General features: G+C 45.3%; 40 protein-coding genes and 11 tRNA genes. 26 read left to right on the forward strand and 25 right to left on the reverse strand.

The genetic code is table 11. The features are described 5' to 3' along the window. On the forward strand, positions 1-197 hold a 197-nt coding region (locus tag EKG39_RS23480), incomplete at its 5' end, for a hypothetical protein (RefSeq protein ID WP_185817681.1). On the opposite strand, the gene EKG39_RS21540 is transcribed toward EKG39_RS23480, so the two are convergent. Next, a complete protein-coding gene (locus EKG39_RS21540; protein WP_126508054.1) occupies positions 172-594 on the reverse strand; it encodes a hypothetical protein in 423 nt (140 codons plus the stop codon). The genes EKG39_RS23480 and EKG39_RS21540 overlap by 26 nt on opposite strands. 605 nt (positions 595-1199) lie before the next feature. On the opposite strand from EKG39_RS21540, the gene EKG39_RS21545 reads away from it, so the two are divergent. The 4 genes from EKG39_RS21545 (at position 1200) to rimI (ending at position 3026) form a co-directional block, all read left to right on the forward strand. Continuing rightward, positions 1200-1276: transfer RNA gene (locus tag EKG39_RS21545), tRNA-Trp, on the forward strand. A 630-nt stretch (positions 1277-1906) separates the two neighbouring features. Next, positions 1907-1983, forward strand: a tRNA-Trp gene (locus tag EKG39_RS21550). Positions 1984-2223: 240 nt separating this feature from the next. Then, positions 2224-2568 carry a hypothetical protein gene (locus EKG39_RS21555; protein ID WP_126508055.1) on the forward strand — a complete coding sequence of 115 codons (345 nt, stop codon included), beginning with the start codon at positions 2224-2226 and terminating at the stop codon, positions 2566-2568. 53 nt (positions 2569-2621) lie between these two features. Beyond that, positions 2622-3026 carry a ribosomal protein S18-alanine N-acetyltransferase gene (gene rimI / locus EKG39_RS21560; RefSeq protein ID WP_126508089.1) on the forward strand — a complete coding sequence of 135 codons (405 nt, stop codon included), beginning with the start codon at positions 2622-2624 and terminating at the stop codon, positions 3024-3026. A 58-nt stretch (positions 3027-3084) separates the two neighbouring features. Here rimI and lipA read toward each other — a convergent pair whose 3' ends face one another. From lipA to leuS, 14 genes are all read right to left on the reverse strand, one after another. Further along, on the reverse strand, positions 3085-4050 hold the full coding sequence (gene lipA, locus EKG39_RS21565; protein ID WP_126508056.1) for a lipoyl synthase: 966 nt from the start codon (positions 4048-4050) through the stop codon (positions 3085-3087). Then, on the reverse strand, positions 4043-4702 hold the full coding sequence (lipB, locus tag EKG39_RS21570; protein WP_126508057.1) for a lipoyl(octanoyl) transferase LipB: 660 nt from the start codon (positions 4700-4702) through the stop codon (positions 4043-4045). Before lipB ends, lipA begins: the two co-directional genes overlap by 8 nt. Positions 4703-4850: 148 nt before the next feature. Continuing rightward, positions 4851-5117 (reverse strand): DUF493 family protein YbeD, encoded by a 267-nt coding sequence (gene ybeD / locus EKG39_RS21575; RefSeq protein ID WP_126508058.1) that lies wholly within the window; start codon positions 5115-5117, stop codon positions 4851-4853. 138 nt (positions 5118-5255) lie between these two features. Further along, entirely contained in the window at positions 5256-6428 is a 1173-nt protein-coding gene (locus EKG39_RS21580) for a serine hydrolase (RefSeq protein WP_041421790.1), read from the reverse strand. A gap of 159 nt (positions 6429-6587) precedes the next feature. Beyond that, a complete protein-coding gene (locus tag EKG39_RS21585) occupies positions 6588-7382 on the reverse strand; it encodes a septal ring lytic transglycosylase RlpA family protein (protein WP_126508059.1) in 795 nt (264 codons plus the stop codon). After that, a complete protein-coding gene (gene mltB, locus EKG39_RS21590; RefSeq protein WP_126508060.1) occupies positions 7372-8391 on the reverse strand; it encodes a lytic murein transglycosylase B in 1020 nt (339 codons plus the stop codon). Before mltB ends, EKG39_RS21585 begins: the two co-directional genes overlap by 11 nt. 178 nt (positions 8392-8569) lie before the next feature. Beyond that, positions 8570-9676 (reverse strand): rod shape-determining protein RodA, encoded by a 1107-nt coding sequence (rodA, locus tag EKG39_RS21595; RefSeq protein WP_126508061.1) that lies wholly within the window; start codon positions 9674-9676, stop codon positions 8570-8572. Then, positions 9673-11529 carry a penicillin-binding protein 2 gene (gene mrdA, locus EKG39_RS21600; protein ID WP_126508062.1) on the reverse strand — a complete coding sequence of 619 codons (1857 nt, stop codon included), beginning with the start codon at positions 11527-11529 and terminating at the stop codon, positions 9673-9675. Before mrdA ends, rodA begins: the two co-directional genes overlap by 4 nt. Positions 11530-11611: 82 nt before the next feature. Continuing rightward, a complete protein-coding gene (rlmH, locus tag EKG39_RS21605; RefSeq protein WP_126508063.1) occupies positions 11612-12082 on the reverse strand; it encodes a 23S rRNA (pseudouridine(1915)-N(3))-methyltransferase RlmH in 471 nt (156 codons plus the stop codon). Continuing rightward, the gene (gene rsfS / locus EKG39_RS21610) at positions 12082-12411 is read right to left on the reverse strand and encodes a ribosome silencing factor (protein WP_012143817.1); all 330 of its coding nucleotides are present in this window, start codon (positions 12409-12411) and stop codon (positions 12082-12084) included. The genes rlmH and rsfS overlap by 1 nt, the downstream gene beginning before the upstream one ends. Before the next feature lie 122 nt (positions 12412-12533). Further along, positions 12534-13163 (reverse strand): nicotinate-nucleotide adenylyltransferase, encoded by a 630-nt coding sequence (gene nadD, locus EKG39_RS21615; RefSeq protein WP_126508064.1) that lies wholly within the window; start codon positions 13161-13163, stop codon positions 12534-12536. 275 nt (positions 13164-13438) lie between these two features. Then, complete coding sequence (gene holA, locus EKG39_RS21620) at positions 13439-14473, reverse strand: DNA polymerase III subunit delta (protein ID WP_126508065.1); 1035 nt, start codon at positions 14471-14473, stop codon at positions 13439-13441. A 67-nt stretch (positions 14474-14540) separates the two neighbouring features. After that, positions 14541-15035: an LPS-assembly lipoprotein LptE gene (locus EKG39_RS21625; RefSeq protein ID WP_126508066.1), complete on the reverse strand. Its 495-nt coding sequence runs from the start codon at positions 15033-15035 to the stop codon at positions 14541-14543. A 172-nt stretch (positions 15036-15207) separates the two neighbouring features. Then, positions 15208-17787, reverse strand: coding sequence for a leucine--tRNA ligase (gene leuS / locus EKG39_RS21630; RefSeq protein ID WP_126508067.1), 2580 nt, complete (start codon positions 17785-17787; stop codon positions 15208-15210). Between the two features lie 121 nt (positions 17788-17908). Here leuS and EKG39_RS21635 point away from each other — a divergent pair, with 121 nt between their 5' ends. Both EKG39_RS21635 and EKG39_RS21640 read left to right on the forward strand, forming a co-directional pair. Then, positions 17909-18409 carry a zinc ribbon-containing protein gene (locus EKG39_RS21635; protein ID WP_126508068.1) on the forward strand — a complete coding sequence of 167 codons (501 nt, stop codon included), beginning with the start codon at positions 17909-17911 and terminating at the stop codon, positions 18407-18409. Positions 18410-18799: 390 nt separating this feature from the next. Then, positions 18800-20668, forward strand: coding sequence for a methyl-accepting chemotaxis protein (locus EKG39_RS21640; RefSeq protein ID WP_126508069.1), 1869 nt, complete (start codon positions 18800-18802; stop codon positions 20666-20668). A 146-nt stretch (positions 20669-20814) separates the two neighbouring features. On the opposite strand, the gene EKG39_RS21645 is transcribed toward EKG39_RS21640, so the two are convergent. From EKG39_RS21645 to EKG39_RS21675, 7 genes are all read right to left on the reverse strand, one after another. Continuing rightward, a complete protein-coding gene (locus tag EKG39_RS21645; RefSeq protein WP_126508070.1) occupies positions 20815-21711 on the reverse strand; it encodes a GGDEF domain-containing protein in 897 nt (298 codons plus the stop codon). Positions 21712-21984: 273 nt separating this feature from the next. After that, positions 21985-23520: an apolipoprotein N-acyltransferase gene (lnt, locus tag EKG39_RS21650; RefSeq protein ID WP_126508071.1), complete on the reverse strand. Its 1536-nt coding sequence runs from the start codon at positions 23518-23520 to the stop codon at positions 21985-21987. Positions 23521-23563: 43 nt separating this feature from the next. Beyond that, positions 23564-24439 (reverse strand): CNNM family magnesium/cobalt transport protein CorC, encoded by an 876-nt coding sequence (corC, locus tag EKG39_RS21655; RefSeq protein ID WP_126508072.1) that lies wholly within the window; start codon positions 24437-24439, stop codon positions 23564-23566. A gap of 26 nt (positions 24440-24465) precedes the next feature. Further along, positions 24466-24942 carry an rRNA maturation RNase YbeY gene (gene ybeY / locus EKG39_RS21660; protein WP_126508073.1) on the reverse strand — a complete coding sequence of 159 codons (477 nt, stop codon included), beginning with the start codon at positions 24940-24942 and terminating at the stop codon, positions 24466-24468. Beyond that, positions 24932-25975, reverse strand: a complete 1044-nt coding sequence (locus EKG39_RS21665) for a PhoH family protein (RefSeq protein ID WP_126508074.1) — start codon at positions 25973-25975, stop codon at positions 24932-24934. Before EKG39_RS21665 ends, ybeY begins: the two co-directional genes overlap by 11 nt. A 169-nt stretch (positions 25976-26144) precedes the next feature. Further along, entirely contained in the window at positions 26145-27569 is a 1425-nt protein-coding gene (miaB, locus tag EKG39_RS21670) for a tRNA (N6-isopentenyl adenosine(37)-C2)-methylthiotransferase MiaB (RefSeq protein WP_126508075.1), read from the reverse strand. A gap of 95 nt (positions 27570-27664) precedes the next feature. Next, complete coding sequence (locus EKG39_RS21675; RefSeq protein ID WP_126508076.1) at positions 27665-27982, reverse strand: hypothetical protein; 318 nt, start codon at positions 27980-27982, stop codon at positions 27665-27667. A gap of 299 nt (positions 27983-28281) precedes the next feature. Here EKG39_RS21675 and EKG39_RS21680 point away from each other — a divergent pair, with 299 nt between their 5' ends. The 15 genes from EKG39_RS21680 (at position 28282) to EKG39_RS21750 (ending at position 39042) form a co-directional block, all read left to right on the forward strand. Beyond that, positions 28282-29490, forward strand: coding sequence for an FAD-dependent monooxygenase (locus EKG39_RS21680; RefSeq protein WP_246028587.1), 1209 nt, complete (start codon positions 28282-28284; stop codon positions 29488-29490). A 338-nt stretch (positions 29491-29828) separates the two neighbouring features. After that, the gene (pth, locus tag EKG39_RS21685; RefSeq protein ID WP_126508078.1) at positions 29829-30413 is read left to right on the forward strand and encodes an aminoacyl-tRNA hydrolase; all 585 of its coding nucleotides are present in this window, start codon (positions 29829-29831) and stop codon (positions 30411-30413) included. A 177-nt stretch (positions 30414-30590) separates the two neighbouring features. Next, positions 30591-31682 (forward strand): redox-regulated ATPase YchF, encoded by a 1092-nt coding sequence (gene ychF, locus EKG39_RS21690; RefSeq protein ID WP_126508079.1) that lies wholly within the window; start codon positions 30591-30593, stop codon positions 31680-31682. 747 nt (positions 31683-32429) lie between these two features. Further along, positions 32430-32506: transfer RNA gene (locus EKG39_RS21695), tRNA-Met, on the forward strand. Between the two features lie 183 nt (positions 32507-32689). Continuing rightward, a tRNA-Leu gene (locus EKG39_RS21700) sits at positions 32690-32774 on the forward strand. A gap of 47 nt (positions 32775-32821) precedes the next feature. Beyond that, positions 32822-32896, forward strand: a tRNA-Gln gene (locus tag EKG39_RS21705). 17 nt (positions 32897-32913) lie between these two features. Beyond that, positions 32914-32990: transfer RNA gene (locus EKG39_RS21710), tRNA-Met, on the forward strand. A 92-nt stretch (positions 32991-33082) separates the two neighbouring features. Continuing rightward, positions 33083-33167 (forward strand) — tRNA-Leu (locus EKG39_RS21715). A gap of 47 nt (positions 33168-33214) precedes the next feature. Then, positions 33215-33289, forward strand: a tRNA-Gln gene (locus EKG39_RS21720). A 105-nt stretch (positions 33290-33394) separates the two neighbouring features. Continuing rightward, a tRNA-Leu gene (locus EKG39_RS21725) sits at positions 33395-33479 on the forward strand. A gap of 41 nt (positions 33480-33520) precedes the next feature. After that, positions 33521-33595: transfer RNA gene (locus EKG39_RS21730), tRNA-Gln, on the forward strand. Positions 33596-34431: 836 nt separating this feature from the next. Beyond that, the gene (locus EKG39_RS21735; RefSeq protein ID WP_185817682.1) at positions 34432-36759 is read left to right on the forward strand and encodes an OmcA/MtrC family decaheme c-type cytochrome; all 2328 of its coding nucleotides are present in this window, start codon (positions 34432-34434) and stop codon (positions 36757-36759) included. A gap of 190 nt (positions 36760-36949) precedes the next feature. Further along, a complete protein-coding gene (locus EKG39_RS21740) occupies positions 36950-38254 on the forward strand; it encodes a winged helix-turn-helix domain-containing protein (RefSeq protein WP_126508081.1) in 1305 nt (434 codons plus the stop codon). 206 nt (positions 38255-38460) lie between these two features. Continuing rightward, complete coding sequence (locus tag EKG39_RS21745) at positions 38461-38793, forward strand: thioredoxin family protein (RefSeq protein WP_126508082.1); 333 nt, start codon at positions 38461-38463, stop codon at positions 38791-38793. Between the two features lie 164 nt (positions 38794-38957). After that, a tRNA-Leu gene (locus tag EKG39_RS21750) sits at positions 38958-39042 on the forward strand. Between the two features lie 812 nt (positions 39043-39854). Here the strand turns inward: EKG39_RS21750 and EKG39_RS21755 are convergent. The 3 genes from EKG39_RS21755 to lolB form a co-directional block, all read right to left on the reverse strand. Continuing rightward, positions 39855-40802 carry a ribose-phosphate pyrophosphokinase gene (locus EKG39_RS21755; RefSeq protein ID WP_126508083.1) on the reverse strand — a complete coding sequence of 316 codons (948 nt, stop codon included), beginning with the start codon at positions 40800-40802 and terminating at the stop codon, positions 39855-39857. A 79-nt stretch (positions 40803-40881) separates the two neighbouring features. Further along, positions 40882-41736 (reverse strand): 4-(cytidine 5'-diphospho)-2-C-methyl-D-erythritol kinase, encoded by an 855-nt coding sequence (gene ispE, locus EKG39_RS21760; protein ID WP_126508084.1) that lies wholly within the window; start codon positions 41734-41736, stop codon positions 40882-40884. Further along, positions 41726-42382, reverse strand: a complete 657-nt coding sequence (gene lolB / locus EKG39_RS21765) for a lipoprotein insertase outer membrane protein LolB (RefSeq protein WP_126508085.1) — start codon at positions 42380-42382, stop codon at positions 41726-41728. The genes ispE and lolB overlap by 11 nt, the downstream gene beginning before the upstream one ends. A gap of 271 nt (positions 42383-42653) precedes the next feature. On the opposite strand from lolB, the gene hemA reads away from it, so the two are divergent. The 4 genes from hemA to EKG39_RS23485 all read left to right on the forward strand — a co-directional run bounded on the left by hemA (position 42654) and on the right by EKG39_RS23485 (position 46706). Beyond that, complete coding sequence (hemA, locus tag EKG39_RS21770; protein WP_126508086.1) at positions 42654-43904, forward strand: glutamyl-tRNA reductase; 1251 nt, start codon at positions 42654-42656, stop codon at positions 43902-43904. A gap of 13 nt (positions 43905-43917) precedes the next feature. Further along, the gene (gene prfA, locus EKG39_RS21775) at positions 43918-45003 is read left to right on the forward strand and encodes a peptide chain release factor 1 (RefSeq protein ID WP_126508087.1); all 1086 of its coding nucleotides are present in this window, start codon (positions 43918-43920) and stop codon (positions 45001-45003) included. A gap of 50 nt (positions 45004-45053) precedes the next feature. Next, complete coding sequence (gene prmC / locus EKG39_RS21780; protein ID WP_185817683.1) at positions 45054-45902, forward strand: peptide chain release factor N(5)-glutamine methyltransferase; 849 nt, start codon at positions 45054-45056, stop codon at positions 45900-45902. A 654-nt stretch (positions 45903-46556) separates the two neighbouring features. After that, positions 46557-46706, forward strand: a complete 150-nt coding sequence (locus EKG39_RS23485; protein ID WP_185817684.1) for a hypothetical protein — start codon at positions 46557-46559, stop codon at positions 46704-46706. Positions 46707-46769 lie beyond the last annotated feature (63 nt).

Raw genomic sequence — 46769 nt, forward strand, 5'->3', positions numbered from 1 at the left:
GAAGTGACCTGCAGCGAAATCAGGCGGCTTATCCACTTAAGCACGTGCGTGCAATGCCTACTTCACATGCAGCCCGTAGCGACTTCGTCGATGTGGCCGTTAATTGCATCCATGCATTAACGGCATTTCCGCCATCCATGGCGGTCAGGGTCTATAGTCTCTTTGTTAGGCTCAATAGCCATGTGATAGGTCGATAATTGCATCCTGCATAATCGACACTTCCGCCATCTGATGTTTAGGATTAACAAATGCCTTGGTGGCAGGGATGCCAATGAAAGGTCTTGGCGGTCGTAGGGTGAATATCGCGATAGCGATGTGCTTATGAGCGCGGAGCTTTAGCGTAGCTGACCATGACTGGTGCCTTTGCTTGGCTGTATAGAGCGGTATTGATATCAGGTGGCTTATCCACTTAAGCACGTACGTGCAATGCCTACTCCCGATGCCGGTCGATATATGCTCCTTCAATAACGGCACTTCCGCCATCTGATGTTTAGGATTAACAAATGCCTTGGTGGCAGGGATACCAATGAAAGGCCATGGCGGTCGACCCGCCGCTGAGCGGGGCCATAAACTGCATCCATGCGTTTCAGCCATTCACCACATCCATGTGGCTTGCCTCCCGCTACTAATCATAGATTCTCCGCGTTCACTCACTATTAGATCTAAGTGGCTAAATAGTGCGTATATATAGCGCCTTGCTTTCCCCCCGAGTGTCGACTGCGTGGACAGAGGTCGATAATTGCATCCTGCATTATTGACACTCCCCCACATCCGTGTGGGTCGTAGGTCATTTACAAACGCCTAATAAACGATAACGCCAGGAAAGGGCGCAGCTTTGTTCCTATGGAACGGGGAGTGCTTACCCGTAGCTGACCATGTCAGGCGTCTTTGCTGAGCTGTATAGAACTGTGTTTATATCAAGGAGGCTCTACTTGTGGGGGCATGAATGCACTTCGGATTATAAGGTGTATTGGTTAACCTTTTGGGCCACTGTTCTATACACAAGCCAGATGTAGTGTCCACGCAGAATCGCGGAGTGGTAGCCTGTATTAGCTTTTCTTTGTGGGCTATGTTCAAGGTATGGGGTTATGTTTTAGCCCCGATGTTTGAAAATGCTTGGAAAAGCCGCAAGTGATGGGTTTTATATAAAAAAATACTTTACCTTTTGGGTGATATTTAGCAAAATCCGTCCCATCAACAGGGGTATAGTTCCAATTGGTAGAACAGCGGTCTCCAAAACCGATGGTTGCGAGTTCGAGTCTTGCTACCCCTGCCAAATTCTTGAAGGCCTGGCAGAAATGCTGGGCCTTTTTCTTTTCCATGTTTTGTCCTGAAACGTGTTTAGATATTTAGGACTTATTAATTGCATGACCATTCAGCGAGAGTTCAAAGTTCTGTAGGCAAGGACTATGTTTGCTCCTGCAATATAGATATATACCAAATCCATGTGGCTATAGGATGCTTGAAGCTAATAGTTATTCTCAGCAACAAGCTCTTGCATCATTCTACCTTTCCCGCCCATGGGGCATACCTCTTAGACCCTTATAGAATTGTGTGCTGCAACCTTAAAGCAATGGTACAAGCTTTAAGGTTGCAGCGCGCTGCTACAGGGGGCTGTGGATCGTCGGGCCGACTTCAGCCGGGAGTGGCTTAACTTGTATTTTGAAGGTTTGTACAGGCTAGTACGGAAAATGTATCTGCGATTCTTTATCTTATTACTTTGTTATGGTTCCTCCTTATTGCCGGACAAATGATGTTTAGCATTAACTAATGTTAATTTCACAAAGTTTCGTTTAAAAATAAATCACTAAAGTCTTTTGTGACTGAAAAAGCCGCAGTTAAGCGGTTTTATCATAAATAGTACTTTACCTTTTGGGGGAGTTTAAGCATAATGCGTCTCGTCAACAGGGGTATAGTTCCAATTGGTAGAACAGCGGTCTCCAAAACCGATGGTTGCGAGTTCGAGTCTTGCTACCCCTGCCACATTAAGAAAAAGCCGAGCATTAGCTCGGCTTTTTCGCATCTGGCGTTCAGCCAATAGATTAGTATTCTATCTCCAACCGCTGCTCATTGAACCATTGGTTATATCTTGTTGCTTTGAGAACGGTTGCGTGGGGCCTGAAGCTTTCAGGTATGTCTCCATTCATCTCTATTGAGCTAATAACACGATAGATAAACTGGTATCCTATTAGACATCATATTCAATATTTAAGTGACATTAGCGTGGAAAAGTCAGCATATCTGGATGCAATGGGGATTTCGAGGTGGAGTCAGGGGAGTGAGGTTAAACAAGCTTATGTTATCTTGGTCGATAAGGTCTCTCTGGAGTTAGAAACTCATCCAATCATCTCAACTGTGCTGTCATTAATTGAGTGTCCCTTTACTCATTGCACATTCACAACTGCATCACCTAAAGGCTCTGAGGTTATATGGGATATGCGCAGGGTAAAGGTCCCCAGAGCAAATGCAACGCTAACCTCTGCTCCTTTGAGTGAACTTGAGAAGGTGGCAGACAATAAGAGGAAACTTTGGAATATGATTGTAGCTCAACAGGAGCTGAGCAAGTGACAGTCGAGTTAACACCACAGTTTTCCACTCTGGATATCACTGTAAGCTCTGAGATGGCTCACATCGCCTCTCTTGCACATTCTCATCCTATGAGTCTCTCTACTATTGAAACTTGCTTTGGGTCTTTATACACCTCAATAGGCGTTTATTTAGAAGGTGAGTTACAAGGCTTTGCGATCCTGCATCAGATTTTTGAAGATGCGACTCTTATGGATATCTGTATAGCTCCAAAATCACAAGGCCGAGGTTTAGGCCATCTGTTGTTGCTGCATGTTATAGCAACTGCTTGTGAGGGGGGGGCAGAGACGCTCTTCCTTGAGGTTAGAGAGTCAGGTGTGGCCGCAAAAGCGTTATATATAAGAGATGGGTTTAAAGAGACCGGGCGTCGTAAAGGCTACTATAAAACTGAAGATGGTAGTGAAGATGCTATTTTGATGGAGCTTCATCTTAGCAGATAAAAAAATAGCGTCAGCTAATTACTCAACGACGCTATTTAATCTATTTGAAGTAAAGGTGTTATTTCACTTCTTTACCCTGAGCTTGCAGATCTGCATGGTAACTGGATCGAACCATGGGGCCACAAGCTGCGTGAGTAAAGCCAATGCTCTCGGCAAATTCTCTAAGCTCATCAAATTCTGCTGGCGGCACATAGCGCTCAACAGGAAGATGGAACTTTGAAGGCTGCAGATATTGGCCTAATGTAAGCATTTCAACGTTATGAGCGCGTAGATCTTTTAACACATCGGCTATCTGCTCGTTGGTCTCTCCTAACCCCATCATCAAACCAGACTTAGTCGGAATGTCCGGGTGACGCTCTTTAAACTTCTTGAGCAGATCCAACGACCATTGATAATTCGCACCCGGCCTCGCTTTGCGATAATGCATCGGTGCTGTTTCAAGGTTGTGGTTGAAAACATCCGGTGGCTCAGTCGCTAAAATATCCAGAGCAGCATCGATACGGCCTCGGAAATCAGGAACTAAGATCTCAATCTTTATACTTGGATTAAGTAAACGAATTTCTCGGATACAATCTGCAAAATGCTGTGCTCCACCATCTCGAAGATCGTCACGATCGACAGATGTGATCACCACATATTTAAGCTTCATATCTTTGATAGTTTGAGCCATTTTCTTTGGCTCATTAGCATCAGGCTTCAATGGACGTCCATGGGCAACGTCGCAAAACGGACAACGTCGGGTACAGATCGCGCCTAATATCATGAAGGTTGCCGTTCCGTGGTTAAAACACTCGGCAAGGTTAGGACATGATGCTTCTTCACACACAGAGTGAAGCTCATTTTTACGTAACGCTTTCTTTATTTCATCGATACGTTGGCTCGATGCCGGTAATTTTACTCTGAGCCAATCAGGCTTACGCAACATTGTCTCACGTTCAGAGGGAACCACTTTGACAGGGATACGAGCGACTTTATCTGCATCCCTAAGCTTGACACCTGGTTGTAATCTTTCTGGCCTACTCATATGACTCTGATAATCCTTGATGGTGAACTAGATTTTGATAGCCTAAATTGTGGCTAAAGGTTTTAACGAGCTGCTCGCCTGCCTCTTCAACTGTTTGAGGGCCACCTAACTGTTTGCACTGCACCATTTCTAAGCCAGCATAACCACATGGGTTGATACGTTGAAATGGACTCATATCCATGTCGACGTTGAGAGCCAATCCGTGGAATGAGCAGCCTTTACGAATTCTGAGTCCTAATGATGCAACTTTACGCTCATCAACATAGACACCAGGAGCGTCGGCTTTGGCATAAGCTTTAACCTGATATGCCTCCAGCATCTGTACAATGCTATTTTCAATATCGGTTACCAACTGTCTGACACCAATTTTGAGCCTCTTGATATTGATTAGCGGGTAAGCAACCAGCTGACCGGGACCGTGATAAGTCACTTGTCCGCCACGGTCAACCTGAATGACAGGAATATCGCCCGGATTTAAAATGTGTTCACTCTTTCCTGCTTGCCCTTGGGTAAAAACAGGAGGGTGTTCAACGATCCAAAGTTGATCCGGACTAGAAGCGTCTCGATTATCTGTATAGTCCTGCATTGCATGCCATACAGATTCGTAGTCTTGTTTACCAAGGTATCTGACGTGTAAAGAGCTCTCTGACAAGGGCAACCTCTCCCCTAAACAATAATGGCGGACATTATACGCTTCTATTCAATAAATGTAAGCTAGATCACATTTAGCAGGCTATGCACTCTCTTACCGAAGCATTATGCCCAGATACACTCACAGGCATCTATTGTGTTGGCGAATGCTAAAGAACGCGTTTAACACCTTCAATAGCTGCAAGTTCGGTATAAAGGGTCTCAACCTGCTCTTTGTTTTGCACTGTGACTCTGATGGTGATTGAGTTGTAGGTTCCTTTACTCGAGGTCTTCGAAGTCGGTGCGTAGTCACCAGGAACATGTCGTTGAACGACTTCCACAACTCTATCAGCAAGTGTGTTACTGGCGTCACCTACAACTTTATATGGAAATGCACATGGAAATTCCATTAGTTCATCAAACTTTGTATCTAACATAACTGTATTCTCTTGCCGATTAGTATTGAGCTATTTGCTTCTATATATGGTGCCAATTATACCTATTTCAAGGCGAATAGGGATAAAATGCAAAAAGCCACCCTAAGGTGGCTTGAGCTATCTCTTCAATCTCAACTCTTAGCTGAACCAGCCTGAGAACATCTGCTTGAAGTAATCCATTAACTTGCTAAACCAACTACCCTCATTCACTTCTTGCAGCGTCACAAGCGGGAATTGAGCAATATCTTTACCATTTAGCTGGAAGAAGATCCGTCCGACAGTTTCGCCCTTGGCTAATGGCGCGGTAAGTTCTTTAGTTAATTCGAAATTTGCCTGTAGATTTTTAGCCTGGCCGCGGCTTATCGTAATTGGTGTATCAGTGAGTACACCTAAGTCTACAGATTCTTTATCACCATACCAGATCTGTTGAGTCACGAAGCTTTCGCCTGCTTTATAAGGAGTAATCGTTTCGAAAAAACGGAATCCATAGTTTAGAATTTTTTTGCTTTCAGCTTTACGGGCAGACTCACTTTTTGTGCCCATTACAACAGCAACAAGTCGCATTCCATCCTTAGTCGCAGAGGTGACTAAGTTGTAACCAGCACCAGACGTATGACCGGTCTTAATGCCGTCGACATTCATACTCTTATCCCACAGCAGTCCATTACGGTTATACTGTTTGATACTGTTGTAAGTGAATGATTTCTTCTTATATAACACATACTCTTCAGGTACATCACGGATAAGTGCTGCACCTAAAAGCGCCATATCGTAGGCTGTAGTTTTGTGATTCTCAGAATCCAGACCATGCGAGTTTTCAAAATAGCTGTCTTCCATGCCAAGTTGCTTTGACCACGAGTTCATCAGATCGACGAAGCCATCTTCTGTACCTGCAATATGTTCTGCCATGGCAACACATGCATCGTTACCCGATTGGATGATGATGCCATGATTAAGATCATCGACAGTAACTTGTTTACCCACTTCGATAAACATCTTCGAAGAGTCTGGGAAGTTCTTCGACCAGGCTTTCTTACTGATAGTGACTTTATCGTCAGGTGAGATATTTCCGACCTTAATTTCATGACCAATAACATAACTGGTCATCATCTTGGTCAAGCTTGCCGGGTTTAAGCTTTCATAGGCATTTTCTTCTGCTATGACTTGTCCTGTATTGTAATCCATTAAGATGAAGGCTTTTGCGGCAACTGTTGGTGCGTTGGGAGTAACGACCGGGGCGGCATAAGCGAAAGAACAAGCGACCGTGGTCGCAAGGATAAGTGTTTTTAAAGGGCGATTAAAAAAATTCATATCAATAAGGCGCATCTTATTTGGTTATATTCGGGAAATCAAAACTCGTGAGAGTATATCATTAGTCGACAAACTAATTCAGTGAAGGTTCATTAATCTTTATAAATTGGTGCCACAGCTATATCTAAGCTGCGGTACTTGTTCAAAAAATCCATGAACCTACTCAGATATCATATAACTTTGGGGATACCCATCGTTCTTTAGTTTGTCATTTAATTTGGTCGCTATTTGGCGCTGTCCTATCGGTCCCAACTGAAGCCTGTGCAGATTGTTGGACGATACGAGTCTGGTTTTAAGCTGGTATTTCGTTTCAAGGTTTTTAGCAAGTGCATCTATCTTCGCTTTATCCGAAGAGGCTAATACTTGAATGTAATGTGATTTAGTCTCTTTCAGTTCTGCAAGTGCGATAGATTCCGGGTTTTCGATATAGATGACCTCAATCTTTACCTTTGCCGTCCCCGTTTTAAGTACGTCCAGCCTGTGCGCAGCGGCGTAGGAGAGATCGATGATCCGTCCTTCATGGAATGGGCCTCTGTCGTTCACTCTCACGATAACTTGTTTACTGTTATCAAGATTTGTTACTTTCACATAGCTGGGTAAGGGAAGCGTTTTGTGGGCTGCAGACATGGAGTACATGTCGTAGGTTTCGCCATTGGAGGTCAAATGCCCATGAAATTTAGACCCATACCATGAGGCAATGCCCGTTGCTTGGTACCCTTTGCCGGAATCCATCACCTGATACCCTTTTCCTAATACCGTGTAGTTTTTCTTATTTCCTCCACGGCTATAGGGTTCGTACTTAGGGTGGGCATCCTCGACTCTGGTTACATCTGGTGCACTGCTTGGTGCTTTATCATTTTCCATATCATAACGCCCACCGTTAGAGCTCGAGCATGCAGAGATAAGGAATGTTAAAAATAGGGATATTACCCATCCGGTGTTTTTATAGAGCATCGTGAGCTTTCTTTAATTTCTGACTGAATTGATAAACAGCCATTGCATATAATGGACTGCGATTATAGCGAGTGATCACATAAAAGTTATTTAAACCAAGCCAGTAATCGCTGCTTAGTTCCTGTTCCAGCTCTACCACCAAAGCTGGCTGGGAAATGTCCAGATCAATGGATTCAGCCAAGGAGACTGATGGAGATAGGATATCCGATGCCTGATAATGTATGCGCTCACCAGCCCATACTTGTATATCAGAGGGCAGTCCGGCTGACATGGTTAGCGGTATTGCTACCGGCGCCTTTTCGACCCAGCCGTGTTGGTGAAAGTAGTTTGCAACACTGCCGATGGCATCGACAGGGTTGTTTAACAGATCTCTTTGACCGTCATTATCAAAATCGACTGCGTAATGCCGGTAGCTGGACGGAATAAACTGCCCGAAACCCATAGCGCCGGCATAGGAACCATTGAGGTTATTGATATCAAGCCTTTCTTCTTTCGTTAAAGTTTGTAAGTTACTCAGCTCTTTCCTGAAAAATGTTGCTCTGGGAGGATAATAAAAGCCTAACGTATACAGGGCATCGATAACCGGGTAGTTGCCCATATAGCCACCGTAGAAAGTTTCAATGCCGATAATCGCGATAATAATTTCCGGGTCTACACCAAACTCTTTGGCCGCCCGGCTCACCGTGACTTCATGTTCTTTCCAAAAATCTAGCCCGGCGTTCAATCGTTTTTCTGTGAGAAAAATGGGGTGGTACTGATGCCAGGGTTTAGCTTCCCAAGGCTTAGTCATCGCATCAATAACAGCTTGATCAAATTTGGCCGTAGCAAGAAAAGTCTCCACCTCTTTCTCTGAGAAACCTAAGGCCAGCTGAGTCTGTAAAAACTCAGATTTTAATGCCAATGCGCTGGCCTCTTCCGAAGCTAACTTCGAGTCGCTGGTATGTGCAGATGTGCCTAAAGATAGTGTGGCAAAGAGCAGGGGAGGCAGCAGTTTAGATAATATTTTCACTTATAGGTCCCTATTCGTTAAAAATGCTTAGAGTCGGATATCGAGCATTCTCTCTGATATCCATGAAAGGGACTCTAAGCTGTTTAAGGTATCGATATTAGCGAACTTGCCTTAATTGTCGATGAAGCGCTTTCATGAGAGTTGCTTCATCCCGCAATATCGAAACTTCTCAACTGCTTTATCTGTCGATGAAGCGTCTATGGGTATGGATACTCATTAATATACCAAATCCTGTCATCAAAGTTAGCATGGATGTGCCTCCATAACTAATCAGTGGGAGCGGGACTCCGACGACAGGCAACAAACCTGAAACCATGCCGATATTAACAAATATATAAACGAAGAAGGTTAAGGTGATACTGCCAGCCAACAGCCGAGCGAAGCTTGTTTGGGCTCGGGACGCAATAACAAGTCCCCTGCCTATGACATAAAGGTATATGGCAAGTAGCAGTATGCTACCGATTAAACCAAATTCTTCTCCTATGACGGCGAAAATAAAGTCTGTATGACGTTCCGGGAGAAACTCCAGTTGAGACTGCGTACCGTCAAGCCAACCTTTCCCCCACATTCCGCCAGAGCCGATTGCGATCTTCGATTGAATAATATGATAGCCAGCGCCCAAAGGATCTTTTTCAGGGTCGAGCAAGGTGAGTACCCGGGTTCGCTGATAGTCATGCATCAAGAAAAACCACAAGACTGGCAGCATGGCGAGGACGCCACCGATGAAGGTACCTACAATTGCCCAGCTCATCCCCGACAAAAACAATACGAAAATCCCCGAAGCCGCGACGAGAATAGAGGTACCAAGGTCCGGTTGCTTGGCAATCAAGAGCGTCGGAATCAGTAAGATAACCCCTGCACCGGCTAAGTACCTTTTCTTTGGCGGAAGTGGAAACTTACTTATGTACCAGGCCATAGTGATTGGGAAGGCGAGCTTGATAAGTTCCGATGGTTGAAACTCCATGAAGCCAAGGTTTAGCCACCTTTGCGCACCTTTGTTTATCTCACCAAAAAAATGTACTCCAAGCAGCAAAACAATTCCGGCCAGATAGATGGGAAAGGCCCAACGCCTGAGTACCTCGGGGTTAATCTGAGCAACCACAAACATGATCACCAGTGATAAGCCCATTCGAACAAGCTGGCGTTCCATCAGGGCTAAGTCTTCACCGCCTGCTGAATAGATGACGAACAAACCGAATCCCATTAAGGCGAGTATGCCGAATAAGAGTGGGAGATCGATATGGAGTCGCTGCCAAATATTCGGTCTATGGTTCTGCGTACTCATTGAATCGACTCCCAGCTATCTCGTAACATATATTCATCCAGCAGAGCCCTGGCAACCGGGCCAGCATTAGCGCCACCCCAGCCCGCATTTTCAAGTACAACGGCCAGTACAATCTTGGGATTTTCAAAGGGGGCATAGGCAATAACTAATGCGTTATCTCGCAAATGTTCATCGATATTATCGGCATCATATTTTTCATCTGCAGCCACATTGATAACCTGAGCCGTACCGGTTTTCATTGCGGCAGTATATGTGGCATCTTTAAATCGTTTCTTATGAGCCGTATCTCTCATCGCGTCATTGATGATGTCCCAGTTCTTAGGGTTTTTAAGCTCAATCGGCGCCATCTCATCGACGGGGGAGTTAATTTTTGCGGTGCTGTCCTTTATTGATCTCAACAGGTGTGGCACAAAGCGTTTACCTTTGTTAGCCATAATTGCCGTAGCGTTGGCGAGCTGTAATGGTGTTGTGGTCCAGTAGCCCTGACCAATACCTACAGAGATGGTGTCTCCAATATACCAAGGCTGGTTATACCTCATGCGCTTCCAATCTTTCGATGGCATAATGCCCGTCGATTCTTCAAAAATGTCGACGCCAGTTCGCTCACCAAAACCAAAGGGTTGCATGAAATTGGCGATCTTATCTACACCTGTTTTATAGGCAAGCTCATAAAAGTAGGTGTCGCAAGAGCCGACTAATGCGCTATTAACATCTACCCAGCCATGTCCCCAACGTTTCCAGTCTCTATATTTTCTCTCAACGCCAGGGATCTGCCAGAAGCCGGGGTCCCAAACTCGAGTCTTAGCTGTGATTGTTTTCTCTTCCAGTCCGAGTAATGCGATATGGGGCTTAACTGTCGAAGCCGGCGCATATTGACCTTGGGTTGCCCGGTTAATCAGGGGGCGGGAACGAGAGTTGAGCAGCTCATTGTATGCCTTGCTACTGATCCCGTGTACAAAAAGGTTCGGGTCATAGGTTGGACTCGACACCATAGCTAATATTCCGCCATCGCGAGGATCGATAGCCACAACAGAGCCCCTGCGACCATTCAGCAATTCAACTGCTTTTTCCTGTAGTTTTAAGTCTAAAGTTAGGTAGATATCCTGACCTGGTACCGGAGGAACTGATTTTAGTGTTCGAATAGTGCGGCCACGGTTATTGACCTCTTCCTCTAAATGACCGGGCTGACCATGAAGCAAGTTCTCATAGAACTTCTCGATACCTTGCTTACCTATATCTTTGGTAGCAGCGTAATTTTTCCATAGATCATTACGCTGTAGTGCTGCCCTGTCTCGATCGTTAATTCTTCCGACATAGCCTAATGCATGGGTCATCATCCCGTTGTAGGGGTAGTGGCGTTTTAGCCCGGCAACCACAGATATTCCGGGAAATCGATGACGATTGACGCTGAATAGTGCAACTTCACTTTCGCTTAGACGGTTCTTTAGTGTTAATGGCTTAAAACGTCTGTGGTATTTTAGTGACTTTTGGAAATCTTCCTGCTCATCGGCAGACAGTGGTATAAGCGTACTTAATTCAGACAGTGCAGCAGGGATGTCTTTTACTTTCTCTGGGATGAGTTCTAAGGAAAAGAATGGCTGATTTTCTGCTAAGAGTTTACCATGACGGTCGAATATCAGACCTCGACTCGGTGCAACAGGCACAACTCTGATACGATTATCATTGGAACGAGTTTCATAGTCGGTATAAGAGAGTATTTGCAGGTGATAGAGGTTTGTCAGTAATATTCCCAACAAAACGACGACGCAAGCGAATGTAAACAATGCTCTTCGTTTGAAAAGCGATGCCTCCGCTGCGTGGTCATGCATAGTTATCCGCTTCTTTGGCGCCACTTACACTTTCTCCAGCTTAGATATAAGCGATTGACACATAGCCCTGTCCTTAGCTAATTAGCTTAGGCCCCAACCGGAACACCTATTCTCTATGGTAAGGGTGATTATTATTGACGCTCCAAGCTCGATAGAGGCTTTCGGCAACAATAACTCTGACTAATGGATGAGGTAGAGTCAAAGCGGATAGACACCAGCTTTGAGATGCTGCTTGTTTACAAGCAGGGGCAAGACCTTCGGGTCCACCAATGAGCAGGCTCACATCTCGCCCATCTAGCTGCCACTTACTTAATTGAGTGGCAAGATCTGGTGTTGTCCAGGTTTTTCCTGGAAGATCTAAGCTGACGATATGATTGCTTTTGGGAATAGCAGCCAACATCTGCTCGCCTTCTTTATGAAGAATTCGAGCAATATCGGCATTCTTGCCTCTTTTCCCCGCAGGGATCTCAACCAGTTCGAGTGCCATGTCTCTGGGAAAACGACGTTGGTATTCCTGGAAACCTATGGTGACCCAATCTGGCATTCGAGTGCCAACTGCGATTAACTGTAATTTCATTAAGCTGGTTTTTCTGACCAAAGCTTCTCAAGTTCGTAAAAATCACGAGTCTTGTCTTGCATGACATGAAGGATCACATCACCTAAGTCAACTAACACCCACTCGCTGCTTTCACGGCCTTCAACACCATAAATGTGTAGCTTGGCACGCTTAGATTCAACCACTACATTTTCAGCGATTGCTTTAACATGAGTTTTAGATGTTCCAGAACAAACCACCATGTAATCAGTGATGTTAGACTGGTTAGATACTTCTAATGTAACAATATCTTTGGCTTTTAAATCTTCGATTTTATCGATTACAAATTGCTTTAGCTCGGCGCTATCCACGCGGAATACCTCATTAAATTTTTAACAGCGCAGTAGTATAACAGGTTATGGCAAATCTCATAAGCGATTGGTGATACAGAATGGCAATTTCCCATGGGGAAGTGATAAAGGTGAGGTTAAACCTAGGGCTGATAAAGACTATTTTTTTGAATAAATTTAATAATCTTACTTGGTAGTGCATTTGCTGAAATGATGCCATTCAGTAGTTGATGGCGAATTTCTGTAGAGGAGTAGGGTTGCGGGGCTATTTCAACCGGGATAATGAGCCCGGTGCTTTGCGCTGGTATTTGATTGCTCGGGCTTAACCTATGTTCGTATTCTTCGTAGACCGTGCTATCAGGTTTTAAGCACCAGCCATGACGCTGAGAAACGACGATATGGCACAATTCAAATATTGATTTCCATTCGTACCAGCTCGGAAGTGATACGAGCGAGTCCATCCCCATGATAAAGTAGAACTCATCATTAGGATGTTCATTTCTGAGTTGTTTAAGTGTCGTCACCAGATAAGATGGGCTGTCGCGTTTGGCTTCGATGTCACAAAGGTCAAATTCATCATATTGCTCGCAAACAAGCTGAACCATCTCGAGCCGCTGCTCTGTACTCACACACGTTGACGACTTATGAGGCGGGATATGGTTTGGCATCAACCACACAGTATCCAAATTCAGCTTCTCTTTCACCTCAAGTGCCGGGCGAATATGACCAAAGTGGATGGGGTCGAAGGTACCGCCCAATATACCGATACGCATGGCTAACTTAGCTCCATTTGTCGAGTTTACTATGGAAGATACTAGGTTTGGGCTCGAAGATGCCGCCCTGTATACCTATACGCATGATTAACTTAGCTCCACTCGTTGAGTATTATATGAGACAAGCTAGCATGTGCTTTAGTGAAGTAAAAGGTGCCGAGTAATAAACCTATACGCATGATTAACTTAGCTCCATTCGTTGAGTTTACTATGAAACAAGCTAGCGTTTGCTCTAGTGGAGCCAAAGGTGCCGATACGCATGGCTAACTTTAGCTTCATTCGTTGAGTTCAATATGGGATAAGCTAGCATGTGCTTTAGGGTCAAACAGCAGGCATAGATGGCTCATGCCTGTCCAGTCTTCAATTCCTTGTTGTTTGAGCTTTAACTCAATGGCAGATGCACCGCAGAGCAAAGACTCAATTTGAGTGAGCGTCAACCTGTTAAGTGCAGCCTGATATAAAGGCTTACGCTTATCCCAGATCCTAAGTTTGCTCCAAAGCGATTGCAGTGACTGTTGAGTTTCAAGCGCGCTCTTTAACTGCAGCAAAATCGTTAGCTCTTTAAATACCCCCCACAGGATTATCGGCATAGCAACTCCTTCAGCCTTTAGCTGTGAAAGAATATGCTGGGCCTTGTCCTGATGATTATTTAACATTGCATCGGTGAGCTGAAATACACTGAATCGTGATTGATCTTCGAAATAAGATTCGAGTTGTTGGCTATTTATCTCTGTATTGGGACTTAGCAGCTGCAGTAGTTGCAGTGATTGATCGGCTGCGAGTAAATTTCCCTCGTAAAGACTGAATAACATCTCTCTGGCGTCGCGTGTCAATCGCAACTTAAAGTGACTGATGCGACCATCGAGCCAGCGCTGAAATTGTTGACCTTCAGGGGTTGCGCAGGGGATGTAGACACCTTTAGCATCCAGCGTCTTAAACCATTTACTCTTTGTCTGCTCTGCTGCGAGCTTAGGACCCGTTATTATCAACAGAACATCTGGATTTTCCATCTGCATTAGCTGTTGAAAAATAGCGCCACCTTCGCTGCCTGGTTTGGCTTGCGGAAGTGTGAGTTCGATGACTCGTCTGCTCGAAAACAAGCTCATCGCCTGCCACTCGTCAACTAACTCATTCCAGTTAAAATTGTTCTCTTGTGTCAGTTGAATTTTTTCTTCAAAACCATCACATTTGGCCTGAGCATAGATCTGTGTTCGACTGGTTTCACATAGCCAGGGATCATCGCCAAATATGAGGTAGCATTGTTGCAGCGGTTTGAGATGACGGCCTAGCTGATCCGGGTAGACCCTCATCAGTAAACCTCAATATAAAAAAATGAGTGCAGATAGTGGAACTGTACAGCTGATGCTGAAAAAGCCATCAATTTATCTCTATCGATGCAAGTGTCTGTATCATACGGTCTGCAGCCTGGATGCGCATCTCTTTTAAAAGCAATTCCATCTCTCGGCTTTTTGCTAACGCAGTGCGTGGATCATCGAGGTAATCCCGCTGAATATCGACTTCGAATGTCTGTGCTTCACCTTGCGGTAAGCTTACTGTGAATTTTACGTGATAGGTCAGTTCATACTCAGCCACATTGCCCGTTGGGTAAAGGGAGAGTGTCGATCTATCCAGTGAGTCCCGCAAAATATTCAAGGTAGGTATTTCGTCTGACTCTTCTACAAGTGAAATACTGTGAAGACGTAAGCGCTCACGTACCAGACGAGTCAGCTCGCTATACTCATCTTGACTGGTAAGGTGTAGGGTTCTTAGCTGCTCCGGAATAGAGTAGCTTCCCTGAAGTTTAAAGCCGCAACCGGCACTGAGCAAAATGCTCAGTGCCATTATTGCGAAACATATGCGTTTAATTAGCATAAGCTAGGCATTTATTCCTTTTAGTGATATCACTTGTAAGTTATGACGCTGAACAAAACGCTAAGCGTCATATTAATTGCGAAACATATGCGTTTAATTAACATCGGCATTAGTTAGGCATTTATTCCTTTAAGTGATACGACACTGAGCAAAAAACTCAGTATCGCTAGTTCTAGTTAGCCACGATGTTGAGCAGCTTGCCCGGTACGTAGATAACTTTACGAACAGTTTTACCTTCGGTATGTTTAATCACACCCTCTTCTGCAAAACCTTGTTCCTCAACAACTTCTTTAGTCGCATCCGCTGGGACGGTGATCTTAGCGCGCAGCTTACCGTTTACCTGAACGATGATTAGCTTACTCTCTTCAACGAGTGCAGACTGATCGGCTTCAGGCCAACGTACATCTTCGATGTTCTCAGGGTTGCCCAGTTCGTTCCACAAGCTAAAGCTAGTGTGTGGAATGATAGGGTAAAGCAGACGGACAACTGAAGATAGTGCTTCCTGCATCAGAGCACGATCTTGCTGCGTTTCAGTTGGTGCTTTCTGAAGACGATTCATCAACTCCATAACTGAAGCGATGGCCGTGTTGAACATCTGTCGACGTTCAATATCATCACCGACCTTAACAATTGTCTTATGCAGTTCGCGACGTAGCTCTTTCTGCTTAGCATCGAGAGATTTAACGTCTAACTGAGCTGTGGCACCTTTAGCTACATGATCATGGGCGACTTTCCACAAACGCTTAATAAAGCGATGCGCACCTTCCACACTCGACTCTTGCCACTCAAGCGTCAGCTCAGGTGGTGCGGCAAACATCATAAACAGGCGTACCGTGTCGGCGCCGTACTTATCTACCATCTCCTGAGGGTCAATGCCGTTGTTTTTAGACTTAGACATCTTGCTCATACCGGTATAGACAAGCTCATGACCTTCGCTGTCAACGGCTTTTAGAATACGGCCTTTTTCATCAGTTTCCTGAACGGTCACATCTGACGGAGCAACCCAAACCCGTGCGCCTTTCTCGTTGTTATAGTAGAAAGCGTCGGCCAATACCATACCTTGCGTCAGTAGACGCTTAGCAGGTTCATCGGAGTTAACCAAACCAATATCACGTAGCAGCTTATGGAAGAAACGGAAGTAAAGCAGGTGCATACACGCATGCTCAATACCACCGATATATTGATCGACAGGCAGCCAGTAGTTAGCCTTAGCAGGATCTAACATCTCATCTGCATGTGGACTACAGTAGCGGGCATAATACCAAGATGACTCCATAAAGGTGTCGAAGGTATCAGTCTCTCTGAATGCTTCCTGACCATTCACCTGAGTTTTAGCCCACTCTTTGTCGGCCTTGATTGGGCTTTGGATCCCATCCATAACAACATCTTCAGGCAGAATGACCGGCAGTTGATCTTCCGGCGTTGGAACTACAGTTCCGTCAGCAAGAGTGACCATAGGGATAGGTGCGCCCCAGTAACGCTGGCGGGAGACACCCCAGTCACGTAAACGGAAGTTAACCTGACGCTTGCCTTTGCCTTCGCTGGTTAGCTTAGCATCGATAGCATCGAATGCAGCCTGGAACGTTAATCCATCAAACTCAGCTGAGTTAAAAAGAACACCCTTTTCGGTATAAGCTTCTTCACTGATGTCTAATTCACTATCTTCTGGTTTGATCACACCTTCGATAGCTAAACCGTACTTAGTTGCAAATTCATAATCACGTTGGTCGTGAGCCGGTACTGACATCACAGCGCCCGTACCGTAGTTCATCAATACGAAGTTTGCAGCCCAGATAGGGACCTGCTTACCGCTTATTGGATGAGTGGCATAGAGACCTGTGGCAACACCTTTCTTTTCCATCGCTGCCAGAGCGGCTTCGGTAGTATCGGCGTTTTTGCACTCTTCAATAAAGTCGGTAAGTTCCGGGTTATTTGCTGCTGCTTTTTCTGCAAGTGGGTGACCCGCTGCAATTGCAACATAAGTTACGCCCATTACAGTATCAGGACGCGTAGTGTAGATATCGAAAGTCTCTTCGCTATCGACAACGCCGAAAGTCATCTCGATGCCTTCGCTGCGTCCAATCCAGTTACGTTGCATGGTCTTAACTTGCTCAGGCCATTCGTCTAACTGATCGATATCTTTGAGTAGCTCGTCTGCATACTCTGTGATCTTGATAAACCACTGCGGGATCTCTTTTTGTTCTACCGTAGTATCACAACGCCAGCAACAACCATCGATAACCTGTTCGTTAGCCAAAACGGTTTCATCGTTCGGACACCAGTTGACCGAAGCCGTTTTCTTGTAGACTAAGCCTTTTTCATAAAGCTTAGTGAAAAACCACTGCTCCCAACGATAGTACTCTGGGGTACAGGTTGCGATTTCACGGCTCCAGTCATAGCCGAAACCCAGCATTTTCAGCTGGTTTTTCATGTAATCGATGTTTTCGTAAGTCCAAGGCGCAGGCGCTGTGTTGTTCTTAATTGCAGCGTTTTCAGCAGGAAGACCAAATGAATCCCAACCTATAGGCTGTAATACATTTTTTCCCTGAAGTCGCTGGTAACGAGCGACAACGTCACCTATGGTGTAGTTACGTACATGACCCATGTGTAGCCGGCCAGAAGGGTAAGGAAACATAGAGAGGCAATAGAACTTCTCTTTGTTTTCATCTTCGGTGACTTCAAATGTTTTTGTGTCTTGCCAGTGCTGTTGCACTTTAGCTTCAATTTCTGAAGGTTGATATTGCTCTTGCATCAATATTTCCCGGCCATGCCGCCCATTTATTTGATCTTGCGCACTTACCGCGCGAGTTAGATCTGCATAGAATAAACTAGAAGTGAGTCATTAAAAAGGTTCAGTTGAAGGAGTATTGAGTATGAGTAAAAAAAGTACTGAGTTACTAGCGCTTTATGAAGCCTTAATTACACAAGTTAAATCTGATTATTCTGACGATAATACTATGACTGTAAAGAAGTTATTCAAAATCGTCACTAGTAGTAAGGAGTATCTTTCTTTAAAAGATCGCGCAAAAGAGAATGAGTTAGCTTTAGTCGAACAATTTTTAAAACGTGATATCGCTGCTTACCTTCAAGAAAAAAATGATACCGACCTCAGTCATAGTCCGACCATGATCACAGTAGAAAACACTCTTTGGCATTGGTTGAGTGGAATTACCGATAGAAGTCAGATTGAATGGCATGAAGTGATTCAAGACTTTAAGCATCAGGGTCATTACATGAGTGGCGAGATTGTGGGACAGGGCACCATGATATGTACTAACTGTGGTCATGAGATGAGAATCGAGTTTCCAGGAGTGATTCCTGATTGCCCTCAATGCGATAAGGGTGAGTTTACCCGTGAAGCATTAGCGCCATAGAGGTGTTTGCTCGGTTACTTTTCTGAACTAAGTAAGCATGTGTGATTTCACGCATGCTTACAAAGGCGCCACGTCGCATGAATACCACATCTTTGAATATCAATTAATACTACTAAAGTTAATTACTTGTCTGCTAAATTTCTGTGTCTGATGCATAAATTTTAAGTCACTTGAACCTGCTGTTAGCCCCAATCTTGCTCTTTTTCCTCAATTTTCTCTATTTAATTGAATTCATTTGATATGAATAACCATGATGTGATTAATCTTTACTATATTTGTACTGTAGTTTGTGAACTTTGCTGTAGTTATTTTGTGTGAGTCTGTTACTTTTTGGTTAAAGGCGGCGCGTTGTCATTTGCAAAGCCATTCGTATCTCTTGGGGGAGTTAGAATGAAGTTTGTACATAAGATTGTGATTGCTGTGAGTTTAATCTTGATGCTGTCCTTAGGTTGTCTGTCTGGATACCAATATATTCAAATTAAGCAGCAGATTAATGATCAGGTGAATAGTAGTGTTTCAGAGCTTGCCAGTTCAATGAACAGCAACATTCAAGCTGTTATGGCTCAAAAGGCTGATCTAACTGCCTACGCGGTTTCGCTGTTGCAGACTGAGCTATCGGACGAGCATTTTATTGAGACATTAGGGCAAGAGGTTATCAAGAAGCACTTCCTCCTTGCCGGTATGGGGCTGGAGAGCGGACACTTTGTGGGAAACGATCCTAACTGGAATCCAGGCTCCAGCTATGACCCTCGTCAACGCATGTGGTACAAAGAGGCTAAAAGGCAGAATAAACAGCTTTTTACAGCTCCTTATGCCGATGCCTCCAGTGGTGAGATTATGATCTCCACCGCAGCTCCTTTATACGAAAATGGTCAATTCAAGGGCGCTCTGTTTACCGATGTCAGTCTTAAGAGCCTGGCCGAGATTAGTAATGAGGCTCACCTATTTGGTGCCGGTTATGCGTTTATAGTGGGTAACGATGGGGAGTTCATCGCCCATCCGGATACCAGCCAAAATGGCCGCCAAATGGATCAGTTTTTTGGTGAGAGCTTGGATACGAGCAAAGAATTCGGCGAGTTAGATATTGATGGGCAAATGCATGCTGTGATCTTCAGTCCTCTATCGGAGCTGGGTTGGACGCTGGGTATTGTTTTAGATGAAAGCATCATCTATGCCGCAGCAGATGAACTGCGAAATGCTGCGATTCTATATTCAGTGTTGTCTCTTATCATAGCAATATTAGTCATGAGCGGAATTATAAGCCGCTTAATGAGGCCTCTGGAGGTATTGAATGAGGCTATGGCTGATGTGGCAACAGGTGAGGGGGATCTTACCCGTCGCTTAAGTACAGATTCAGACGTCGAATTTGCTACTTTGGCCGGTAATTTTAATAACTTTGCTATCAAGCTTCAGGATCTGATCCAGCAGGTTAAATTGATTGGAGGGGAAGTTAGCTTAGGAACCGAAACTACGGCGCGAGGGGCGAGTGAAGCGACAGAGTCGATGAGTGCGCAGACTCAGGAGGTAGAACAGTTAGCCACTGCGATGCATGAGATGGCCACAACGGCTTCAGACGTAGCCAACAATGCTCAAGGTGCGGCCTATGCAGTTCAACAGGCCGATAATGCCGTGAGTGACGGTGCATCGGCCGTGTTGCAGACAACCGAGTCTATCGAACATCTGTCACAGCAGATAGAGGAGGCTGTGGTGGTCGTTAAAGAGCTGGAAACTGATACTGTGAGTATCGAGTCGATCCTCGGCGTGATTAACGAGATCGCGGGGCAGACTAACTTGCTGGCGCTCAATGCCGCAATCGAAGCCGCCAGAGCCGGTGAGTCGGGAAGGGGCTTTGCTGTGGTTGCTGATGAGGTTCGAAGTCTAGCTGCACGTACACAAGAGTCTACTTCTGAAATCAAAGAGAAAATCGAGAAGTTGCAGTCAGGTGTGGCCGCAGTTGTGAATGTCATGGACGAAAGCCGTACTACAACGGTCACAACCGTTGAAAAAGCCAAAACTGCCAATGAAACCCTCAATGAGATCCGTAAGAGTATCGAAGAGATAACGGATATGAACTTGCAGATTGCCAGTGCAGCAGAGGAACAGAGCCAGGTGGCTGAGGAAATGAATAAAAATACCTCTAATATCAGGGACCTGTCGATGCAGGTTTCAGACAATGCCGAGCAGACAAATCAGGCGATGAGTGAGCAGCTGGATCATGTTAAGAAACAAGAGGAGCTCTTGAATCAGTTTATTGTCTAGCTGTAGATTTTAATAGAGTAAATGCCGGCACATTTTCAAAACTGTGTCGGCATTTTTTTCATTGTTTGTATCTGTGATTAGGGCTGGGAAGAGGAAATTCCACGCAACGGATAGCGTGTATATGGGCTAGAGTGAGGCTACTGTAGCTATTGTAGCTCAGCGGCTCCAATCTGATTGCCACTCTTCTCGGTGTCTATATTGTTACTCTTACTTATGACCACCTGATTTCGGCCATTTCGTTTTGCCCGATAGAGCGCTTGGTCTGCATTTTCGATTAGGCATTGGCTGTCTTTGCAGTCAGGAGTTAGCCCGGCGACACCTACACTTACAGCGACATTTATCGTCACTGGATCTCTGGAAACATCTTCGGGCAGCGTTAACTCAAAGTCCGCCACGATATGCCTGAGGCGTTCAGCAAGTTGATAGGATGTTGAAACTTGAGTTCGGGGAAGGATAACGACAAACTCTTCACCACCATATCGGGCGAGTACATCCGACTCTCTGATTGACCGTTTGAGCAGTTGGGCGATGTTTTTTAGTACCTGATCACCAACCTGATGTCCATAAGTATCATTTATTCGTTTAAAGTGATCGATATCGATAAGAAAGATAGAGAGGGGATGAGAGTAATTGATTGCTCTTTCTGTCTCATCTTTAAGTCGACGATCCAGGTAACGACGGTTAAAGATTTCCATCAGTGAATCGGTGATATTCTCCTGTTTGAGTGCGTAGTTCTGCATGATATCCCTGGTGGTTCTGAGGGAGAGGCTACAGACAACAAAAACAAAAATTGCACCGCCGAAGAAGATGACTGGCACGACCAGATCGAGTGGTTGAGAAAATTGAACCGAACTGAATTTTGCGTATACGACATAACCAGCGATAAAAATCAGGATAAGCAGAATGAGAAATCCCCAGCTGTATCGTAATCCGCCTGCTGGTAACTGGCGAAATATCTTCCATACCGGTGCGATTGCAGTTGCCAGCAACAGGGCACCGGAGATAACTAGACCACTTCCTAAGACTGGTAAAATATCGTACAAATCGAGTCCTCATTCAGGTGTCACTTCAATCTGAAACATGCTTATATCTTGGGATGTTTCCAATATTGTTGTGAATATCGTCCTTGGAACCACAGAAAATATCCGGGACACATTAGTAGAGTATCAGATGGGTTAAACAGAAAAGTGATGGGACTCAAATCTTGATCATTTTACTCACAAATGTGACTGGTTATGATAACCAGCCACAATTATGAGTGAATGTTGTTTGTAATTAGGTAGCTTATTCAGGTATTCGTTGCGGTGTGAGCTGAATTATTTCAACCTGCTTCGGCCAATACCAAGCAGAAGTAATAAGCCCGACAATATCAGCACCGGCCACTGACCCCAAAGTGCAAACAGGGTTTGGCCTTTGACCAGAGGTATATCGGCCACGAGTACCCCCGATTCGAACTGAGGGAGCTGGTGGGTAATGTTTCCCATCTCGTCGACGACTGCAGTTAACCCGTTGTTGGTTGCACGAACTAAGGGTCTGCCCAGCTCTATTGAGCGCATCTGTGCTATCTCCATATGCTGCAAGGGGCCGTTAGAGCTGCCAAACCAGGCATCGTTTGATACGGTCAGTAAGAGTTCTGTGCCTTCATCTACATTGGCCCTTAACTGTTCGGGAAACGCGATTTCGTAACAGATAGCGGGTGCTATTTGGTGGCCCAGAGCATCGAGATTGGGTTGCTGATACGCTCCGCGGGCGAAAGAGGACATAGGTAAATTGAAAAAGGGCGCCAGAGGTCTGAGCAGTGTCTCGAATGGCACAAACTCCCCGATAGGAAGCAGGTGGTGCTTTTTAAACTCATTAGCACCATCGCCCTGGTAATTTGCCTGGGTTTGTACTTTTTCATTGTGGTTCCCGAGTACAATTAAAGAGTTATAGAAACTATCCTGCTGGTGGCTGATGATGCCTGTGATAATTGCACTGTGATTAAGGTTAGCGACCTTATTTGCATTATCGAGAAACTCGGAGACCATATACTCAGGGGCCGGGATAGCGGCTTCGGGCCAGATGATAATATCTGCATCGAGTTCAGGCCTGGTCAGATCCATGTATTTACTCATAGTCGGCCAGAGCGCATCGGGTTCCCACTTCATACTCTGGGGGATGTTTCCCTGTACCAGTACGACCCTTACTGATTCACCCTTTGGCTCGATTGTTGAGAGCTTTGGAGCGAGGTAAGTTGCAATGGCTAACAATGGGATAAGGATGGCAGCGCTTCTGAAATGTTTCTGCAAGCATAGTGCTAGTGCTCCGGCCAGCATAGCGATAAGAAAGCTTAAGCCTAACCCGCCTATGACGCTGGCAAGTTCCTTTATTGGTCCCTCTGTTTGTGAATAGCCGGCCCATAGCCAGGGGAAACCGGTTAACATCCAGCCTCTAACCCATTCAGTCAGGGTCCATAAGGCAGGAAAAACCACAATGTTCCTCATCAAAGCTGCGTTAGGCGCAAGCTTTTGCATGAGATAACCTGTAATGGCAGGGTATATGGCCAGGTAGAGTGCTAATAGAGCCATTAAGCCTATTGAGGCTACGAGGGGTAAACCGCCAAATTTGTCCATACTCACATGGACCCAACTTATACCAACCGAGAAACACCCGAAACCAAAGCTTAACCAATACAGAAGGCCGGATTTTGCTGACAGGCCGCGACTTTGATGCAAGGCAAAGACCATGGCTAACAGGTATATAGGCCATATGGAGTAGGGGGCAAAAGCGAGAGCGGTACTGGCACCGGCAAAGTATGCCAGCACCAAACGCATTTTTGAATGATGGGCGAATGCCCGAAGTTTATTCAGCATTCCAGCCTCATCATAGAAAATATTTACCGTGTAAGAGAGTGCGTTATGCCGTCTTCTCTTCGGTATTTTGATCGGGGAGTTTAACTCTGAGTTGCAGCAATCGGCGTGTATCGGCGCTAATCACGGTAAACTCAATTCCATCAATGCTCACCTTCTCATTTCGCTCAGGAAGATGGCCAAAGGCATGGGAGACCAAACCACCGACAGTATCAAATTCTTCATCGCTGAATTGAGTCTGAAACTCTTCATTGAAATCTTCGATAGGCGTTAGCGCTTTGATCATATAGACCTGCTTACTTACCTTACGGATCTCGGTCTCTTCTGCAGAGTCGTGGACAAATTCATCTTCGATTTCACCGACAATTTCTTCGAGAATATCTTCGATGGTAACCAGGCCAGATACTCCACCATATTCATCGACCACGATGGCCATATGATATCGCTGAGAGCGGAATTCTTTAAGCAAAACATCGACTCGTTTACTTTCCGGGACAACAACTGCCGGACGGATCACTTGTCCTAATGAGAATGGTTCTTCGTTGTTTTTAAACCCATATTGAAGCAGATCTTTGGCCAGTAAAATGCCTTCGATATGATCTTTATCTTCATTGACGACGGGAAAGCGGGAGTGTGCCGAACTAATCACTGTAGAGAGAAGCTCTGCTACCGTGTTATCAATTTGAAGTGCAACAATCTGCGCTCTCGGGATCATGATGTCTCTGACGCGTAGATCAGAAACTTCTAATACACCCTTGATCATTTCGCGAGTATCTTCAGAGATAACTTCACGCTGCTCCGCATCGTGTATTACATCAACAAGATCATCACGGCTTTGAGGTTCGCCCTGAAACAACTGGCTTACTTTTTCTAACCAGCCTTTTTTGGGGGCGCCGGTACTGGGGGGGATATCGTCACTCATAGTTTTTCCTGACCAGTTATGGTCAATTATTGCTCCTTATAAGGATTGTTAAAACCTAAGCTTTCAATGAGTTGAGTCTCTAAAGACTCCATTTCCTCGGCTTCGGCATCGTTAATATGATCATACCCTAGCAGATGCAGACAACCATGTACAACCATGTGAGCCCAGTGGGCTTGTAGGGGCTTATTTTGCTGCACTGCTTCGAGTTCGACAACGGGGGCACAGATGATTAAATCGCCTAATAGGGGGATTTCAACTTCTGGCGGCGCTTCGAAGGGAAAAGACAGCACATTTGTCGGCTTATCTTTTCCTCTGTATGTCGAGTTTAACTCCTGGCTTTCGGCTTCATCGACGATTCTTATCGTTAATTCGGCTTCAGCCATAGTCTTTGGGAGTGCTGTACGTACCCAAAGTTCAAAATTTTCTTTGCTCGGTAGCTGACTATTGTCTGTAGCGAGTTGTAGATCGAGATCTAACTCAACTTCAGTTTGGCTAGTGTTCATTTTCCGGGGTTCCCTGAAGCTTATATTGACTATCTTTCTTAGCTTTGGCCATTTGAGTTCGTTGATCGTGTTCCTCATAGGCTTCAACGATTCTGGCAACTACTGGGTGACGAACGACATCTTTAGCCTGGAAAAAGTTGAAACTCACCTCATCAACTTCCCTTAATACTTCAATAGCGTGGCGCAGACCAGACTTTTGGCTCTTAGGCAGATCGATTTGAGTGATATCGCCGGTGATCACGGCTCGAGAGTTAAAACCAATACGAGTAAGGAACATTTTCATCTGTTCAACGGTCGTATTTTGGCTTTCATCTAAGATGATAAATGCGTCATTGAGTGTGCGACCACGCATATAGGCAAGAGGGGCTACTTCAATGATATTACGCTCAATTAAGCGCTCTACTTTTTCAAAACCTAACATTTCGAACAGGGCATCATAAAGTGGACGAAGATAAGGATCGACCTTCTGGCTTAGATCGCCCGGAAGAAACCCCAATTTTTCGCCGGCTTCAACCGCGGGTCTTGTCAGCAATATACGACGGACCTCTTGATGCTCTAAGGCATCGACAGCTGCGGCTACGGCAAGGTAAGTTTTTCCTGTACCGGCAGGTCCAACCCCAAAGGTAATATCGTGACGAACTATGTTAGCGACGTAATCACTTTGATTTGGGGTACGAGGCTTAATGACTCCGCGCTTAGTCTTAATATAAAGCTCTTTTTCATCTCTTGGCGCTTCGGCTTCTAATGCCACGGCTTCCTGGATTGCCAAATGAACTGCATCTGGCTCAAGATCAGGAGTACTGCCCTTGATTGCCTGAGTCTCTATATAAAGTGTTTTCAATAGATTATTGACTATGAGGCAGTTTCTGGCTTGTCCGACGATCTGAAAGTGATTATCACGGTAGCTGATCTCGACGCCGATACGGCGCTCAAGTTGCTTGATATTGTCATCGAATGGTCCACAAAGGGAGATTAATCGACGTGTATCTGCTGGCTCTAAATAGAGGTTCAGCGTCGTTAACTTGTTAGACAAAATAACTCCAATTAGCAATTGTCATCTGCTTTCTATATTCACAGTTTACGAGTCAACTCTGAGAAATGCTAACTGAATTTTTCTTAAAGGTGAGTAAACTTAATGTGGCTTAGATTAAAGCTAAAAAAGGCGGCATTATCGTGCCGCCTTTAGAACTATCTCTCAGGATTTAGGGGATGTATTGAGTGACACCTAAATCATCGTCTTTCTTATGCTTAGCAAGAATGTCAGATGGTGTGAGTGAACGACGAAGATCCATCTCATCTTCCCCGCGGACAAAGATGCCACGTAGTGAGTTAGTGTAAACATCAACAATTTCGACATCGACGAAACTACCAATATGTTTAGGATCGGCTTCGAAATTCACCACTCGGCTGGTTTCTGTACGGCCTCTGAGCTCCATCGGGTTCTTTACCGATGGCCCTTCGACTAAAATTCGTTGCACTGTTCCGAGCATATGACGGCTATAACGCATGGCTTGCTGAGTAATTCTGTCTTGCAAGATAGCCAAACGTTCTTTCTTTTCATCTAAGCTCACATCATCCGGAAGATCGGCTGCGGGAGTGCCGGGGCGGGCACTGTAGATGAAGCTGAAGCTGTGATCAAACTGCACATCTTCAATGAGTTTCATGGTATCGGCGAAGTCCTGTTTAGTCTCCCCCGGGAAACCTATGATAAAGTCAGAGCTGATCTGGATATCCGGACGTGCTTTTCTGAGGCGTCGAATAATTGATTTATATTCGATAGCCATATGACCACGTTTCATCTGAGTCAGAATACGATCTGAGCCAGATTGTACCGGCAGGTGAAGGAAGCTGACGAGTTCAGGTGTATCCTCGTAAACGTCGATAATATCCTGAGTGAACTCAATAGGGTGGCTCGTGGTAAATCTTAGTCTATCGATTCCATCAATGGCAGCAACGTAACGTAGTAGCTCTGCAAAGGTGCAGATCTCATCATCATGAGTCGCGCCACGATAAGCGTTAACGTTTTGCCCTAACAGGTTAACTTCACGCACGCCTTGGTCAGCGAGTTGAGCAATCTCCAGGATAATATCATCGAGAGGGCGACTGACCTCTTCGCCACGCGTATAAGGCACGACACAGAAAGAACAATATTTACTGCAACCTTCCATAATCGAGACAAAAGCACTAGGACCATCGGCGCGAGGCTCTGGCAGTCGATCGAATTTTTCAATTTCAGGGAAACTGATATCGATAACAGCCTTTCCACCGTCCTTGATCTGGTCGATCATCTCAGGAAGACGGTGTAATGTCTGTGGGCCAAATATCAGATCGACGCACTGAGCACGCTCCTTGATAATTTTGCCCTCTTGGGATGCAACACATCCACCAACCCCGATGATTAGATCGGGATTTTTTTCTTTCAGTTTTTTCCAGCGTCCAAGTTGATGGAACACCTTTTCTTGGGCTTTTTCTCGAATCGAACAAGTATTCAGCAGCAGTACATCTGCTTCACTTGCCTCTTCTGTCAGGGTATAGCCTTCGTACTCGTCCATCAGGTCAGCCATCTTAGATGAGTCATACTCATTCATCTGACAGCCCCAGGTTTTAATATGGAGTTTTTTACTCATCTGTTTGCGTCACTCTTGGAACCACGGGAAAAATAGCGCGACATTTTACCTCTTGAGCACCCCAGTGGCTAGCTTTTGCACTTTTTTATTGGAAATCATTCTGAGCTCACCCACTTTTCAGCGACCTCTTTTGTCTCATAGGGAGTGTTCCAAGCCGTCATAGCTTGTTGAGATTTAGCCATTTCCAGGGAGCTGGAACGTGCTTGAGTATAAATATCCTCTTGGATTTGAATTCTGAATTGGCTCAATAATTCCGTGGTATATTGATGTAGGGCATAATCAAAAGGTGCCCTATAGATTACAGTTATAACTTCCATCGGTTCGCTTTCGGCTATTTTTTCAGCTTGTTCGGCATGAATCGATAACGGTAAAAGGCTGATTGCTAGTAAAGCTAGAGGTGCTGTAAGTTTCATAATATTCTCACTCATTCCATTGGCTTTGGCTTGAAAACTGAGTGTAAAGTAAGAAGCTGTATTTAAATCCTACTGTTTGTAAGCAGGTGTGAGTCAAAGTGGATATAGCAACATTTGCATACTTATTTAAATAATATCGACACGCTTGTTGCTCGCAGTAGGGAGTTTAGCGGATAAAACTTAGCTTGATTTCACCGATTCAACCTCTGTGGCTAAGTAAGCGCTCTGAGAATTTAGTAATAAATGTGGATTTCTGGATCATTTGAATCAGATAATTATAAACAAAGACATAAAATAGTATGGATGAAACCCTGGTGAATCAGTCTCAAATGAAAGCTGTAAAAAAAGATGTTGTCATCGTTGGCGGAGGGATGGTTGGTGCCGCCGCGGCTATAGGTCTGGCACAATTGGGACTTAATGTTGCTGTGGTTGAAGCTTATGCCCCTAAACCATATAGCAGTGAACAAGCTATAGATATCAGGGTGTCAGCAGTGAGCCTGGCATCAGAGCAGTTACTCGAACGCCTCGGAGCGCTTAAGAGTCTTAGCTTGATGCGTCGTGCCGCATACCTTGGTCTAGAGACTTGGGAGTTAGATGGTTGCATCACACGATTCCATGCAGATCAAGTCGGCGTGCCCCAGCTGGGACATATTGTTGAAAACCGTCTGATACAACTTGCGCTGTGGAAACAGTTTGACTCATTTGAAAATATTGAACTCTTTTGTCCTGTAAAGGTAGAGAGTTTTAGTCGTCAAGACCAAGGGGTGACGGTTACCTTAGATAATGGTATTTCACTCGAGACTAAATTACTTGTTGGTGCCGACGGGGCAAACTCGCAAGTAAGAACCTGGGCTGGAATTGGGTTGACGGGCTGGGATTATGCACAATCTGCCATGTTAATTAATATCAAGACCGATAGCCCTCAACAGGATGTGACCTGGCAGCAATTTACTCCTCAAGGGCCTCGCTCTCTTCTGCCCCTGCCGGGAAATAATGCATCTTTGGTGTGGTATGACGATGCAAGTCGCATCGCACAGCTTACGCAACTCAGTAATAAGGCGCTTGCTGAACAGATTAAGGCGCACTTTCCTGCACGTCTGGACAGGCAGTTTGAAGTGTTGCAAAAAGGCAGCTTCAAGCTGACGAGGCGTCATGCACAATCTTATTTCAGCGACAATTTGGTTATCCTGGGCGACGCGGCGCACACCATTAACCCACTAGCTGGTCAAGGGGTTAATATTGGCTTTAAAGATGTCGAAGCATTGATCTCTACTATTTCAGAAAAAATAAGCCAAGGTGAATCTTGGTGGGAAGAGCCGGCGTTACGTTCATACCAAGAGAGTCGTTATAAAGATAATCAGTTGATGATGTCGGCAATGGATCTCTTCTATGCAGGATTTAGTAATGAGCTTTTGCCATTAAAGATACTGCGTAATACGGCATTAAAAGTGGCTAATATTGACTCGCCGATCAAAAAATATGTGCTTAAGTATGCTCTGGGCTTGTAAAACGATGTCTTGATTTCGGCTGCCAGTTATAGATGAAACTTAAGCACAAATGAAAATTTAGCTATAGGTCTTATACCGATTGGTATTAAAACTTAATAGAGCTTTGGCTGACTGATAGTGAACAAGCTATCAGTGGCCGCTCTTCGTTTTTATCCTTGGCCATAAAACCGTAGCCGAAAAATAGCCGATAAGAACTGCTTCTCCGCTTCGTAACTCCCTACATTTAACCTACCCGATAGAAGATTTTTGCTCATTATTTGTTGAGTTGGGCATTGAGTGTTAAAATGCCGCGTTTTTCTTTGTGACAACGTCACTCGCAGAATGAAAGAATAGGCTAAATGAGTAACATTAAACTGATAGTTGGGCTCGCAAACCCTGGCGATAAATACGCTCAGACCAGGCATAATGCGGGCGCTTGGTACGTACAAGAATTAGCGAGTGTGTGCGGTGCCACGCTCGTCGCAGATAGCAAGTATTATGGGTTAACGGCAAGAGTGACATTGCACGGGAAAGATGTTCGTTTACTCATCCCGACAACGTTTATGAATCTTAGCGGGAAATCGGTCGGTGCTTTAGCCAACTTTTTTCGCATCGAACCTGAAGAGATCCTGGTTGCTCATGATGAGCTGGATATGCAACCCGGCATTGCTAAGTTTAAACTAGGTGGGGGCCATGGTGGGCATAATGGCCTCAAAGATATTATTGCCAAGCTTGCCAATAACAAAGGTTTCTATCGACTCAGGATCGGCATCGGTCACCCCGGTGATAAGAATCAGGTAAGCAATTATGTATTAGGCAAAGCGCCTGCATCGGAACAAACCTTGATTGAAACTGTGATTGATGAGGCCGTGAGGTCGACTGAGTTGCTGTTTAATGAAGATATGGCGAAAGCAATGCATAGATTGCACTCTTTCAAAGGCTAGCACCGGGCATCCGTTGTCTCCGCTGTAGCTAGCTCAGACATTAGTTTTTCATCTGCAAAACTAATGAAAACTAAGCTAAAAAGTTTAAAAAATTGATGGAGCGGCTTAACGCGGCTCTGATAAGAACTTAACCGGCAGTGACACTGCTGGTTTACTATTGATATTAAAGGTAAAAATATGGGTTTTAAATGTGGCATCGTGGGCCTGCCAAACGTAGGTAAATCAACGTTATTTAATGCATTAACTAAGGCTGGCATCGAAGCGTCAAACTTCCCGTTCTGTACTATTGAACCTAACACTGGTGTGGTTCCTGTACCCGATGCGCGTTTAGAAGCTCTGGCTGAGATAGTAAACCCTGAACGTATTTTGCCTACCACAATGGAATTTGTGGATATTGCGGGCTTAGTTGCCGGCGCGTCAAAAGGTGAAGGTTTAGGAAACAAGTTCCTGGCTAACATCCGTGAAACCGATGCTATCGGTCATGTTGTACGTTGTTTCGAAGATGACAACATTGTTCACGTGGCTAACAAGGTTTCGCCGGTTGCCGATATTGAAGTCATTAACACTGAACTTGCTTTAGCGGATCTTGATTCTTGTGAACGTGCCATTACGCGCCAGGCTAAGCGTGCCAAAGGTGGCGATCAAGATGCTAAATTTGAAGTGTCTGTTTTAGAGAAAATGCGTCCGGTACTGGATGAAGGCCATATGTTGCGCTCAATGGATCTCTCAAAAGAGGAGCTGTTAGCGGTAGCTTATTTGAACTTCCTGACACTTAAGCCAACGATGTACATTGCTAACGTCTCTGAAGATGGCTTCGAAGACAACCCACATCTCGATGCCGTTCGTGAAATTGCATCACAAGAGAATGCCGTTGTTGTTGCGGTTTGTGCAGCTATTGAATCTGAACTTGCAGAGATGGACGCCGAAGATCGTGAAGAGTTTATGGCTGATCTTGGTCTTGAAGAGCCGGGCTTAGATCGTGTGATCAGAGCGGGCTACGATCTGTTGACTCTACAAACCTACTTTACCGCTGGTGTGAAAGAGGTGCGTGCATGGACAGTGCCTATTGGAGCATCGGCTCCTCAAGCCGCTGGCGTTATTCATACCGACTTCGAGCGTGGATTTATTCGTGCTCAAGTTATGGCCTATGACGACTTCATTACCTATAAAGGTGAGTCAGGTGCTAAAGAAGCTGGTAAGTTACGCGTAGAAGGCAAGACATATATAGTTAAAGATGGCGATGTAATGCATTTCCTGTTTAACGTATAAGTTATCTCTATAAGTTTGCTAGCAATATACAGCAAGCTCATGGCGTGAGTTAATCGAATGGCCCAATTGTAAAATTGGGCCATTTTTGTTTTCAAGCTATGGGTAACCCTCTCAACGCTTGTCGCTGGAACTTATCGTTACAGTGACGCTAATTAGCTATATAAAGAAGGAGTCGCCAGGAGAGAGACTTACCGGAATCGTTTCCACAATAGTTCGCTCCTTATCTCTTAGCATTATCTCTTCTTATTAGATTCACGCGTCCAGCCACTGTTAAACAAATGAACGCTGGTAGATATTTCTTTCGTCCAGAATCGATCTCACTCTATGCTTTATCTTTTCACCTGCCTTTCAGATACCTTTAATCTAGTAGCAGAATCACTATTTTCTCAAATTCTCGCTTTCCGATTAGGAAAGGGAATCACTGATTGGCTACTAAGGCAGCAGCAGAAGGAGGAAATGACTAAGCTATTAACCAAAAGGTGGTTATTTAGCCGTATCTTGAAGCCTAACATGGGGCTTATTTCTAGCTGTTTTGCCTTTTATCTGAGAGGATATTGCACCTGAAGCCGGTATTTTGCTGCATGCATCGAGAAGAATAGGCTATATTTGTGCATCTGGCGCTCACTTTGGTGAAGTTATAGCCGAACAGGAGAATAAGTTTAAAATAGAGAAAAAAAGCGGTTGACCTAAATACTCCGAATAAGCATAATACGCCCCGTTCCTCACCAAGAGGAACACAGAAACGACGGCAATGTAGCTCAGCTGGTTAGAGCACAGCACTCATAATGCTGGGGTCGCAGGTTCAAGTCCCGCCATTGCTACCATCTCTTCAGGATGTAAAACATGATACGTAGCAGTCGGAACCTAGTCCCGACAATATGGTTACCATCTTCTCAAGATGTAAAACATGAGATGTAGCAGTCGGAACTTAGTCCCGTCAATATGGCTACCATCTTTTACAGGATGTAAAACTGTAAACATCTTTCAAGATGTAAACTTGAGTTAGTGCGGGAGTGGTGGAATTGGTAGACACGCCAGATTTAGGTTCTGGTGCCGTAAGGTGTGAGAGTTCAAGTCTCTCTTCCCGTACCATTTATTGTAAGGTGACTGGCTTAGGCGGGTTGCAGTAAAAGTTAGATTGGGATATCGCCAAGCGGTAAGGCACCGGGTTTTGATCTCGGCATTCCCAGGTTCGAATCCTGGTATCCCAGCCATTAATTTGGAATACGTTGGCAATGTAGCTCAGCTGGTTAGAGCACAGCACTCATAATGCTGGGGTCGCAGGTTCAAGTCCCGCCATTGCTACCATCTTTTCAGATGTAAAATGATATGTAGCAGTCGGAACTTAGTCCCGGCAACATGGCTACCATCTTTTATCAGGATGTAAAATCAGATGCAGTGCGGGAGTGGTGGAATTGGTAGACACGCCAGATTTAGGTTCTGGTGCCGTAAGGTGTGAGAGTTCAAGTCTCTCTTCCCGTACCATTTATTGTGAAGTAATCGGCTTAGGCGGGTTACAGTAAAAGTTAGATTGGGATATCGCCAAGCGGTAAGGCACCGGGTTTTGATCTCGGCATTCCCAGGTTCAAATCCTGGTATCCCAGCCATATATAAGGTCAGTATATATGACCTAGTCTTTAAGTTTGATTGCTTATAAATTTAGAGATGACTTAGATTAATCTGAAAAGAGTAATTTAAGGTAAGAGTTAGATGCGGGAGTGGTGGAATTGGTAGACACGCCAGATTTAGGTTCTGGTGCCGTAAGGTGTGAGAGTTCAAGTCTCTCTTCCCGTACCATTGTTCAAAGTGTAGATTTATATCTATATTAAAAGTTAGATTGGGATATCGCCAAGCGGTAAGGCACCGGGTTTTGATCTCGGCATTCCCAGGTTCGAATCCTGGTATCCCAGCCATACAGAAAAAGCCCGTCTTATGACGGGCTTTTTTGTGTCTGTAATAAAGTTCAGCGTCCAATAATTAACGCTAGCCCCTTATCTTTCACGAGTAACTCCGAGACGTTGTTGTTAACCTATATTCAGCAGACTCTGAAGATACCGCATTCTTATTATGCTATATGGCCAAATACTCCCTGTAATAGCTAGTTAGCTCGATATACTGGTTCTACATGGTGGGAATGTGTAGTCAGCCGAATAAGCCTCATAATTCTATCTACTTCTCCGCTATCTGTTAGACGCTATCAGATTGCTCATGGTTAAGGTCATCTAGAACACTAAACTCTGCAATCTAAGCTAATGGCTGGGCCCTGGGCGTCTGAAGCTAAGCAGGCTGGGATGAATTGACTATGCCGTTTCTCAAATAGCACTAAGTGTTTCCCATATAATGGCCAGGCTACAATATAGTTAATTCAGCTAAGCGGGCTGAACTATCATCCAGATGAGTTGAATCAGCCCAATATATTGGAAGTTATAGGCCCGGGCATAAACTGCAAAACAGGGATAATTCCTAGGCTTTGGCAACAAATCAGGGTTTTGTTAGCTTTTGTGAGTGTGTGATGTGCTAACAATCACGCTTTAAAAGGCCGGCGAAACTTTGCGTTAACATTTTACTATCGTTTCCCTCTATTTTACTTATCAAGTTGTTCTAATTTCACCTTGATTACGTGCTCTGTTTCTCGTCGATTACTTTCGACTTAATTGCAACCGAGCCAGTCACACTTTATTTCCAGTCACTTAGGTACATTTCTTTTGCCCCACATTAGAGGGCATCAATAAAAGCGGTGGAGTAAATGATGAAACGAGTCGATATTAAAGTTGCTACCTTGGCGGCAATAATCGGTTTGGCCTTAACGGGTTGTTCCGGTGATGATGGACAAAATGGTACCGATGGTGAGCCGGGTAAAGATGGTAACCCCGGGATCCCGGTTGCAACCGATGCTAAGGCATTAACGGTTGCAATAGATAAAGTAGTGATAGGTGATCAATCTGATATTACCTTTAAAGTGACCAATGAAAAAGAGTTGCCCGTTGTAGGTCTTGAGAAATTTGGCTTCATTCTTTCAGGTTTAGAGCAAGGCACGAATGGTGATGCTAACGATTGGAGTCTACTGAGCTCAGAAGCCTGTCCGGCAAGCAAGTACTCTAAGTGTGGTTCCTTAACGGATAATAAGGACGGTACTTACAGCTATCGTTTCGAGAAAGATCTGACATCTGAAACCGGATTCACCATTACCGATGACAAGACATTAAGACTGGTCCTTCGAACCGGCGGCGAGGCCGTTGGCCAGGCTGAAGTAGCTTACGCTAACACCAGCTATGACTTCAGAGGAGAGGGCGAAGCGGCCTTGTACTCTAAAAATGTCGTCAACAATCAAAACTGTGCCGGTTGTCATGATGATTTTGCCATTCATGGCGGAAAGTACACAGAGGTTGAAACCTGTGTCTCTTGCCACACCGAGAATAAGGTCAGTGATGCGAGCAAAATATTCCCGATGTTGGCACATGATGCTCACATAGGTGTGATTTCTGCGCCTGTCGGTGGTTGCGATAACTGTCACTCTGAGAACGAACAGGCAACAGACTTTGCCAACTGGAAGATGGTTCCTACTCAGGAAACCTGTATCACCTGTCATACAGACGTTGATTTCAAAGAGGGCGTAAATCACTGGCCTTACGATGATAACGCGCAATGCGCGAGCTGCCACACTCCGGAAGTTATCGAAAGTGTTCACCTCTCAACTTATCAGGGACAAAATGAGCGACGCAGTAACCTGCACCTGACTGTGACCGACGCCAAGATGGTACCGGCACCACAAGCCGAGGAGAATAAGGGCAAGGCTGGATCATTTGTACAGCTTACTATCGATATTTTAGATAAAGATGGCAAGAGCCGTAACGAACAGTTAGATAAGGTTAATTATCTCTATTATGCCGAGTTCTACATCAACTGGGGAGACCAAGATCAGGGGTTAGGCTTCGGTGAAAGCGTTGCTGATGGTCGCGGTAAAGTGCTGCGTGTGCACACCAACAAGGGGCCCTATCCCGGCTATTCAGAAAAACCAATTGTCCTCAACTATGAAAACGGTAAGACGACTTATGAAATTGGTCCATTTGATATGGATGATAAGTTTAAAGGCGACTTGACTGACCTGTATGGTACCGTCTCTCCACGTATCTGGTTCTGTATGGATGCCAGTGGTGAGAATATCATGGATTGTGACGGTCAAACGGATTGGAGCAATGGTGCCGCCGGATATAACTGGTTAGAGTTCTTCAATACCCAAGGGTTAATGGAGGAGCGTCCACGCAGACAGATAGTAACTAACGAGTTATGTGGTGACTGTCACGGTACTACCACTTCAGAAGATGGTTTTGTTCAGATGACATTGAACTGCCGTAACTGTCACTCTAAAGCCGGGGATGGCGAATTCCACGGTACGACTTGTGTATCGGGCAATGTTGATAGTGAGGAACAGATCTTACTTAAGAATCTGATGCCACGTGGTGAGCGAGATTGGACTACTGCATCAAACGCGGCAGAAGAGTGTATGGCTTGCCATAATGCCAACGTAGTACCGACTCAGGTCATTCGTGACGCACATACTAAACAGGGTGATAAGGACTATGTAGAACAGCTCACCATGAGCCACCCGGATCAGAAGGTCTGGATCCATGCTATGCATGCAAACAACCGTGCTAACCAGAGCGGCGAAGGCTGGAGACGAAATGTTGAATACTCTGCCGACCTGGCTAACTGCGGTAAGTGTCACGTGAAAGATAGCTATGATGCTAAGTTCCTTGTGGGACGTAAGCCTCTGGCCCTTGATCTGGATTACATGGACACCTATACAGATCCAACAGATCCGGTGAATGGCCGCTATGCCGTCGATGGTGTTGCCGATGCTTATGTATCACCAACGGCCGCAGTATGCCTGAGCTGTCATGGTAAGAGAGCCGCCCAAGAGGGCGAAGATCGCCGTCAGGTGCGCGCGGAAGTTGTTTCACATATGAAGCAAAATGGGGCTCAGTTTGGAGTGACACTGGATGAGTACAATGGAGAAGAGTCCTGTGCCGTATGTCATAACCTGAACAACCTCAAAGAGGTACATGGTCAAAAATAATAAATAAAACCCTGCAATCCCATCTTGGCCCTGACATTTTGTCAGGGCCTTTTTTAACTGAGTTCACAATTACTCACTCTGATATGCGTTTGCTGTAAAAGTAGGAAGAATGTCAATTTTAATCGTATTACCATGACATAAAATGGTTCTGTCAAAGGGACTACAGGGAGAGTAGTACGAAGGAAAAAATGTGAATATTTCAAAATGTTTAACAATAGATCTTGAGTCCAGAGAATTAGTGGACCACAAGATGGCCCTTAGGCACTCGCTGACACTGGCGGAACTAGAAGTGCTCAAGTGTTTGGTTAACCATATTGGCGAGGTTGTCAGCAAAGAGGCATTGAATGAGGCGGGTTGGCCTAATCGTGTCGTTGCTCCATCATCATTAACTCAATGCATGAGCTGCCTCAGACGAAAGCTGGGTGCTCATGATGATATCGAACTTAAAAATATTCCCAGGTATGGTTATAGTTTGTGTGTGACCGAAACCTATGAGTCGATCAAATCTATGCAGGAACCGCTATCTGATGATAGCAATGACTCTGCGGTAGATAACCATTTTAGTCGGTATTGGCGCTGGCTTGGCGTCGTGCTGTTTGTTGTACTCCTTGCAGGCCTGCATTTCTCCGGAAAGTTGAAGCAAACGGTTAATTATCTGGCTCTTTTCGCTAAACCCGGAGTGGTGTCAATTTTGGACGCTGAGACTGAACTTGGCGGGCAAAAGGTACAACTCAGTCAACTCAGATTAGAGGACCAGCCTGAGATACAGCGGAGCGCGGCGCACTATATCGGCAATTGGTCCAACACAGATAAAATTTTTGGCAATGAAGTACTAAAGCGAATCTTTGCCAATGACAATAATCGTTATGAGTCGGTTGCTCTGTGCAATCAGTATGAAGGGGAGTGTAAGGACACTCAGCCTCTGAATTTGGTCAGAGAGAGAAATACCTATTCGCCATTGGATCTGCAGTGGCTCAGTGACACTAAGTTGCGTATGGAGCAGGTGACTTATAACAAGATTTTGCTGGATAAATTTGATAACCCTCCTCAAGGGTTGGTGGAAGATATCTATCGGGCCGATGTCTATTATTATGGTGCCAGTAAGAATGTGGTACGGGCCGATGTGCGCCTCTCTTTAGTGTATCAGTCTCCGGCTCGTGGAACCCTGGTGATGGCTGCTTGTATTACCGACGATCTACTGAGGCACGTGTCTATGCGTTACCAGTTTAGCGGCGAGTTTAAGATGCAGAAAAAGACCGTCGATGGGCAGTTGGTTAAGTCTTTTTTGCTCGATACCGGGAATGTCAGCTTTACCAGCCCTGATGAGATATCCGAAGAGTCGGCAACCATTTACCGTGAGCTCCGCAAGTCGGTGCTGAGCAATGAAACTCAGATCCTGAGGCAAGTCTATCAGGATGCAAATAGCGGAGTATGGATGTTGCCGCTGTGGGGCGATACCATGGTGTGGGCCCACAGGGTCGAAGTGACGTTATAAAATTGAAATTGATTCCGGCAACCGATATGTGAAGCTGTCTGTTGGAGTATCTATGCCATGGTGTGGGCCCACAGGGTCGAAGTGACGTTATAAATTAGTTCTGGCCATCAACATTCGGGCTACCAATCAGGTCAGGGGGGCAATTTCAGGACTTTGTGCTTCCCGGCCTTTATATTTGAGTCCGGTATTATCTATAGGATTATCTTTTGTCTCTGTTTCCAAGTGCGATTATTCATCTCACCAATGTCGATGATTTGGCTGCACTCAAGTTAAAACATGCTCATATTTTGCTGTGTTTTTCAGCCGATTGGTGTGCCCCGTGCAGAGCCATGGAGGGCACGCTTATCAATACGGCATTCGAACTAACAGATAAAGCGGTAGTCATTAAGGCTGATCCCAAAATTTGCCATTGCCTTGCTGCCGAGTTGGGAGTGCGCACCGTACCTTCCTATGTAGCAATTAATGATGCGCAGGTATCTGAACCTGTTTATGGGATACAGACCATCACGAGTTTGCTGGATATGATAGAGGTTTATTAATGCTGGGATTCGGCTGTTGCACTTACCCGTTTGGCTAGACAATGTTTTTTATAAGAGCTATAAATAAGTTATAGGGTAATAGGTTTCTTGAGTTGTAAGCGGGAGTGGTGACACTCTTGGTAAGAAGTTGTAGACACGCCAGGTTTAGGTTTTTTGAGTTGTAAGCGGGAGTGGTGGAATTGGTAGACACGCCAGATTTAGGTTCTGGTGCCGTAAGGTGTGAGAGTTCAAGTCTCTCCTCCCGTACCATGTTTTCAGTAAAAAAGTAGCCTGTCATTTGACGGGCTTTTTTGTACATGGAAGTGCTTATCCCTGATCGCAGGGACTGCGATGTAAGGGATTTGCACATGGCCACTTATCACTTATTAAATATGGTTCCCGACATTTTTTTGCATTCCCTTCATCTGACCCATAGGGATATGGGAAATGTCTTGGAAGCGAATGGAACGCGCCAGACCGTGGAGGTCAGATGTGCTTATCCCAGGTCGCAGGGTGCCAGATGTTCCTGACATCTGTTGCACATTTCCACAGTCCCTTGCGGTCAGAGCGATGGAAGGGATTTATGTCTGTAAGGTGATGAGCCTGCGGCTTGCGGGAGTGGTACTCCTTTTTAGGGAAGGGTAGACACGCCAGATTTAGGTTCTGGTGCGCTAATACCAGAGATAGTGTGTGAGAACTGTCCTGAAACAAAGTGGAGTCTCTCCTCCCGTACCATGTTTTCAGTAAAAAAGTAGCCTGTCATTTGACGGGCTTTTTTGCACATGGGAGTGCTTATCCCAGGTCGCAGGGTGCCAGATGTTCCCGACATCTGTTGCACATTTCCACAGTCCCTTGCGGTCAGAGCGATGGAAGGGATTTGTACATGGCCACTCATCACTTATTAAATATGGTTCCCGACATTTTTAGGCATTCCCTCCATCTGACCCATAGGGATATGGGAAATGTCTTAGAAGCGAATGGAACGCGCCAGGCCGTGGAAGTTAGATGTACCTACCACTGAACAGCAGGCAAAAAAAATGCACTCCAAAGAGTGCATTTTTCGAAATGGATAAATTCAGCTATTAGTGCTTGAACATCGCAGAGATAGACTCTTCATTGCTTACGCGTCGAATAGCTTCAGCCATTACAGACGACATAGTCAATTGAGAAACCTTATCGAGTGCTGCAATTTCAGGGCTCAATGGAATCGTATCGGTCACTATCACTTCATCGATAACAGATTCAGCGATGTTCTTAGCTGCATTGCCTGAGAATACAGGGTGAGTCGCATAAGCAAATACGCGGTTCGCACCATGTTCTTTCAATGCTTCAGCTGCTTTACAAAGTGTGCCGCCGGTATCGATCATATCATCAACTATGATGCAATCGCGTCCCTGAACATCACCTATGATGTGCATGACCTGAGCTACGTTCGCTTGTGGGCGACGCTTATCGATAATGGCCAGATCTGAATCATCGAGAAGTTTAGCCACGGCGCGTGCACGAACAACGCCACCGATATCAGGAGAAACTACAACAGGGTTTTCAAGATTCTTAGCTAACATATCTTCCAGTAACACAGGGCTACCGAATACGTTATCTACAGGTACATCGAAGAATCCCTGGATTTGCTCGGCGTGTAGGTCACAAGTCAATACACGGTCAACACCTACGCTAGACAAGAAGTCTGCAACCACTTTCGCGGTAATAGGTACACGAGCACTGCGAACACGACGATCTTGGCGAGCATAACCAAAGTAAGGGATAACTGCAGTGATACGTCCTGCAGAGGCACGACGTAACGCATCAACCATAACGATAAGTTCCATCAGGTTGTCGTTAGTTGGTGCACAAGTAGATTGAATGATAAAGACATCCGCACCACGTACATTCTCGTTTATCTGGACACTGATTTCGCCGTCACTGAAAACGCCAACGTCTGCGTCTCCAAGTTTACAAAATAGACGATCGGCTATCTTCTTAGCGAGACTAGGTGTAGCGTTACCAGCAAAAAGTTTAATGTCAGGCACTGTGTCAACCTCAGGCGTATGCTTTATTTTTAGTGGCTGGAGTTAATAGAATACAAGCTATAACCCCAGAATATTGTGTTTAGAGCTGAGCTAATCTTAGCTCTAAAGATGATGTATTTGCCCCTTTCGCCACAAACCCTGTCATATCGCTTGGCAATTTCGCCAAAACATCTAAGGCCTGCTGCTGCTGTTCGAACTCTCCGAAAACACATGCTCCGGTTCCGGTCATTCTAGACGGCGCATATTCTAGCAGCCACAGCAGTGTTTTGGCAACTTGAGGGTGGCGCTTTGCTACCAATGACTGGCAGTCATTTTGCCAGCTACCATTCATCAATGAGGCGATATCAAGCTTAGGTGTATCACGAGGTAACTCAGGGTCCTGGAATATTTCTGCGGTAGAAACATGTACATTCGGGATCAGCACCAAGTACCAATATTCTTTGGGGGATGCGGGTTGTAGTTCTTCACCGACGCCTTCGGCGAAGGCGGCTAAACCATTAATAAAAACAGGGACATCGGCACCGAGTTGTAATCCAATCTCCATCAGTTTTTGTTTACTTAATTGGGTACCCCAGAGGTGATTCAATGCGACTAATGTGGTTGCGGCGTCGGATGAACCACCTCCTATACCTCCCCCCATGGGAAGTCGTTTATCAAGCCAGATTTCAGCGCCTTTGTCACAGCCTGATATCTGTTTTAGTAATTTTGCGGCACGCAGAATTAAGTTATCGCTATCGGCGACAGCATTGCCCATATTTGAATGTAGTTTGAGGGGCGATGTGTCTGTGACCTTGAAGTCGAGGTAATCACAGTAGTCGATAAATTGAAAAAGGGTTTGCAGCTCATGGTAGCCGTCCGCCCTGCGACCATTGACGTGTAAAAATAGATTTAGTTTGGCCGGAGCTGGCCAGCCTTGTGATAATTTATTGATCATTTAAGCGCTCTTCTGGTTGATTCGAAGGCAATAAGTGGGCCGTTGACAAGGCCTGCCATTGGCTGATCTGTATTTTGAGGCGCAGGTCCTCTCTTTTTAGTTGTAATAATCTGGGTAACTCTGCACCACTTTGTTGTTGCCAGCTTATAAACTCAACTTCCCAAGGTGGTGGGTTTTGCGTGGTTAGCTTTATCGGCCTCAGGTGCTCATCCTGCACGAGCAGTTCGTCGTCATCACTGACTCGCCCCGTTATCCATAACGGAAGAGCGTCGACCGGAATCGACCAGCCCGTCACTCGGGTGAGCAGTCGTTGAGCATCTCTATCTTGATAGACCTTACCATCGACCTCTAATCTAGCCTCACCCTCTAAGGTCGTTAAAGAAAGTACGGTTGTGCCTAACATGGTGGTGAGCTTTAATTCATTTTTCTTATCGGTATGAAACCAATAGAGATTCGTACTGAATTTGTCTTTGCTGGTCCTGACTGCAAGTTTTCCCTGCATCTCCCATGCCTGTGCGTTTGAGACATCATCGACCTGTACCGGAATGAAGTTCTCCGGTGGCGTTACGGAGCAGGCTGAAAGCAAAGTGACGCTTAACAGCACCCAGATGAGTGGTATTTTTGTGAGGTAGCTCAAATTATTCATCTATTACTGATATTAACGACTTCATATGATACGAGGGCTTGATAAGAATACCAATGGTAATCGTAAAATTTACTGTAAGGCGCACCCTATCAAGCTTGTAAGCATCCCATGTCAGCGTCTTTGGAGGAGTAAATTTGGTGAGCTTAATTATGAAAATGGATAAGAACTGAGATTATTATTCGGTTTTGTTAAGCATATTCTGTTTTTAGTTCACTCAATTCAGTAGAATGGCTGACAATAAATGAGATGCCTAGAGACCAGAACGAGTCAGATGAGCCTTGTAGCAATCGGTATTAATCATAAAACAGCCACGGTCGACCTACGTGAGAAGGTCGCGTTTTCACCAGACAAAATTCATGATGCCATGAGAAGTCTGGCGAGTCGGACCAAGACCGGAGAAGCTGTTATTATATCAACCTGTAATCGAACCGAGCTTTACACCAACACTGGTGATGAGGCTGAGGTGATTAGCTGGTTAGAAGAGTATCACCAACTCTCCCACGAAGACGTCGAGCCTTGCCTGTACAGGTTTGAAGGGCAAGAGGTCGCACAGCATTTAATGCGTGTATCCTCAGGTCTCGACTCTTTAATTCTTGGTGAGCCTCAGATCTTAGGTCAGGTAAAGCAATCTTTCGTTAAGGCGAAAGAGGCGGGTAGCGTTGCTATCACCATGGACAGGCTTTTCCAGAATACATTTTCAGTAGCGAAGAAGATTCGAACAGAAACTGAGATCGGCACCGCCGCCGTTTCTGTGGCTTTTGCTGCTGTGAGTATGGCCAAGCATATCTTTTCATCCCTGAGTACCACAAAAGTGCTGCTTATCGGTGCCGGTGAGACCATAGAACTGGTTGCCCGTCATTTGAAAGATAATGGTGTCGACTCTATGGTGGTTGCAAACCGCACACTTTCACGCGCGGAAGGCATGTGTGAAGAGTTCGGTGCGACGGCAATTACACTAGAACAGATACCTGATTATCTCCCACAGGCCGATATCGTGATATCATCTACCGCAAGCCCACTACCTATCTTAGGTAAAGGCATGGTAGAAAAAGCGCTTAAGCAGCGTCGTCATCAACCTATGTTGTTGGTTGATATAGCCGTTCCTCGTGATATTGAAGCCGAGGTTGGAGAGCTAGACGATGCCTTCCTCTATACAGTGGATGACCTGCAAAGCATTATTGAACAGAATATGGCCTCGCGAAGAGAGGCTGCCGAGCAAGCGGAATTAATTGCTGAAGAACAATCGCATCTTTTCATGGAATGGGTCCGCTCTCTGGAGTCGGTCGACAGCATTCGTGAATACCGTACCGCGAGTATGGCAATAAAAGATGAGCTGGTTGAGCGTGCAATCAATAAGTTAGCCCAGGGGGGAGACAGTGAAAAACTGCTACTCGAACTGGCCAATAAGCTAACTAATAAATTGATCCACGCACCGACTCAAGCATTGACTGTTGCAAGCCGCCAAGGTGATTTGAATAGCATTGGCCAGCTTAGAACCGCGCTCGGATTAGATAAAAACTAAGGTTAGCGTTTTAATGAAGGACAGTGTCATTCGCAAGCTTGAAGGCTTGCTTGAGCGTAATGAAGAAGTGTTAGCTCTACTCAGTGATCCGGGCGTGATTTCCGATCAAGAGCGTTTTCGTGCGCTCTCAAAAGAGTATTCGCAACTCGAAGATGTGGTCAAAAGCTTTAAGTCTTTCCAGCAAGCGACCGAAGATCTCGAAGCTGCAAAAGAGATGGCCAACGAAGACGACCCTGAGCTTAAAGAGATGGCTCAGGAAGAGATGAAAGAAGCTAAGTCACTTTTAGAAAAGCTTGAAGATGAGCTGCAGATCCTGCTTCTTCCAAAAGATCCAAATGATGATAACAACTGCTTTATTGAAATTCGTGCTGGTGCGGGTGGTGATGAAGCGGCTATTTTTGCCGGCGATCTGTTCCGCATGTACAGCAAATACGTTGAAAGTAAGCGCTGGCAGCTGGAAGTCATGAACACCAACGAAGGTGAACATGGTGGCTTTAAAGAGATTATTGCTAAAGTCAGCGGTGAAGGCGTATACGGACAATTGAAGTTTGAGTCTGGCGGACATCGCGTTCAACGTGTGCCGGAAACAGAGTCTCAAGGCCGCGTACACACCTCTGCATGTACCGTCGTTATTCTTCCAGAAATTCCAGAATCAGAAGCCATTGAAGTTAATAAGGGTGATTTGAAAGTCGATACTTTCAGAGCATCGGGCGCCGGTGGACAGCACGTCAACAAAACAGATTCGGCTATTCGTCTTACGCATATCCCGACAGGTATTGTCGTTGAGTGTCAGGACCAGCGTTCACAGCATAAGAACCGTGCTCAAGCGATGAGTGTGCTTACAGCCCGTATTCAAGCTGTAGAAGATGAAAAGCGTCGTAGCTCCGAAGAGAGTACTCGCCGAAATCTGGTTGGTAGTGGTGACCGCTCAGAACGAATTCGTACCTATAATTTCCCTCAAGGTCGTGTGAGTGAGCATAGAATTAACCTGACTCTCTATCGTTTAAACGAAGTGATGGAAGGTGAACTTGACGCGATCCTCGATCCCTTAATGTTAGAAAACCAAGCAGATATGCTAGCGGCATTATCAGAAGAGTAATGAGTTAATTACTCTTTCTGGCTGTTTAAATACGGTTTCAAAATTAAGGAATGCTTTTGTACCATACTCTAGCTGAAGCCCTCGAATGGGCTTCCTCTCAACTTAATAATATCTCAGACACGCCTAAGCTCGATGCCGAGGTGATGCTACTGCACATCATCCATAAGCAACGCGGATATCTCTACACCTGGCCTGATGAGCGACTGAGTTCTGAGCAGAAGACAGCCTTCGGCGAGATGGTTGCCAGACGACTTCTGGGAACCCCCATCGCACATATTGTCGGAGAGCGTGAATTCTGGTCTCTGCCCTTTATGGTCAACCCGACGACGTTAATCCCCAGGCCCGATACCGAGATCTTAGTCGAGACAGCCTTGAACCTACCTCTGGCAGATAATTCTCGGGTATTAGATTTGGGTACAGGTACCGGAGCTATTGCTCTCTCTTTGGCTTATGAAAAGGCAGAGTGGCAGATAACCGCAGTCGATAAGATCATCGAAGCGGTGGCATTGGCTAAGGCTAACCGGGAACACTTGAAGCTTCCGCAGGTTGAGATTGTCCAGAGTGACTGGTTCGACTCCGTCGGGTGTTACGATTTTAACCTGATCGTCTCTAATCCGCCTTATATCGATGAGACGGATGAGCATCTGAGTCAGGGGGATGTCAGATTTGAGCCTCAAAGCGCGTTGACGGCAGGCGAAGAGGGCTTCGCGGATCTCTATCATATCGCCTCTTGCGCTCGAGACTACCTTGCACCGGGCGGTTACCTGCTGCTGGAGCATGGCTATCAGCAGGCGATACAGCTCAGAGAGAAGATGATTGAACTAGGCTATGAAAATGTCGCCACTGTGCGGGATTTTGGCAGTAACGACCGCTGTACCCTGGGGCGTTGGCCCAGGTAGCCAGCTTGGGTTGATCCCCAAGGTCGCCTCTTTTAGTGCCGCGGCATCGGCTGGTGCAGCTTCTAGCTGAGCAGCCCTGAGCATGCTTTTAAAATGTAACGCCATTGGTAACTCTTATACCAATGGCGTTTTTGTTTGTCGAACGACAAAACTAGCTAGCCTTGAAATGAAGGCTGATCACATTTTATATGTGGGTTGTTGATATTGGCTAGTTTGCTCGAAGCTCGTACCTTCATTGTTACCTATCGCCTCCGGCGAGATATGTGCACTCTTTATTTTGAGAAGGTTCTGCGAGTCGCCGTGAACACTTCTGACCTCCAGGGGGCGGAGGAAATGCCAAATTTTGTATGGAACAAAATTGGCCATGTGGGCTCTGCCAAAACATCCATGTTTTGGAAGCTCGCAGACGCATCTATACTTGCTGATTCACAAGAAAGTTTTCTCTTCGATTGAGGTAATCTTGGTTCAGTTCCTAACAAGAAAATGCCCCAAAGTTTGTTAGCCTTCGAATGAAGGCTGATTACATTTTCTGTTTTAGCTTCTGCCTGAGTAGGTATTGAATTGTTTGCTTGAAGGTCGTACCTTCATGGCTATTTATCACCTGCGGTGAGTGCTGTATAGGGATATACAAATGTCGTGATCACATGGATGTGAATGAACGACCTTATGTGCAGATACTTCAGCGAAACGCCGCAAGCACTTCCATGTGGGCTCGACGATGGCATCCATGCCATCAACGTCCGCTGCCGCATCTTATGTGGACTCCCCTGTGTCAACAACAAACAGGCAATCTTGAAGAAATAAATGCGAACTTATGTACGAGCTCTCAATTGAGTAGCGAACTCAGGCTCTATGATATTTACGCGA

Source organism: Shewanella atlantica (assembly GCF_003966265.1).
Classification (GTDB): Bacteria; Pseudomonadota; Gammaproteobacteria; order Enterobacterales; family Shewanellaceae; genus Shewanella; species Shewanella atlantica.

Coding starts and splice junctions, on each gene's coding strand:
- ybeD (WP_126508058.1), bottom strand. CDS start 5,117: ATGTTAGATACAAAGTTTGATGAACTAATGGAATTTCCATGTGCATTT.
- lolB (WP_126508085.1), bottom strand. CDS start 42,382: ATGAATAATTTGAGCTACCTCACAAAAATACCACTCATCTGGGTGCTG.
- pth (WP_126508078.1), top strand. CDS start 29,829: ATGAGTAACATTAAACTGATAGTTGGGCTCGCAAACCCTGGCGATAAA.
- EKG39_RS21680 (WP_246028587.1), top strand. CDS start 28,282: ATGGATGAAACCCTGGTGAATCAGTCTCAAATGAAAGCTGTAAAAAAA.
- prfA (WP_126508087.1), top strand. CDS start 43,918: ATGAAGGACAGTGTCATTCGCAAGCTTGAAGGCTTGCTTGAGCGTAAT.
- nadD (WP_126508064.1), bottom strand. CDS start 13,163: ATGCGTATCGGTATATTGGGCGGTACCTTCGACCCCATCCACTTTGGT.
- lipA (WP_126508056.1), bottom strand. CDS start 4,050: ATGAGTAGGCCAGAAAGATTACAACCAGGTGTCAAGCTTAGGGATGCA.
- EKG39_RS21585 (WP_126508059.1), bottom strand. CDS start 7,382: ATGCTCTATAAAAACACCGGATGGGTAATATCCCTATTTTTAACATTC.
- hemA (WP_126508086.1), top strand. CDS start 42,654: ATGAGCCTTGTAGCAATCGGTATTAATCATAAAACAGCCACGGTCGAC.
- lnt (WP_126508071.1), bottom strand. CDS start 23,520: ATGCTGAATAAACTTCGGGCATTCGCCCATCATTCAAAAATGCGTTTG.
- leuS (WP_126508067.1), bottom strand. CDS start 17,787: ATGCAAGAGCAATATCAACCTTCAGAAATTGAAGCTAAAGTGCAACAG.
- EKG39_RS21640 (WP_126508069.1), top strand. CDS start 18,800: ATGAAGTTTGTACATAAGATTGTGATTGCTGTGAGTTTAATCTTGATG.
- prmC (WP_185817683.1), top strand. CDS start 45,054: ATGCTTTTGTACCATACTCTAGCTGAAGCCCTCGAATGGGCTTCCTCT.
- EKG39_RS21735 (WP_185817682.1), top strand. CDS start 34,432: ATGAAACGAGTCGATATTAAAGTTGCTACCTTGGCGGCAATAATCGGT.
- ybeY (WP_126508073.1), bottom strand. CDS start 24,942: ATGAACACTAGCCAAACTGAAGTTGAGTTAGATCTCGATCTACAACTC.
- EKG39_RS21540 (WP_126508054.1), bottom strand. CDS start 594: ATGGCTGAAACGCATGGATGCAGTTTATGGCCCCGCTCAGCGGCGGGT.
- ispE (WP_126508084.1), bottom strand. CDS start 41,736: ATGATCAATAAATTATCACAAGGCTGGCCAGCTCCGGCCAAACTAAAT.
- EKG39_RS21635 (WP_126508068.1), top strand. CDS start 17,909: ATGAGTAAAAAAAGTACTGAGTTACTAGCGCTTTATGAAGCCTTAATT.
- miaB (WP_126508075.1), bottom strand. CDS start 27,569: ATGAGTAAAAAACTCCATATTAAAACCTGGGGCTGTCAGATGAATGAG.
- rlmH (WP_126508063.1), bottom strand. CDS start 12,082: ATGAAATTACAGTTAATCGCAGTTGGCACTCGAATGCCAGATTGGGTC.
- ychF (WP_126508079.1), top strand. CDS start 30,591: ATGGGTTTTAAATGTGGCATCGTGGGCCTGCCAAACGTAGGTAAATCA.
- rodA (WP_126508061.1), bottom strand. CDS start 9,676: ATGAGTACGCAGAACCATAGACCGAATATTTGGCAGCGACTCCATATC.
- EKG39_RS21675 (WP_126508076.1), bottom strand. CDS start 27,982: ATGAAACTTACAGCACCTCTAGCTTTACTAGCAATCAGCCTTTTACCG.
- EKG39_RS23485 (WP_185817684.1), top strand. CDS start 46,557: ATGAACGACCTTATGTGCAGATACTTCAGCGAAACGCCGCAAGCACTT.
- holA (WP_126508065.1), bottom strand. CDS start 14,473: ATGAGGGTCTACCCGGATCAGCTAGGCCGTCATCTCAAACCGCTGCAA.
- EKG39_RS21625 (WP_126508066.1), bottom strand. CDS start 15,035: ATGCTAATTAAACGCATATGTTTCGCAATAATGGCACTGAGCATTTTG.
- corC (WP_126508072.1), bottom strand. CDS start 24,439: ATGAGTGACGATATCCCCCCCAGTACCGGCGCCCCCAAAAAAGGCTGG.
- rimI (WP_126508089.1), top strand. CDS start 2,622: ATGGCTCACATCGCCTCTCTTGCACATTCTCATCCTATGAGTCTCTCT.
- EKG39_RS21580 (WP_041421790.1), bottom strand. CDS start 6,428: ATGAATTTTTTTAATCGCCCTTTAAAAACACTTATCCTTGCGACCACG.